The following is a 55,096-nucleotide window of genomic DNA, read 5'->3' on the forward strand; positions in this document are numbered from 1 at the left end:
GTGATCCGACAGCAGCAGAAGGAGAGCCCAGGTGGCGGGCGCCTATTTGCCGGTGGCCTCGCGGTGCTTGCAGCCCGGCCAACAGCACGGTCGCCGCTTGCCTTCCTCCAGCTCTTCCTGGGTTCGACGAATCCGGCGCTTGCGCGTCACCTCTTGCTTGGCGTCCTCGACCCAGCAGATGAACTCGTTGCGCGCCAAGGGCGTGATGTCCTGCCAGGTGGCGAGCGCGGTGCCGTTGGCGGTCAGCGCCTGGCGTAGGTCTGCCGGCAGCGTGTGCACCACCCCGCCGGGCACCCGCGGACCACTCATACGGCCAGGGTAGCCACTGCCGCACTGTCCAGTGATGGGCAGACGACGTCGATATGTGCGACGATGCCGTTTACGCTCGGCGCATTCGCGGTTGAACTGAGAACCGGAGACGATGGTCCGCCTCTCAGTATCTCCAGCGGTGTAACAGGGAGGAATGCCGGATTCATGACCGAACAGCACGGCGTGACGCTGTCCGTCAGCACAGCGAAGTTCGCGCTCGCAGGCCTGGCCATTGCCGGTACGGTGCTGGCCGCGGCTGTCCCCGCTGCCGCGGATCCGGCGGTACCCGGCCCCGCTCCGGCAGTGCCGGATCCGGTGGCAGCGGCTCCGGGCCAACCCGTCCTGCCGCCCGACGCCGCGGGTCCGCCGCCACCGCCACCGCCGGGCGCTCCGCCCTCAGTGCCCGAGATTGCGAATCCCGTTTATGGATCCGGCCAATTCGGGTCGGGCCCGCTCGGGAGTCTCAGGGATATCTGGCACCAGGCCCAGAACCCTTACGACCTTCAAGGGCCCACCGGGCAACCCACGGCGCCTCCGCCCGGAGCCGGGGTGTCGCCGCCCCTGCCACCGGGATACGTGTCGATGAATGCACCGGGCTCCGAGACTCCTTCGAAGATCACGGACCCCGGCGGTGCGCCCGCGGCGGGCGCACCCGCTCTGCCGCCCGGTTACTACCCGTTGCAAGGACCGCCGCCGCCCGGGTACGAGTTCAACTCGCCCAATGGCGCGCCGGCCCCGCCGGCCCCGCCGGCACCGCCGGCGGGTCCGACGCCCTAGCGACCTACGCCCCACCCGGCCGACGAGGCGCGGCCGGCGTGCCGCCAATGTTGTGTGCGACTGTCCAACATCGGTAAGACTGTCTCTGTGACCCAATTCCAGAAGCATGAGTTGGCGACGCGGATGGCCGAGTTGGCGCGCAGCGTTGCGGCACCGCGCAGCCTCGATGAGGTGTTCGCCGGTGTCACCGCGGCCGCCGAGGAACTCATTGGCGGGGTGGACGCCGCTGGAGTGCTGTTGATCGGCACCGGCGGTGCCTTCGAGACGTTACCGACAGACCGCGGGTTCACCCATCGACTCCATGCGCTGCAGATGGAGTTCGATGAGGGGCCGTGCGTTGAAGCCGCACTTGATGAGATCGTCGTCCGCACCGACGATTTCCGCGAGGAGAAACGCTGGCCGCAGTACGCGCCGGCCTGCGTCGAGATGGGGGTGCTGAGCGGCTTGTCGTTCAAGCTGTACACCGCGGACCGGACGGCGGGCGCGCTCAACCTCTTCGGCTATCAGCCCCATGTCTGGAATTCCGAGGCAGAGACAATCGGCTCCGTGCTGGCCGCGCACGCCGCAGCGGCAGTCCTGGCCAGCCGGCATGGCGAGCAACTGCAAGCGGCGCTGGCTAGTAGAGACCGCATCGGCCAAGCCAAGGGCATCATCATGGAGCGCTTCAAAGTCGATGATGTCCAGGCCTTTGAGATGCTGCGAAGGCTCTCCCAGGACAGCAACACGAAGCTGGTCGACCTGGCCAAGCAGATCATCGATACTCGCGATTGAACGCGCGCTGGGCAGACGAATGTTGATGCGAAAAAGCCTCCAGCCCATCCGTATTGGGTGAAACCGCCCAAGGTGGGGATGAGCTGGAGGCAATTCAGGCGCATTCAGCGCAGCGTGCTACCGCGAAACTGGGTCGAGTCGACCATCAGGCGCTAGAACCAGGCTTTTCGACCGCCCACAGGACGGCCGACTGCGCCGAGGATCCACAGCACGATTCCGACGACGACCAGGATGCCGCCGATCGTGTAGAGGATCGACAGGCTGGTGAAGTAGCCGATCAGGAGAAGGATGACGCCGAGCACAATCATTGCTGAATCCCATCAGGTTGTGGTTACGACTTGACCCCTTGGGAATTGCCACATCCGTCAACTTTTAAACTTTTCGGCCACCGATCGGGCGGTGACCTCTTGGTCAGGGTTGCTGCCACACGCGATGGTGGCTACGTGTCGGCCCACGAAGCAGTCACGGTCGCCCCGGAGCGTCGAGCGCCCGAAGGCGGCGTCCGGGCCGGGTCGAGGCGGGGGCGCCTGCTTCTCATGACGCGCAGTACAAACGCCGGCTCCAGCAGACTGACAGGGGAGTCGATCATCCCGATGACACGCAGGAACCGTAGCGTCACGGCCGTATCGCTCTCAGCTGCCGACAGCACTCGATCCAGGTAGGCATTGCTCAGTCGGATCGCTACCGGCACGGGCCCCTTCACCTCGGGCAGGGCCAGATCCGAACCTGCCGCGCTCTGCCACGCGATCCGGATCTTCTTGGCGCTCGAGCGGAAGAATCGGCGCGATAGTTCCCTGTCCCCGCGATTGAGACACTCGCGCAGGACGAGTGCTTCGACCGCAGCGACCGTCATCCCCTGACCGTAGATCGGATTGAAACTACAGATCGCATCGCCGAACACGAGTAACCCGTTCGGCAGCCGGCGCATCTTGTCGTAGCGTCGCCAGCGGTTCGACGGAACCCGGTAGTGGACCACCTCTCCGAGCGGCTCGGCCTGAGCGAATGCGGCGAGTGCCCGGGCGGGTGCGAAATCGGCGGCAAAGCGCAGCATTTCGCTGCGTGTCCCGGGTGGTCTCTGGCCGGCCATGGCCCCGACCGTGAACATGGCCGTGTCGTTCTCATAACCCATCGCGGCGAACATTCTGGGGCGGCCGGGTTCGGGGAAGATTGCTGTGAAATCTTCGGTGAGAGCGCCGGGTGCAATACGCACCGGCTGGCAGGCGTACGCCAGATTGACCGTCACCTCATCCTCCGTGGGGCGGCCATAGCCGAACTGCTCGAGGAAAACTGGAGTGCGAGAACCGCGTCCGGTCGCGTCGACAACGAGGTCGGCGGCCAGTGTTGTCGCACTGCTGTTCTCGCGGTCCACCACCTCGACGCCCACTATGCGGCTGCGGTCCGGGGTGGCTGAAAGGGCCAGTACGTCATGGTGTTCGAGCATGACGACATTGGAAATCTGCCGCAGGTGTCGAAGCACGTGCCATTCCAGAAACGGCCGACTCTGGAAATAGAACGGCATGCATTCGGGAGCTGGCGTCCGGCCGCACCTCACCAGCTGATGCCCACCCACCGACAGGCAGAGTTTGGCATAGTCGCCGTCCCATCTGCCGGCCCCACCGGCCACGAGCTCGTCGAGAATCCCTGGAAACAGCTCGTCCAGAATCTGTGCCCCGCGCGCAAGTAGCGCATGGATGAGCCTTCCCTGTGGTACTCCACGGCGCGGGACCGGTCCGGTGGGCAGCACATCGCGCTCCACCACGGTGACGGTGCGGTAGCTTTCGGCCAGCACCCTGGCGGCCAACAGTCCGCCCATGCTCGCGCCAAGAACTATTGCTCGCTCGCCTATGACCGGCATTTCTCCACCTCGCCTCGAACCCGACCGGGTGCCTGGTCAAACCAGTGTTGGGTCGGCGGCGGTGGCGCACTAGCGTAGCCGGGTACTCCTTTTCCGGTTCGCATGGTGCTCCGGTTCGGCAGTGCCGCTACCGGCCGTCGCGTCGTGAGATTCGTCGTCCGTCATAGATACTGGCCGGATGATGACATTCGCCTCCGCGGCGCACGACCGTTGAACCACGACCGTTGAACCCAGCCATCCTCTGGGCCGCTGCCGGCGTCGAGTTCGCCGGACTTGTCACGCTCACGGTGCTGCTGATCGTCGCGCGCCGGAAGCTGAAGGGAACGCGACGTGAGCTTGAGCGCGTTCGGAATGACAAGCCGCGGCGTCGTCGACCGCGCGGACTGGCGCCTGTCGCGATCAAGACGGTATGGCAGACCGCCGACTCGCTGATCAACAAGGGCGTCCGCGCCACCGTGCGCAACTCGATCGAGGATCTGGCCGGATGGGCGCGGGTGGAACGGCCCGACCTCGCGAGACTGACCGCAGGCGGCCAGGTTGTGCTTGTTTTCTCCGACATCGAAGGCTCGACCGAACTCAACGATGCGCTTGGGGACCGCGAGTGGGTGAAACTTCTTGAGCGCCATAACAAACTTTTCCACAAGCACGTTGACCAGCACGGTGGGCACGTGGTGAAGACTCAGGGCGACGGGTTCATGATCGCCTTTGCAGATTCCCGGCAGGCGGTGCTGTGCAGCATCGGGGTGCAGCGGGCGCTGCGTGCCGACCCTGGGCGCTGGGATGAGATCCGGGTACGAATGGGCGTACACATGGGGACGTCGGTCCGACGCGGCGACGATCTGTTCGGACGTAATGTCGCCATGGCCGCGAGAGTGGCCGGCCTTGCCCAGGGCGGCGAGATCCTGATCAGCGAGCCGGTCCATGAAGCCGTCGCGGGGCTGGCCGGTGTCCGATTCGGGCCGCCCCGTGACGTCGAACTCAAAGGATTACAGGGGACCCACATGCTGTATGAGGTGGACGGCAGTGAGTCACCTCAGGACTGAAATCGCGCCTGAGAGTGCGATGCTCAACTGGCCTCGAGAATCTTGATTGCGAAGATCAGTGAGTCGCCCGGCTGGATGCCGGCGGCCGGCTGACCGTCGGGGTAGCCGTCGGCAGAAGTCATTGCGACAGCGACCGTGGATCCGACATTCTGTCCCGCGATAGCTTTCTGGAATCCCGCCACGACGCCGTTGAGCGGGAAGTCAACTGGGGTACCCCGCTCATAGCTGTTGTCGAACACCGAGCCGTCACGCCCATTGACGCCCATGTAGCACACAGAAACCGTGGCCGTGTCCTCGACAACCGGGCCATCACCGGGCTGCAGGGTGTGCACCTGGGTTTCCGTCACGCTGAACGGCGCCTCCACCTTGATGTTCGGGGCATTCGTATCGGTGGACCCGGTCACCCCGACACTGCCGGTGTCGCCGGGCAACGTCCATTCGGGTGTGCCATTGCTGTCGGGAGCAGCAGTCGGGCACGTGCTGGCTTCGGTTGCGGTTTCGGTGATCGACGGTGTGAGTGCATCGGCCACCGACGGCGTGCTTGTCGCCGTAGCTGCCGACGTATCCGTATCGGAGCCGCATGCGGCGAGCGTCATGGCAATCGACGTGGCACAGGCGGCGAGCACGACGGCAGAAGGCACACGAGAGAAGTTCACGGTCGCCACGCTACAGCCGCGTCAGGCGGTCATTGCCGGTAGCCCCGCGATGGCTGCACCGCCGGCCAGGCCCACTCGGCAGATCGCAGGAGCGGAGTTCTCGCCGTAGCGAAGCGGCGAGAACGCGGTCGAGTGCCCGGTCGGGGAGGACGCGCACCAGGCGGGTGATCAGGGCCGCATCCCGGCCCACGGTGTAGCGGGTGCGCGGGTTGCGCGCAGTGGTCGCCCGTGCGATCACCTTGGCTGCGGCGTCAGCGGGCAAGCCCGACAGGGCTGATGACGCCGCTTGCGCCGTGATGGCGTGCACCAGTCCGCCGTAGCGTTGCCTGTGCTCGGGCGTCATGGCAGACACCCGCTCGTGCGCGGTGGTACCCGCTTTGCCGAGCATGTTGGTACACACGGCGCCCGGTTCGACCACGACCACTTGTACGCCGAGCGGTGCGAGCTCGCGCCGCAATGAGTCGCTGACCGCTTCGAGGGCGAACTTCGTTCCGGCGTAAGGCCCGTAGGCGGCCATGGCGACCTTGCCGCCCACGGAGCTGATGTTGACCACGCGGCCCCTGCTGGCGATCAGGGCCGGCAGGAGAGCCTGGGTGACGGCCACGTGGCCGAAGAGGTTGACTTCGAACAGGCGTCGCCAGTCGTCGATCGCGAAAGCCTCGACCGGGGCGTTGGCCTGGACGCCGGCGTTGTTCACCAACGCCCGCAGTGGGCGGCCGTCCGGGTCCTCACGCACCCGGGTAGCCAGCGCCTCGATGTGGTCCGGATCGGTGATGTCGATGATCAGCGGCTCAATCCCGGGCCCCCGGATCGCGTCGGCGTCCCGGTTGCGCCGGACACCCGCGAGGACGTGGAATCCCCGTCGGGCCAGTTCCCGCGCCGTCGCCGCGCCGATGCCGGTGGACGCACCGGTGACTACGGCTAACGCCCCGACTTCAGATGACAGTGTCATCTCAACAAAGTTACCAGTTCAGATGACAGTGTCAACATAAGATGGGTGGTGTGAATCGCACGGAATCAGCCGCCGCCACGCGCCGTGCTCTGCTCGACGAGGCCACCGAGCTGCTCGACAGCGGCGGTCCTGACGCCGTGACGCTGCGCGAGGTGGGCGCACGGGCCGGGGTGAGCCGTGGTGCGCCTTACCGTCACTTCGCCAACAAGGAGAGCCTGCTGACCGCGGTCGCTGCCGAGGGTTGGCGGCGCGTCGGTGATCACATGCATGGGTTGCAGACCGACTCGCGGCTTGCGTCCATGGCCAAGCTCCGCGCGGCGCTCCTCGGGCTCGTCACCGTCAGCAGGCGTCAGCCGTACCTGTACCAGTTGATGTTCAGCGCGCCGGCGGGGGATCCGACTGCAGTGGTGCGGGCCGCCCAACGCGGCTGCGACGAGTTCGTCGCCATCGTCGGCGACGTCGTCGGCGAGCAGAACGCCCAGCGTTGCGCGGCCATCCTCCTGACCGGTGCGCATGGTGCCGCCGGCCTGGAAGTCAGTGGCCTGCTGCATACCGACAAATGGCATACGAACGCCGAGGAACTGATCGACGGCCTGCTCGCTACCGTCACGCAGGCAGGCTGAAGCGCATCACAAGTGGCCTCGGGGAGGTGGCCACCAGCCGGTGGCGGCAGCGATCTGGCGTCCGAGTTCGTCGGCGAGGGTGCGGACGTAGGTGGCGGAGAGATGGTGAGAGTCCCGGTAGATCAGCACATTTCCCTCAACCGCTGGACAGAATTCGTTCTCACACAGGGCATCGGTCATATCGAGTGTCCGCAGCAGTGGAAATCGTCCCGCCACGTCCAGTGTCGGATCGCGCTCCGCGAGCGCATCCGAGCGTTTCACGCCGCAGCTGACGGCGTCGCCGTCACCGGCCAGGCAGTCGGCAGGGTCGAACAGCTGGCCGTCGCGCACCAGCCAGGGGGTGTCTCGCACCCCGAGAATGCCGATACCGCTGTCGGACAGCATGTTCCAGATGGGAAGGTAGCCGTCGGGTGTGTAGTCGCCTGGCTCGGATTCGCGCGGCCGGGTCGTGGTGGTGAACACGTAGTCCGGGCGGTCGGTGAGCAACTTGGGCACGACGTGTTGGACCCACTCATGGCACCGCGAGTACGACTCTGGCGGGGAATCCATCGTCGGCAACTCCTCGGTGGTCAGGAGGCAGCCCATTTTCAAGTACGTGACGACCTTGAAGTGGTGTTGTCGACCCAGCTGATCCAGTGCTGGTATCCAATGCTCGGCATGGGACGCCCCGACCACCGCGACAACACGTTCGGCGTTGGGATCTCCGTACGTGCAGTTGGTCAGCGCCGGGTAATCCGAGTCGTTACTGCAGCCCGCCGCCGCGGGCGGCGGCAGGTCACGACGAGCCTCGAACACGGTGGGACGTATCGGCAACTCGGGCGCCTTGGCGTTATCGGTCAGCGCCCGCGCGCCCGGGTAGTCGTGTGCAGGCAGGGCAGCGAGCTGCGCGTCAACGGACCGGTGCACGATCACGTGCTGGCGCCAGCCGAACGCAGAGGCTGTCAGCGCGACACCGAGCAGCGCCACCGTCGAACCCAATGCGATCGTCGGCCGCCGGATCCGCAGCCACAACGGTTTCGGGTCGATCTCGCGCGCCGGTGCGGACGTCTGTTGAGCGCGCAGCGGGTTCTCGACGAACCGGGTGGTCAGGTACGCCAACACGCCGGAAGCCAGTAGGACGCACGCACCTTCGACGAAGCTGACCCGGGATCGACCGGCGTGTGCGAGCCAGAAGATCAGCAACGGCCAATGCCACAGATACAGCGAGTACGACATCGCGCCGAGCGCGATCAGCGGCCTCGTTGCCAGCAGCCGGTTCGCGAACGGGAGGCGATCACGCGGACCGGCCGGCTGATTGGCAGCGCCCAGAATGATCAGCACCGTGGCTCCGACCGGGACCAACGTCCACGGCCCGGGGTACTCCGCGGCGCCATCGATCAGCACGCCGCAGGACAAGACGGCCGCGAGCGCGACAGCTGTTACCGCGGTGCGTAACCACATCGGCCACCGGATGTGGGGCACCAGCAGCGTGACCAGCACGCCGAGCAACAACTCCCACGCGCGAGCGAAACTGTTGTAGTAGGCGCTCTCCTGGTCGGCGGTGTGAGCGGAGACCGCATAGACAAACGAGGCGACACACAGTGTGCTCAATGCCACGACGATCGCAAGCCGAGTGTGCCTGACGAGAGAGCGGCGCAGCAGGTATGCGATCACGAAAACGAGCATCAGTAAGGCGGCGTAGAACTGGCCCTGCACCGACATCGACCAGATGTGCTGAAGCGGGCTGACCGCCTGCCCGGCTTGCACATAGTTGGATGCGGTACCCGCGAGATGCCAGTTCTGGTAGTAGCCCAGACTCGCCAGACTCTGGTCGGCGAACGCCTCCCAGCGCGTCTGGGGCTGAATCAGCACGGTGAGAACGGCTGAGGCGGCCAGGACGACGACGAGCGCGGGCACCAGCCTGCGCACCAGTCGGCGCAGGTTGTGCAGTGGTACCAGTGTCTCCCCGGGGGTCAGCGCGGTGCGTAGTACCGAGCCGCCGAAGAAGAAGCCCGACAGCAGCAGGAAGACATCGACGCCGCCGGATACCCTGCCCATCCAGACGTGAAACACCGCCACCAGTGCAATGGCAATGCCGCGAAGGCCGTCGAGGTCGTGCCGATACCAGTCTGTGTGCGGGAGGATGGCGGTACGTCCGAACGGCACATCGGCCAAAACCCATCACCTCACCGGATCGACGTTCAAATCACTCTGACCATCGCCGCGCGGGATTCCGTGGGTACCTGCACACGGCGTCAAACTCCATTACCTTGAGTTGCTAGCTTAGTTCACGGCTGTGCACGGCGGGCAGTGGGCGCAGCGTCCGTCGAACATGAGCGACCAGCGCGTAGCTGGTTGACGGCAGCGGATCCCTGGTGGCGCAGCCCCGGGTTCGAGGTCGGCACTGGTGCCGCTTGAGCGCGTTGGAAGATGAATTCAGCTGATAGCACGCATGTTACAAGGTCACGGTGCTGCGACTGCCGTTCACCGCCGCTCTCAGAAGCTGCAGATGGTTTGCTGACTCGACCCACGCGGGCAGCGCCGAAATCCGAGGCCAGGATGCTGCGGGGCCCTTACGGGGGACCGTCGTCTCGTTTGCTGGCGCTTCGGGTGACCGCCGCTGCCCCGGTGAAGCGTCTTCCGCACCAACGCCTCAATCACGCCGTGGTGCACATCACCGCAAATGGTGAAGGCGAGTCGTTGTGGGCGGGCGCATCATTGAGTCGGTACGCGAATCCGGAAGTGTGCAATGCCGGCGGAGAACGGTCGTGTCGGTGTGAATGCGGCGTCGGATACATTGAGAGCGAAAAATACGGATAGGGTTAAATGCACTGGACAGCCCCATGATACGAATTCATGCGGGTGACTCGTGATATTCGGTTGGCGGTAATCCATCGACGAAGCCCCAGTCGTGAACTCGGTTGGCCCGGATCGAAAGCCGGATAGGTGGCCAAAAACTCTTGGCCAGAACCGAACCCCTTCTCAGCAAAGCCTCAGTCGGTCAAGGCACCCTTTGCGTAGGCGCCGGTGCGGCGCATGCATGTCTGTGTCTCAAGGAAGAAGAAGTCAACGCAAATGAGCTACTGGGCAAGGAATTCGTCGTCACAAGGTGGCGACCACGAGTGGTCACCGAAACAAGCTACGGACCAACAGGATCCGAGCCCGTGGAGCCACGGTGGGTATCAACAGCCTGCCAGCACCACGATGTACCACGCTGCCTACCCCACACATCCCGAACTGAATCAGCAGCTCAGAGACCCGCTGCCCCAGCGGGACCCGCAACGGCCAAAGCGCACGCGCGTCGGTGTACTGGTCTGCGGTACAGCGGCGGTGGCCATGGTGGCCGGTGCTGCGTCAGCGGTCGCGGTGATCGATCATTCCGAGCGCCCGGCGCTCAACGCTCAGGCGTCGGCCCCGGGACCCGTCGGCAAACCCTCGCCGGCAGCAGGCTCTGCTCCCATCCGGCCGAACGGTCCGGCGCCGACCGGATCTGTCGAAGAGGTGTCGGCAAAGGTGTTGCCCAGCGTGGTGAAACTGCAGATCGACACCGGGCAGGGGACCGAAGAGGGATCTGGGATCGTGCTCAGCGCCGACGGCCTGATCCTCACCAACAATCATGTCGTGGCCGCGGCTGCCCAAGGTGGCGGCGAACGGGGGCCGATGGCTGCTGATACCGCCCCCGATGGGCCTCTGCCTGGCCTGCCGCGCGGGTTGTTCCCCGGCGGATCGTTCCCGGGCAGTGCGGACGGTCCTTATGCCCAGGATCCCGGTGAGGGACGCAGCGCCTGGCCTTCGGGCCGGACGAGTGCCGCAGTACAGGCGACCGCGACGTTCTCCGACGGGCAGACGGTCCCATTCTCCGTCGTCGGCACGGACCCGGACGACGATATCGCGGTGGTCCGGGCCCAGGGCGTCTCCGGACTCACGCCGATCACCATCGGTTCTTCGAAGGATTTGAAAGTCGGGCAGAACGTCGTGGCGGTCGGTTCACCGTTGGGTCTGCAGGGCACGGTGACAACCGGCATCATCAGCGCACTGGACCGCCCGGTATCGACCGGCGACGAACAGGCCGGCCAGCATTCGGTGATGAGCGCCATCCAGACCGACGCGGCGATCAATCCGGGCAACTCCGGCGGCGCCCTGGTGGACATGAACGGCGACCTCATCGGGGTGAACTCGGCGATAGCGTCGCTGGGCGGTGGCCAGGGCGCGCAGAGTGCTCAGAGCGGTTCGATCGGTCTGGGATTCGCCATCCCGGTGGATCAAGCCAAACGCATTGCCGATGAGCTTGTCTCTACCGGGACCGTCCAACACGCCTCGCTGGGCGTCCAGCTCGGCGCGGACAATGACGGCCACGGCGCGGCGGTCGCGGGAGTGGTCGACGGTGGCCCTGCGGCGGCTGCGGGTCTGCCCACGGGTGCGGTGATCACCAAACTCGATGACCAGGTGATCGACGGACCCGAGTCACTGGTGGCCGCGGTTCGTTCCAAAGCGCCGGGCGACGATGTCACGTTGACTTACGGTGATTCGTCGGGTGCGTCGCGGACCGTTCAGGTGACCCTGGGGCAGCTGCAGTCCTAAGGGGCTGGTGTCGTTCTATCGCGCCGCTGCTTCTGCCGGGATGTCATAACGCTCGACGTACTCGGCGAAGCGCTCCCGCAGTTCGGCGGCGTGCAGTCCGAAGTCCGCAAGCTGGTACCCGTGGGTGCCGAATCGCCCCTGGGATTGGCATCGATGCATCCTGAGATCGCCGTGCGTGCCTTGTCCGTGAACTCTCGACCGCTTGCGGCGTAGATGTCTCCGACTGTGCCCATCGGATCGCTGACGAGGTCGGCGTACTGCACGTCGATGACCTTCGACTCAGGATGATGCTGGCGGAAGGTCTCTATCCGCTCAACGGATTTCACGAGCATCTGTGTCCAGTGTTCGGCGATGTAGCTGGTGTGGTCGGCATCGCTGAAGGTGCTCGTGAGGGTGGAGATGAGGCTGCACGCCGAAGCGCACAGCACCGTCGGATCACGGTGCAGAAGGACCAGCTGTGCGTCCGGATACACCTCGATCAACTCATGCAGTGCGATCGCGTGGTTCGGGCTCTTCAACGTCCATGCGCCGCGTCTGCCTCCGCTCTGCAGAACCTGCAGCACCAGGCGGTGATACCGGTAGGCGGATCGATAATCGGATTGCATGAGCCAGGCGCTGTAGGACGGCACATTGGCCATCGCTTCCCACGTGAGGCTTTTGAAGTCCTGACCCAGCAGGGTGATGCACTCCGTGGGGCTGTCGGCGTCCTCGTGGTGGACGACCCTCATCTGCGGATTGAGTGACTCGAGCATCTCGATCGCAGCGTTGGCCGCATCGACCCGGGGACCCGATCGGTACATATCCGGCGATGGGGGAGGGACGCTGTCGGCGGCCTCCCACCGCAGCAGCGCCCGGTTGGCGGGGTCCTGGTCCAGCAGCTGGCTCAGAAACGTCGTGCCCGCCCGGAACATGCCCACCACCACCAGAGGCGCATCGATGCGCTCATCGAGGATGGCCGGGTGCCGACGAACCCAGTCGTTGATCCGCAGGCGATTCACCAAGCCGCCGATCATGTTCTGCTCCACCGCGAACCGGCCCAGCTCGCTCAGCTGTGCCTCGTCGTTTGCCGACGCGCACAGAACGGTGAGACCTTCGGCGAAGTCATCGGGTCCGAAGTCGTCAGAGCCGGCCTGTTCGACTGCGGCTGCCATCACATCGTCGGCGTTCATCATGGGCATGGCCATCTATCCGCGCCCGACCGTGACGACCGTGCGTCCCATGGTCCGTCGCTGTTCGTGATCGTCCAGGGCGCCTGCCACCTCGTCCATCGCGATCCGCCTGCCGATCACCGGGTGCACTCTGCCCGTGGCCAACAGGTCGAGGAGCGCACCGTGGACCTCTCTGCCCACCTCTGCGGGGAAGATGTTGAGGCCGAATCGGCGGAATTCGACCGGCAACTCGCCGTAACCGAGGATCACGCCGAGCACCGTGATGTTGCCCATCGAGACCTTGCGCAGGGGACGCCCGGTGAGACCCGACTGGGGGTCGTCGTTGAAACCGACCGGCAGATATCGGCCTTCCCGGGCCAGGCAGGTCCAGATGACCTCGGTCTGGTCACCGCCAACGAGGTCGACGGCCACGTCGGCGCCGTGCCCGTCGGTGCGGGCATTCACCTCATCGAAGAGATCGCCCGCGGTGTGGTCGATGGCCGATGCGCCGAGATCCTCACAGAGCCGCACCTTTTCGGGGCCGCCGGCGATCGCGATGACGTTGGCGCCCGCCGCGACACCGAGCTGGATCATCGCGGTCCCGACCGCGCTGGCACCGCCCACCACCAACAGGTTTTCACCGGAGGTCAGTTTCGCGCGTCGGTGCAGCGCAAGGTATCCCACGTGGAACGGCAGCGTGAAGGCCGCCGCCGTGACGTCATCCAGGCCGTCCGGCGCATCGAAGGTGGTGGTCGACGGGGCGATGGCGAACTCTGCCAGGCCACCCAGGGATTGTTTGGTCATTGCGACAACACGACGCCCCACCCACTCAGTGGCGCCGTCGCCTGCCTTGTCGACCACACCGCAGGCGTCCATGCCGAGCGTGAAGGGCAGCTGGCCCATGACGCTGGCCACGGTGCCACGGCACCGGGCGATGTCGCCGAAGTTCAGTGAGGCGGCGGATACGGCTATCCGCACTTCTCCGGGCCCGGGTGTAGGTTCCGGAACCTCTTGAACCTCAATGGCTTTCGCAGGATCATCATGACGAACGACACGGACAGCCTGCACTCGTCGACCTCCAGCCTTGCGTGCAGCGGTACACGCTCCGGCCACAGTAATAAGCAGGGGTGCTTATGTCAATGGAGGTACGGGCGCAGCCATGGCGGCAGCGGCCATGGCGACGAGATTCCGCACGAACGGCTCGCGGTCCAGCTGTGGGCGTCCATGCCGCGTGTGCCGTTCCAAAAGACGCGCGCGGTCGGCAATGGCGCGCAGAATGAACATCACCATCAGCGAAAAACGTTCGGTGCGTAGGGAATTAGTGAGATTCTCGGTTCGCGCGGTGAGTAGTTCGAAGACCTCGTTTCCACCGGTCCGTGCGAGTACGTCCTGCAGTTCCGCGCTGTACTCGGACATGTCCTCACCGGTCAGTTCGGCAATGATCAGCAGGCAGCAGCGGCCCTGCCAGCCGCTGTCGGCAAGCTCCGCGGCGGGGCGTACCAGGGCCTCGATGACGGACTCGAGGCCGGTCGCCTGCTTGGCGACTTCCAGCAGCTCGCCCTCCCGGTGCGCGAGGAAAGCTGTGTGGCGGTCGATGACGGCGCACAATATGCCGTCGCGCGAACCGAAGTGATAGCTGAGTGCGGCCCGGTTGCGCTGGCCTGCCTGGCGGGTGATGTCGATCAGCGACGCGTTGAACACACCGTCGCGGGCAAACGCCCGGGCCGCACTGTCGAGCAGCTTGGTCCTGGTCTTCGATGCGTCCGGCGGCACCCGTCCGATCCTAGAAGGTCGGTGCGGGTTGCCGCCGGATTCACGATGCGCTCGTGGTCAGTAATCCCAGACGGCCGGGACCATCCGGAAGCCGTTGCCTGCGACCGCCACGTGGCAGACCGACGGGAACGGCAGGTGCGTGGCCACCAGAGCCTCGCCACTGGCCGCGAGCTCCTTCAACAGACGTAGCCGCACCCGGGTTGATTCCTCGGGATCGTGTTCGAAGCCGTTCTGCCACTCCGGGTTGTCGAACCCGGGCTGGAACACGGCGTCACCGGCAAACGTCAATGCCTGCCCGCCGGACTCGATGCGCACGATGCTGTGGCCCGGAGTGTGACCGCCGGTGCGGCGCAGCAGCACGCCGGGGGCCACCTCATACTCGGTCTCGAACGGCTGCAGGTGGCCGCGGTAGAGATCCAGGAACTGCGTGGCGGTCCGCCGGAGTACGTCCGGAATCGGTGTCGGCATGACGGTGTGGGAGAAGTCGGGCGCCTCCCAGAACTCTGCCTCGGCCGCCGCCAGGTGGACCCGCAGATCCGGCCGCAGCTGGTTCCTCAGCCCGTCGACCAGGAGTCCGCCGATGTGGTCCATGTGTAGGTGGGTCAGCACCACGTCGGTCACGGACGACGGATCGATCCCGGCGGCGACGAGTCTCATCGCCAACTGCCCGGCCCGCGGGAAATCCGGAAACTCCGTTCCCAGGCCGGAATCGATGAGGATGGTCCTGCCACCGCTGCGCACCACGGCCACATTCAGCGGCCAGTCGATGACCTCCGGCGGCAGGAACATGTCATCCAGCCAGGCCGACAGGTCGGCGGGAGCGGCGTTGGTGGCCATCGTGACGGCGGTGATCGGCAACACCCCGTCGCTGATCACCAGGACGTCGATCTCGCCGACCCGCAGCGCGTAACGCGAGGGAACCAACTCGTCATAACCCGGCTTGCCGGGATGTGTGATGTCGACCAAGCTCATGTTCTTCTCCTCTTGAGGGCTGATCCGAAGACATTGTGGAAATGACCTGTCGTCTCGTAGAACGCCCTCCGGCCGAAAGACTCATCCAGCCGATTCGAAGCGGCTCCTGAGCCACGCATCGATGTCGAGTACGGCGCGTCGGGCGATCGGAGTGGGATGGTTCGAGAATCCATGTGGAACATGGGGGTACAGACGTAGGTCGACGCAATTACCCGCTGCGGACAGCCTGGCCGCCATGGCCAGGTTCTCGGCCAGCACCACGTCGTCGGATCCGATGACCACGAGGGTCGGCGGCAGACCGCGCAGGTCACCGAAAGTGGGAGAGATGTCGGGGACCGTGCGGTCGCGTACGTGGCCGACGTATGCCTCGATGAAGTATTCGTCAGCGATGGTGCGGCCGGCGGGGGTCTGGCCACTCAGGTCGTATGTGCCTGCTTCGAGTACGGCGCCAACAAGGGATTTCGCAAGGCCTCGGTCGCGAAGGCGCAGCAACGTCGCCATGACCAAGGTCGACCCCGCCGACATGCCGCCCAGCGCGATCTTCGTTGTGCCGAACCGTTCGGCCGCAACATCAAGTAGCCAGAGAGCGGCCGTTTCGCAATCGTCCGGGGCCGCAGGCCAAGGGGACTCCGGCGCAAGCCGGTAGTCGACGGTCACCACGGCCATCCCGAGTGCCTCCGCGATTCTCGTGTTTCGGGCATCACTGTGCGCCGCTGAACTCAGGTAAAAGCCACCCGCCGGGAAGAAGAGATACAGCCCGTTCACGTCGCTGTTGCTCGGAGTGACGATGCGCACCGTCACACGCGTGCCGTCGCGCTCGACCGTGTGCTCGGCAGCAGGGCCCGGTGCGGTGGCTTCGGCCAACCTGGCGGATCGCGCCACCTGCAGTTCTGACAGCGAACTCGGGCCGACACCGGCGGGTCGCGACTCATAAAACGATCGCGTGATCGCCAACTCGTCATCGTTCGCGGGTTCGAACAGATCGGTAAGGGCGAGTTTCATGCCAGGCTCCGTCCTCTGATGTGGGGCATCATTGTCGTCGGGTCCGGGGCCGTATGGCGTCTTCGGCACGCCGCAGCGCATACTGGCCCTAAGTGACGGCGGTGAATCCGCTCCTTTCCCGGTCTTTTCCTGACACCGGACGTTTCGTCTCTCCCCTCTGAATTCGATCGGCACCGGATGCCGGTTGCCGTTTGTCCCACCCACACAACTGAACGGAGTGAAAGTCCATGAGCCCCATCGGAATTACCACCGGTGCCGAGCGATCGGTCATCGAGAGCATGCTCGACCGTAACCGTGAAGCGCTCATCGCGACCGTGCGCGGCCTGTCTGACGAAGACGCCCGCCGACGACTCGTTACGTCGCTGACCACACCCATCTCCCTGATCAAACACGCGGCTGCCGCGGAACGGATCTGGTTTCAACGGTTCTGGGCGGGACTCGACGAATCGGAATGCGATGGATACTCGCGCCGCGACGAAGGCACCTTCGCCGTTGCCGAGGACGAATCTTTGACCGCCGTCATCGCCGAGTTTCAGCGCGCAAGCCGGCGTTCACGAGTGATTGCGTCCCGCTTCGGACTTGACGACACCAAGGAACATCCCCATGAGGGCACGGTCAGCATGCGGTGGACCCTGCTCGCGATGATCGAGGAGTTCGCCAGGCACGCCGGGCACGGCGACATCCTCCGCGAACAGATTGATACCCGCACACTCTGACCGCTGGCCGCGCGCAACCGGTGTTACCGTCACGTCGTGGGTGGGAAGCAGCGCCAACGCTGGAATCACAACATTCACTACCACCGGCTGGTGCTCGATGCGGTACCGCTCAATTCGCGGTCCGCTCTCGACGTAGGGACGGGGAACGGGTTATTGGCCGCTGATCTCCGTCGAAAAGTTCCGGAGGTTGTCGCGATCGACATGGACGACGAGGTGCCGGAAGCCGCGCACGAGGAAGTCGACGGTGTCGAGTGGATCCGCGGCGATGTGATGGCCTACCCGTTCGACCGGACGTTCGACGTCGTGGCGTCGGTCACAACGTTGCACCACCTGCCCGATCTCACGTCAACTCTTCGACGTCTCGCGGAGCTGACATCCCCCGGCGGTGTTCTGGTCGTGGTCGGTCTGGCACGGTCCTCGCACCCCTGGGACTTCGCCGTCGGCGTGCTGGGAGTGGTCCAGCACCGGTGGCTGTCATGGCGGCGAGGCTACTGGGAGCACACAGCGCCGACCGTTTGGCCGCCGCCACACTCGTATTCGGACGTGCGCGAGTGCGCGATCAGGGAGCTTCCCGGCGTGCGATGGAGAAGGCTGCCGATGTTCCGCTATGCGTTGATCTGGACAAGGCCTGGTTCCTGATCGACGTGGCCAGCGGGCACTGGCAGTAATGGATTGTAAAGCGGTTGACAGACATCACAATTCTCGCCGGTAATGATCCACATCACATATCCGCGGTTCCCGTGGCAGCCCTAACGTGATGGAGAGCAAGTGCAACTGATCAGTGCGCCTATGGTCGTCATTGCCGACGCCGGCGACGACGCGGGAGATGTCCTGGCATGACCTCAACCCCTGCTGCTACTGACAGCGCTTACCGGATCATCAGCCGAAGACTGCTTCCCATGTTCCTCATCGGGCAGCTGCTGATGAATGTCGACAGGTCGACCATCTCTTACGCCGCGTTGCAGCTCAATGACACCTTGGGTGTCTCCGCCGAGATGTTCGGGCTTGCGGCCGGGATCTTCTTTGTTGGCTATGCGTTGTTCGAGGTTCCGAGCAATCTCATGCTGCAGCGCGTCGGTGCGACCAGGTGGATCGGCGCCATCGTCTTCGCTTGGGGCACGGTGACGGCGCTGCAGGCCTTCGTGCCGAACGGCGAGACACTGGTCGTGTTGCGCTTCTTGATGGGCGTTTTCGAGGGTGGTTTCACACCGGGGGTCATCTTCACCATCACGTTGTGGTTGCCATCGGCTCAACGGGGCAGGGCGTTGGCGTTGACGTTGCTCGCCGTGCCCATCGCAGGCATGATCGGCGGTCCGTTGGCGGGCTTTGTGCTCGGCATGCAATGGCTTGATCTTCACGGGTGGCAGTGGCTGTTCATCGCCGCTGGCGTGGCGACGATGGTGTTCGCCCTACTCTGGATCAGGCTCGTCCCCGCGGGCCCTCAGCAGGCGTCGTGGCTGCCGGATGCTGAACGCGCCGCGTTGATCGAGAGCCTGGAACTCGAGCGCAAAGCTCAGAAGCTGGATCCGCATAGCAGCGCCAGCTTCGTAGCGGCCCTCAGGACATGGCCAGTGTGGATCTACAGCCTCGCTTACTTCGCCATCTGCGCCGGATACTTCGGAATCTTCTTCTGGCTGCCGCAGATCATTCAGAAAGGATTCGTGGGAATCTCGAGCATGGAGAACGGCATGCTGGCCGCCGTGCCCTTCGTGATTGCAATGGTCACCATGACGGTGCTTGGTCGCAGTCAGGATCGCACGGGCGACCGCCGCTGGCACCTGGCGGCTCTCGGCGTCATCTCGGGTGTTGCACTTGCCCTCAGCTTGCTGGCCTCTTCACACCTGATCGCATTCGGGGCGTTGTGCGTGGCGGTGGCCTGTGCGCTGACCTATATCGTGTTGTTCTGGGCATCGCCCATGAGCGTTCTCGCCGCGACAGCGGCAGCGGGCGGCATTGCCCTGATCAACAGCGTCGGCAACCTCGGTGGCTTCGTCGGGCCGTACATCGCCGGCATTCTGGCTGGAGACTCACACGAATTCGCCAGGGCCACTGCATTCTTCGCTGGAATGCTGTTGGTCGCGGGCGCGGTGCCGATTGTCTTCAAGTCCTTGTTCCCGAGCCTCGCTCAGATCGCGGCGCGAACCGAACTCGCACGAGAGGTCAGCGCTGAGGATGTTGTCTACCCCTTGTCGGAGGAGGCGCGCTGACGTCGAGCGCAGACGGATCAATGGCGGCGCGGCAGAACGACCGCAATAAGCTTGCTGGACGGTGCGGACCTTGTTGGGACCGCCCACCGGAGGAGACTTTCGAGCATGAAGCCATTCTTGAGCAGCGACGACCTTGATATCTCGCGGTTGTTCGACAACGGCAGGCCGGTTGGTTTTTCTGCTGGGGCGTGGATCGCCGGTATTGATCAGCTGATGACCCATGCCCTGCTGATCACCTCGGGCGTCATCCGCATCTCAATTCTGACGGCTGGTGGCCGCGAGAGACTGCTGTTCTACGGCTCCGCAGGATCGGTGGTGGGTGACTTCATCACCTTCGGCAACCACTCGGAGGTGCCACAAGGCACTCAAGTGCACGCCATTTCGGACATCGAAGCGCTGAAGCTGTCCCATGCCGAACTGCGGACTGTGTGTGCTGCACAGCCGGAAGTGCTGATGCGGTTGCTCAGTTGGGCGTACGGCAAGATCGGCACGTTGATCGACCAGCTGGAGGTTGCGACGTTCCGTGACACCACTGCGCAGGTCGCCGCCCTGTTGGAGGCTTTCCATGCGGAGAGCAAGCGAGGTCCGGCAGGCCAAGCGGACATACTGCTGGACTTGACACATCAAACGATCGCTTCCGCCACTGGTCGTACCCGTGTGTCGGTGACTCAGGCGTTGAACCGCATGCAGCAGGCGGGCGTCATCGCACTGGGACGTGGCCATATTGATGTGCTCGACGAGAAAAGTTTGGCACTTATCGCCACCGAAGGCATTGGCGTCGAGAGGCATGCTCGACACGTCTACTGTGATTCTGCTCGGCCGCCTGGCTGATCCGATGACCTGCCACACGAGTCCGTGACAAGTGCGATTGACGGCATGGCTCGCGAGGCTTTTGCCGTCGATGCAGTGCGACGAGCACGCTCTACGGCAATGGCCGTGGATGGTCATGCTGTGCCACCGACGGTCACACTGATGGCAGGTGTCGCGTTCGATTCACGCAGCGCCCGGCCGAGTCGCCACGTCGCGCCGCCGAGCATCCCCGCGAGCAGCCCCCCGGCGACACACGTCAGCAGGATGCTGCCCGTGTGCCCGCCGCCGTCCTCACCACCCAGGTCGACGCCCCCGGATCCCATTGAGCTGAGCAGCCAGGTAATTGCGATCAGCCCTGCCGCGCCGGAACCGCCCAGCAGCCAGGCGCTCGCGCCTCTCCACTGCAGCAGGAGCTCGACGAAGACGCCGAACACGAAAACGATGGCGGGGATCAGCACCATGTCGATGGGGAAGCCCAACTCGACGAAGTCGCGAAGCGCCAGGTGCTGCAGGTCGGCATACCAGCCGACCGCCCAGCTGGCGAACGACCAGGTCGCCAGGTTCAGCACCAGTGTGAGAAGGCCGGTGCCGATGGCTCCACCGCGCGGCACGACTTGAGATCCGAGCAGCACGCAGACCAGCGGAATGGCCAGCCAGGTCAGGGTAGACCAGTCGATGGTCGCGCTGAGGTTGAGGTCTGCCAGCGCGCCGCTCTGGATCGAGGCGTACTGCCCGAACGCCGCAATCGCGATCATGAAACCCCAACGGCCCCAGCGGTGTTCGCGAGCCGCGGCGAACACGATTGCGGTGCCGATCATGGTGACACAGATCGACGTCAGCCAACCTTGATGTGGCGGCGACGCAACGGTCACGTCGAATCCGTACAGGCCGTGCCACCACTCGTCGTACAGCCCGTACAGCAGGAATGAGGCCGCGGCGATGCCGGCGACCAGATAGCCGATGGGCGCGGCGAATACGCCGAGTACCTTGAACGCGCGACCGCCGACGGTCGGATCGGGCTCCTGGCCATTGCGCTGTGCGGCGGTGGCCCGCAACACCATCACCAAGCTGGTCAACCCGGCGATCGCGCCGCCGGAGTAGATGAACAGATGTGGCAGCGTGAAAAAGCTATCCGGCCCGACGTCAAGGTGCCAGTCGATGTCCCAGGTCAACCCCGACAGCGAGATCAGGGTGCCAGCGAGCATGACAAACGCCGGTAACTTGCCGCGCGAATCCGCACTCGTCATGGCGGTGTTCCTTTCTAGCCGTTGGTTGGCCCCCGCCGCCGTGCCCGGCGATTTCGATCATGCCGGTCGTCGGGAGGAGCGCCGCCCGCGGCGAAAAAGCCGTAGTCACTGGCTTTCGTCCACGGCGGCATAACCTGCGCGGCAACCAGAAACGGGATCTGTGCCGCGGTGTGGCCGTCGACGCGCTGTACCGTGACCGTCAATTCGCGACCGCCGAGCGGCTGGGTGTCGTGCATGACTGCGTCCGATCCGATGCCGTCGGCCCGCGCCGCAGGCACGCCAACCAAGGTCATGAGCACCAGCATGCCGCTCAAAACTGCCAGTGTCACTGGGGATAACCCCCCACTGCGTCCGCAGCCGTTCGATCTGCCGTGATCGATGCCGCGTGCCGAAAGGCTAATAACTTTGCGACGAGTGGGTCATCTGTCAAGCGCTTGACAGACATCGCACGACTCGCCGGGAATGATTCCAAGTCACACATCCGCGGCTCCCGTGGGTGGCCGGAACGTGATGGAGAATCAAGTGAAGCCGAAAAGTACGCCCATCGTGGGTGGTGCCGTCACCGCCCTGCAAATCCCGGTCGCGCTCGATGGCAGGGTCGCGGCTTACCCGTCCAGTCTCCGCGGCCAGACAACTGTCAACTTGTACCTGCTGCGCGACGGCGATGCTGCGCTCCTCATCGACACCGGGTTCAGTGCGCACCAGGACCTCATCATGCAATGGCTCGAGGACGAGCTGCCCCGGGGCCATCGGCTCGGAGTTGTGACGCTGCGTCAGAGCGAGTTCGATTCCGTCTGCAACGTAGTACCGACCGTGAATCGGTTCAACGTCACTATGGTGTTCGGCGCACAATCCCAGGGCATGACCTGGTTCGGCTTCCGACCGGACCAGCGGCTGGATGAATCTGCCGCCGGTACCGGCTACTCCGTTCTGAAGAAAGATCCGATCACGTTCCTGGACAATCCATCCCGCGCCATCTCCGCAATCGTTCCCGCCTTGCGATTGCTCAACACCCACTGGCTGTTCGATCCACTGTCGCGCACCCTTTTCACGTCCGATGCTTTCTGCCATCTCGACGGTGAGAGCGTGCACGAGGTGACGGTCGACGAACTGATCGAGTACCTGATTGCCACCAGGTATTGGTGGTTGGCTGGAGCGCGGACCAGTGAGATCGTCGACTGGCTCGATCAGGTGTTCACCTGTTTCCCTGTCGAACGCATCGCACCCGCATACGGTCCTGTCCTCGAAGGCGTGGAGACGGTGGCGCGCACCGTCGACATCTACAAGAGTGCGCTGCGGCAACTCGCTGATGCTCCCTCTGCTGCGGCCCGCATGGGAAGGATCCCCGCATGACACTGTCGCCACACGCCGCTGAGACGACGTCCGTCATCGGTCCGCTGCCACTGCCGCGCAATCTCGCACCTGGAGTTCACTGGCTGGGCGGATGCTTACAACAGCCCTACCAGGGGAAGATGTTCCACTCCTACAACTCGGTGTACGTCGTTTCTGGCACGAAAAAGTCGGTGGTCGTCGAGACTGGCTTCCCTGGCGACATCGACTTGATCGAAAGTCAACTCGACCAACTCATCTCGTCGGTGGCACCGATCGAGTACGTCTTCTCTACCCATCCGGAAACGCCGCACGCGGGCGGGGTGGGGAGGTTGCTCGACAAGTATCCGTCGGCCGTTGCGATAGGTGGTGTGCAGGACTTACATCTTGCCTTTCCGCAGTTCGCCGACCGCATCGAAGTGCCGACCGGGGAAACATTGCATTACGACCTTGGTGGCCGGACCTTCCGCATTGTCGGGGGAGTCATCAGGGACCTCATGCCCACCTACTGGGGATTCGACGACAAATCCCGCGCCCTGTTCCCCGGTGACGGGTTCGCCTACAGCCACTACCACACAGACGGACACTGCGGCCTGGTTGCGGAGGAGGCGACATCACTCGATCTCCCCGACATGACGGCGTTGTTCGCGGAGCTGGCCTTGTATTGGACACGTCTCACTGACGTCGAACCGTATCTACAAGAACTGGATCTGCTGCTCGAAGGTCTTGACGTTCAGTTGATCTGCCCTACGCACGGACTGCCGATCGTCGATCTGCCGCACACCGTACCCGCAGTGCGCGAAGGCTTCCGTCTTGGCGCCCGAAGCTGACGTGCCATACACCCGCCAACCCAACCAAGTTACAGCCCCCGATAGAAAGGTCACCCAACATGCGTGATGGACTGTTCATCTTCGACAACGTCGTGCACATGTACGACAACAAGCCCGACAACCTCAACCCGTCGGGAGTGCTCACCGCTAAAAGTCTGATCGGCATGGGCGAGCTGTTCTCCAACGCGAAATATCCTGCCAACGACCACTTCATGGATCAGGAGATGAGCGTTGAGGAGGCTGGTCGGATTCTGTTCGAGGAGTCCGACACCGACATCGCCATGGCGCAGACTGTGCCGCTGTTCGGGTGGTGGAAGGACGGCTTCTCACCGGCGCGGCGCCAGTACGCACTCAAGGAGGCCTACCCGGACCGGGTGTTGTTCTGTGGCGGGGTAGACCCGCTGTACCAGGGCGTCGAGGGCGCGATCAACGAGATGACCCGCCAGGTTGAGGAGATGCAAGCGGTAAGCTTCAAATTCTATCAAGCGCACGACAATTCGCTCAGTTGGCGGATCGATGATCGCAAGATGGCCTACCCCATGTGGGAGAAGGCGCTCGAACTCGGAGTCAACAACGTGCAGTTTCACAAGGGTGTCCCGTTCGGTACCGAACGTATGGAGCACATGCACCCGACCGATATCCAGCAGGCGGCGATCGACTTCCCGGATCTCAATTTCATCATCCACCACCTCGGCGACCCCTACATCGACGAGTCCATCAGCATCGCATCGCGCAACAGCAATGTCTGGCTTGCGCTTTCGGCGTGGATCAATGTCTACCCGATCATGCCGAGGGAGGCGCTCAAACGGCTGGGAAAGGCCATGATGTATGTCGGGCCGGACCGGCTGCTGTACGGGTCGGAGGCATTTGTCTGGCCCAACGTCCAGGGCTACATCGAATTGTTCCTGGACCTGGAGATGCCGGAGAACCTGCAGGAGGATTACGGATTCCCGCCGATCACCCGGGAGGACAAGCGAAAGATCCTGGGAGAGAACTACGCTGGATTGCTGGGTATCGATGTCGGGCAGACACTCAAGGCCATTCACGGCTCCGACGATCGGACCCGCTGACATGTCGATCACCGAGACGTCGCGCGATGTCCAGTCGGCGGTCGACCAAGCAATTCATCAGCACCTCGGTCGTTTCCTCGACTCGCACGGCGGCGCGGTGTCAGCGGCTGCGGTTTCGCCGGCCGGCGACGTCGAGCTGGAGTTTCGCGGCGCCTGCCGCGCCTGCCCCGCCGTCGCGGCGACGTTCTACAGCAAGGTGGCACCGCTGATTCGACAAGTCGACGGCGTTCGCAGCGTGAGCGCACCGAACGTCAATGTGTCCGAGGCCGCTGTTCACCGCATCCAGGCGTTGGGCATGCCATCAGACCGGCCGGGCAAGAGAGCGATTCCAGGGGCAGGTGTCACACCAGGCATTGTCCGAAAGCCGATCCAGGTTCACGCCACCAGCACAAACGAGAACACCGGAAAGGGCCGCACCACATGACGTCAGATCGCACATACGAGCAAGCCACGATTACGGATGCATTCGCTCAGCAATTGCTCGATGCCGCAGTCGGGCATGCCGGCTCGGCGGGCCAGCGCTCCGTGGTCGCGGTCGTTGATGCCGCAGGCGAACTCAAAGGATTCCGAAGGATGGACGGCGCACCGCAGCTTTCCGTGCAACTCGCCCAAGACAAGGCCTACACCGCAGTCGCGTTCGGCATGCCCACCCACGCCTGGCACGACTTCATCAAAGGGGACCCACCGCTGCTGGACGGAATCGTGCACACGCCGCGTCTGATCGTTTTCGGCGGAGGTTATCCGATCACGGTTGCCGGCCAGGTCGTGGGCGGCATAGGGGTTTCAGGCGGTCACTACAGCGACGACATGAAGATCGCGGAGGCGGCGCTCGAGTTGACTGCCGTTCGCGGTGACGTCTGAGCACATGATGTGACGTGCGGTGCGCGGTCGAACTCGGGTCAAAAGCAAGACAGCATCCGATGAAGAAAGAGGAGTATCTGGTGGACAGCCAGGACAAGGACGCCGGCGACGCGGGGACGGGTCCGTTGGCCGGTATCCGGGTCGTGGAGATGGGGCAGCTGATCGCGGGGCCCTTTTGCGGCCAGCTTCTCGGCGACCTGGGTGCCGACGTGATCAAGCTCGAAGATCCACGACGTGGGGATCCCATGCGAGAGTGGGGACATCAGCGTCCCTTGGGGGAGTCGCTCTGGTGGTCTGTCGTTGCGCGAAACAAGCGGTCGGTCACGTGCAACCTCCGTACGCCGGAAGGTCAGGAGCTTGCCCGGCGACTGATCGTTCACGCCGATCTCGTGGTCGAAAACTTCCGGCCCGGCACCCTCGAGAGGTGGGGTCTGGGCTATGACGACCTGGCGACGGAGAACCCCGGCCTCATCATGGTTCGGGTCTCGGGATTCGGCCAGACGGGGCCGTATGCCAAGCGAGCGGGGTTCGGGGCCATTGGAGAGGCAATGGGCGGACTGCGCTACGTCGTCGGCGATCCGACCAGTCCACCGAGTCGCGTCGGCATCTCCATCGGCGATTCACTGGCCGCCACGTACGGCACCCTGGGCGCATTGGCTGCGTTGCACGACCGGAGCCGAACCGGCCTTGGCCAGGTGGTCGATTCGGCCATTTACGAAGCTGTGCTGGCGATGATGGAGTCGTTGGTGCCTGAGTACCAGCAGACTGGCTACATCCGTGAGCGCACGGGAGCGGTGCTTCCGAATGTCTCTCCCAGCAACGTGTACCCGACAAGCGACGACTCGTGGGTCCTGATCGCGGCGAACCAGGACACCGTGTTCCGTCGGTTGGCCCAGGCCATGGGCTGTCCCGAGTTGGGCGATGACCGGCGCTTCTCCACTCACGGTGCGCGGGGCGAACGTCAGGCCGAACTCGACGAGCTGATCGCGGAATGGACCCGTGGGCTGCCGGTCGGCGATATCGAGAAGATCCTGGAAACACACGGGGTGCCCTGCGGTCAGATCTACCGTGGCCCCGAGATGCTGGCTGACGAGCACTACCGGGCTCGCCAGTCGATCATCGAGGTCGCCCACGACCGCCTCGGGCCGCTGGCGATGCAGAACGTCGTCCCACGGCTCACCCGGTCACCAGGGAGCATTCGGTGGGCCGGTCCCAGCCTCGGCGCCCACACCGATGAGGTCTTGATAGGCGAACTCGGATTGACCACAGACGAATTGGCGCACCTGCGGGCGACCGGCGTGGCATGAACCCGTTACCAACGTTGCCGCCACTGATCCGTGTCGTCGAGGTCGGACTGCGGGACGGGCTGCAGGCCGTCTTCGAACCGATTCTGACAGCCCAGGCCAAGATTGAGGTGGTGGAGCGGCTGATCGACGCCGGCGTTCGTGAAATCGAAGCGGTGTCGTTCGCGCACCCGTCTGTGCTACCGCAGCTCGCCGATGCAGCGGAGGTGATGGCGGGGGTGCCGCGCCCCGTGGGCGTACGGTATCGCGGTCTGGTGCCCAACCTGCGGGGTGCTCAGCGCGCAGTGCAAACCGGACTGGACGAGATCGTCGTCGTTGTCTCGGCAGAAGAAGAAGTCAGCCTGCGCAACCAGAACCGCACCACTGCACAGGTCCTGGCGGAGCTCGCCGAGATCGGTCCACTCGTCCGGGACTCCGGCGCCGACCTGGTGGTGGGAATCGCGTGCGCGTTCTTCGCTCCTGCCTACGGCCCGGTGGCGTGGGAACGCACCGTCGCAGTCGTCGATGCGGCAGTGGACGCCGGTGCGACCGGCGTGTACCTAGCGGCGACATCCGGCATGGATCATCCTTACGAAGTAGTCCCTGGCATTGGTCGTGTGCGCGAACGTCATCCGCACCTGGCGGTTGGGGTTCACCTGCACAATCGGAACGGACTCGCGATGGCGAATGCGATCGCCGCGATGGCCGCCGGGGTCGACTGGTTGGAGACGTCGTTCGGAGGTCTCGGGGGCGATATGTGGTTTCCGGGTGATCCGGAGGTTTTGGGCAACGCACCGACCGAGGATCTGGTTCACACCTGCCACATGCTGGGCGTGGATACCGGCATCGACCTGGCTCGGTACCTGGACGTTGTGAAACTCGTGGCCGAGGAAACCCGTCGGTCGTCGGTGTCCTTCGTCTCGCGCGGCGGAAGCCGCGACGAACTCGCCAACGCCTCCTGGCCGGAGTGACCGGAAAATCCGCTCGAGCTTCAGATAGCCCTGAACAGCAGATGGCCAGGGAAAGTTGGGGTTCTCACTTTCATGTGCTTGCGGCGGAGTCGATCCCTACGGTCGGGAGAATGACTGAGAAGACGATTCCCGGGCTGATGGCTCGCTCGATCGAGCCGGTGGCCGACTTCTACAGCGCGTTGGGTTTTGAGATCACGTTCCGGCAAACGGCGCCGTATCAGTTTCTGACCGTCAAGCTCGGCGGCATCGAGCTGAACTTCTACGGGGACAAGCAGTTCGATCCGGCGTCGTCCGCGCATGGCTGTCTGGTCCTCACCGACGACGTCGATTACCTGTACGCGGTTTTCACCGAAGGGCTGGAGACGGCCTTCGGGTCAGTGCCCACCCAGGGGGTGCCGCGGGTAGGTGCGTTGAAGGACATGAGCTACGGCATGCGTCAGTTCCTGATGACCGATCCCGGTGGCAACACCCTCCAGATCGCCGAGCCGATCAGCGAGGACCAGCGGCACCGACCATTGCCGCGGGGGACGTTCGACCGCGCGATCCATATGGGTTCGCTGTTCGCGGACGCCAAGCAGGATCTGGGGCTGGCGGTGAAGGTCTTGGACCGGGCTCTGCAGCGGACCGACGAGGAGCCGACCGCCGTCCAGCTCGTGAAGCTGCTGGTGCTGCGGGCCGACGTGGCCGTCCGCCAAGGTGACCCGGCCCTGGCACGGGAGCTGCTGGCCCGCGCCAGAGCGGTCGATGTCAGTGGACCGGAGCTGGCCGACGACCTCCGGCGCGCCACCGAGCTCGAAGCATGCCTGTGAGCGCAACCCGCACATCCCACCTCGGGCGTTGGCCCGCGGTCATCGGCACGAGTAGCCGCCGTCGATCGGTAACGTGACCCCGGTGATCATCGAAGCGTCGTCGCTGAGCAGAAAGCTGATGGGCCCGGCGATCTCGTCCTCGGTGGCCCACCGTCCCAATGGCATCTGCTCCAGGAACGGCGGGCCGACATCGGAGCGCCCCCAGTAGTAGCCGGACATCTCCGTCATCACCACGGTGGGGTTGACACTGTTGACACGAATGTTGTGTTTGCCCAGCTCCAGCGCAGCCACCCGGGTGATGTTGTCCAGCGCGGCTTTGGACGACCCGTAGGAGATGTGGCCCGCCAGCGCCACCAGGCTGGCCTGGCTGGACACGTTCACGATCGATCCGCCGCGACCGCCGGCAATCATGCGCGGTGTCACATGTTTGATGACCAGCAGGCTTCCCCGTGCATTGATGCTGATCACCTTGTCGAATACCGCGATATCGGTGTCCTGGGGCGTAGCGATCTCCCCGCCGAAACCGCCGCAATTCACCACACCCCAGAGGTTCAGATCCGATACCGCGTCACGGATTTCGTCTTCGGAGGTGAGGTCGAACGGGACCGGATGGGCACCGGTCTCGTCGGCGAGTTGCCTCAGCTTCGCGGCGTCTCGACCGCCCGCGTGGACCGTCGCGCCCTGACTGGCGAGTCGGCGGACGGTAGCCGCCCCGATGCCGCCGCTCGCACCCGTGACCAACACGCCGCGTCCGGCGAAGTCGCCCATGTGCTGCTCGCTCTCGATCCGTTGGGTTGAGCTGGGGGAGATGCCGATCAGCAGTTGGACTTGTACGCCGCCGCGCCGCCATCGCCGTCCAGGTTCTCCCGCGTGATGATCGTGAACCCGGTTTGCACCTTTTTGGTGTTCTCGCCGCCTTCCAGCGCCGTCACCGCCTCATCGACACCGAACTTACCGATGAGCCCAGGGTCCTGGGCGACGAGGGCCTGCACGGTGCCCTCACGCAGTGCCTTGATCTGGTTGGGGCCCGCGTCGAACCCGACCACCTGTACCTGACCATCCTTGCCGGCCTGTCGGACACCGGTTGCCGACCCCTCGGCCGAGAACAGGTTGGTGGCGAACACGCCGACCAGATCGGGGTCCTTCTGTAGTTGGGCACCGATGAGCTGCGCAGCGGTTGCCGGGTCGTTATGGCTGTACTGGACGCCGACATACTCAAACTTGCTGTCGCCCTTGACCGCGTCCTCGAAGCCCTTCGCACGCGCGTCGGTCGTCGATACGCCCGGGTCGATGTTCATCACCATCACCTTGCCGCCCTCGGGGCGCAGCGCCTTGATCGCGTCGAACGCCGCTCGGCCCCCGCCCTCGTTGTCACTGGCGATCTCCGATACCGCATATGACGGGTCGTTGGTGGTGGTGTCGACCAGCACCACTTTGATCCCCGCGGCGGCGGCCTGCTGAAGCGGCTGCTGCATGGCCTGGACATCGGTGGGTGCCACCAGTAGCGCATCCGGCTTGCCCGCGACAATCGAGTCGACGATCGGCTTTTGCAGTGTCGGGTCGAACTTCTGCGGGCCCTGGGTGGTCACGTTGACGCCCAGCTTGGCCGCTTCCTCCTGCGCGCCGCACTGCATCGTGATGTAAAACTGGTCGCCGGTGACACCCTGCAGGAACTGGATGTTGTAGTCCTTGCCGGGTTTTTCCGGTGCAGTGACGGTGGTGGCGGCAGCGGCCGGAGTCGCCCCGCTCGTTGCCTCGTCCGATCCGGTCGACTCGGGTTTCGACGACGTGCACGCGGGCAGGGTGAGCACCAACGCCCCCACTCCCGCCGCGACCAGCTTTACGCGCTTACGGTTCACTGCCCTTCCCTTCGTTTGGAGTTCGTTGAGACCTTCTGCGTTTGAAGAAGGTTCGAGAGCGAGCGCCGCGCATGGCGGCTGCGCGCCGTGACTGATCGACGTACACGGCGGCGATGAGGACCGAACCCACGGCGACGCCCTGCCAGAACGGCTGCACGCCGATGATGACGAACCCGGACTGCAGGACAGCCGGAATGAACAGGCCGACGACGGTGCCGAAGATGGTGCCCTCACCACCGAAGATCGATGTGCCGCCGATGACGACGGCGGCGATGACGTTGAGGTTGGTGAGGGACTGTCCGGCGATCGTCGTGGTGCCGAACTGCGCCAGCGAGAGTATGGCGCCGATACCGGCCAGGGTGCCCGCGAGCGCGTATACGAGCACGAGGTGCCGCGTCACCTTGACACCGGTGCGCCGTGCGGCCTCCGCATTGGAGCCGATCGCATACGTGTATCGGCCGAATCTCGTTTTGTGGAGCACGATTCCGCCGACCACGATGACAAGCAGTGCAATGAAGGGGAGACCGGGGATACCCAAAACCTTGGTGTACACGCTGAAATCGGTCAGCTCACTGGGCACCGAGCGGATGTCGATGCCACCGGTGAGCACCTGCGCAAGACCAAGGGCGATCGACAAGGTGCCGAGGGTGACGATGAGCGCGGGCACTTTGGCGACGGCGACAAGCACCCCGTTGAAGACGCCCCAGACCAAGCCGCCCACGACAGCAGCGATCAACCCCGCGGCAGCTGCCCCCGCACCGGCGCCGCCCATCGCCTCCATCACCTTCGCAGACACCACGGACGAGAACACCAACACCGATCCGACCGACAGGTCGATGCCCGAGGTGATGATGACGAATGTCATCCCGACGCCGAGCACCGCCCACACCGCGACGTTCTGCGAGATCAACGAGAAGTTTCCGGTCGACAGGAAGCGGTCGCCTGCAAGCACGGTGAAGCACACGCAGATCACGATCAGGACCCCGAGGATCCAGAACGCCTGCATGCCGACGATCCGCTTGAGCACCGATTCCGGCGGGTCCAAGTCGTTGCCCGACCCGTTCACCACGGAGGACTGGTTCGCCAGTGTGCTCACGCGGCACCCTCGTTCACGTCGAGAGCGCCGGTCATTGCGCCGACCAGTGTCTCGACAGTGGTGCCGTGTCCGGGATAGGCCGCGACCCGCCTACCCAGCCGCAGCACCTGGATCCGGTCGCACACCTCGAGCACGTGCGGCATGGAATGGCTGATGAGAACCACCGCAATACCCTTGTCGCGCACCCGTTTGATCGATTCGAGGACGTTCTTGGTCTGCACAACGCCAAGGGCCGCGGTCGGCTCGTCGAGGATGAGGACCTTCCGAGCCCACGCGATCGCCCTGGCGATGGCGATCCCTTGCCGCTGCCCGCCGGACATCGCGCCGACAGGCGCATTCAGTGACCGCACGGTGGCTCCGATTTCGGCGAATGACGCGGACGCCCGGCGGCGCATCTCCTTCTCGTCCATGAAGCCGAGGTGGCCGATGATGCCGTTGCGCGGAATCTCGCGACCCAGGAACACGTTTTGGACGGGATTGAGGTGCGGGGCGAGTGCGAGGTCCTGGTAGACCACCTCGATGCCGAGTTCCTCGGCTTGACGAGGCGTCGAAAGGTGTACCCGCGTGCCCTCGAAGTAGACGTCACCGTCGTCGAGGTCGAGATTGCCCGACAGGGCCTTGATGAGCGTGGATTTGCCTGCACCGTTGTCGCCGATCAGCCCGACGACCTCACCGGCGTCGACCTCGAAGTCGGCGCCGTCCAACGCGCGGACGTGGCCGAAGCTGCGCGAGAGGCCCCGCGCCTCCAGAAGTGCGGTCATGCTGCGCCTTCCGTGATCAGCGGCCAGGTGGTGCCCGGCCGGCAGACGAGTAACCTGACGTCGCCCTCGATGTGCCAGTCACCGGACGCGGCGGGAACCACCAGGGTCTGACCGGCTGCCACGTCGAGAGTGCCGGCAGCCGACATGAGCGTTCCGGTTCCTGCCACCACCACGGCGACGGCGAAGCCGGCCGCCACGGGAGAGCCCGGTGACAGTAGTTCCATTCGGAAAAACGGCGCGGCCACCCCGGGCAGGACGGCCACCAAACCGCTGCCGGCGTCCGCGTGCCGCGTCAGCTGTGCGACGTCGGTGATGGCCGCGGTGTCGACGGCCGACAGCGCTACGTCCTGATCCAGGCCGAGGAATGCCTCGCCGTCAGAGGCGGTGGTGTTGGTGCGCTCCAGCAGGATCGACTGATCGGTGGGCTCCTGCGCCTCGACGAGAAGTATTCCTGCCCCGATCGCGTGCGGGGTGCCGCCCGGCACGAAGATTCCGTCGCCGGGGCGAACCGGGATCCGGTGCATCAGGTCCAGCATTGCCGTGGCGTCTTGTGTGTCGACGAGGACCGACAGTCGGTCGGGCTCGATCGGCTCGCGCCAGCCGACCCATACCGCTGCGTCGGGGTCGGCTTGCAGGACGTACCACGCTTCGCTCTTGCCGTACGCGCATCCCAAATGCCGTGACGCGTAAGCCCGGGTCGGATGCACATGTACCGGGAGTCGCTGGCCGGCGTCGAGCAGCTTGACCAGTACACCGGTGTCACCCGGCGCTCCGTCGTCACGGCCCAACCAGTCCAGTGGATCGGCGAGTACCGCGTCGCGGAGCAACACGCCGTCGGCTAACCGGGCAGGCCCGAGGTCCGGCTCACCGAAGCGCGCGACTGTGGCACCCACCCACTCCTCGGGTGAGCGGTCACCGACTGCCGTGATGCCACGCCAGGCGCTCAACGCCGGTCCGCCCGCATACCAGTGCGGCACCACGTTGGGAGGTAGGAGTTGCGGCTGCACGGCCGTCCGGTTCCTCCTCTGTTACCTGGCTCACGTTCTGCGCCGACAGTACGCCACACTCGCGGTTTCTGTCACCGGTGTCAGAGAACTCGCCCCATCGAATCTGACATCGGTGACATACTGGCCGCTGAATCGACCGAGAAGGGGACGTCGATGGCGACCATGCGCGACGTTGCTCAGCGAGCCGGGGTGAGCGCCAAGACGGTCTCGCGGGTGATCAACAACGATCGGTATGTGTCCGCCGACGTCCGCGAGCGGGTCGGGCGCGCGATCGACGAACTGCAGTACGTGCCGAATTTGCTTGCCGTGACTTTCCGCGCCGGGCGGGACGCGGCAATCGGTGTCGCGGTGCCGGGTGTGGCAGACCCGTTCTTCGCCAGCATCATTGGGGCGGTCGAGCGCGAGGCCAGCCGACGGGGTGTGGCGGTCATCGTGACCGCCGTCGGCTGGGAGCCATCACATGAGCAGCGGTCCGTCGAAGCGGTACTGAAGCGTCAAGTCGCCGGCATGATCATCTGCCCGGTCGGCCACGACATGTCGTACTTGCGGCCGTGGCAGGCGCGCACGCCGCTGGTTTTCGCCGACCGGGAGCCGGGTCGGTTAACCGCCGATTCCGTCGTGCAGGACGACGTCGGTGGTGGGCAGGAGGCGACCAGGCATCTGATAAGCCACGGCCACCGCAGCATTGCGTTCATGGGTGACGACAGTTGGACCGGTGTGCGCCGACACAAGGGTTGGCAACAGGCGCTGGACGAAGCGGCACTGCCGCGACGCAGGGACCTGGCGCACCTCGGCGAGGTCGACATCGCCACCCTGACCCCCACTCTGCAGCAGATGCTCCAGACGCCCGACCCGCCGACCGCTGTGTTCTCCTCGAACGCGCGCTGCACCATAGCGCTGTTGACGGTGCTACAGGCCTTGGGGCGCACCGATATCGGGCTCGTGGGATTCGGCGACTTCCCGACGGCGGCGGCGCTCACACCCGCCGTCACCGTGATCCACCAGGACGGTGACGCGATGGGACGATTCGCGGTGGACCGGCTTTTCACCCGTCTGGATCAGCCCGTTCGCCGGCTGCGTCGGCGAACGGTCCTGCCCGTCTCTTTGGTTCCTCGCTCCTCGTGCGCGCTGCCAGGAGAGCGCGTGTACGCCCCACATCGCGACGTTGCGGGGGAATCCTGTTCTGCGGTCAGCTGATTGCGCACAGTAGCTCCGAGACGGCATCGGAGATCGCTGTGCGCGCGGGGGAGAGGTACTTCCGCGGATCGGTAACTACAGGATCGGTGGTCAGGTGGGCACGAACCTGCTCGGTGAATCGGACGTTGAGAAGCGTGCCGACGTTGATCTTGGTCAATCCGGCGCTGACGGCTTTGCGCAGATCGTCGTCGGAGACTCCGGACGAGCCGTGCAGGACCAATGGCACGGGCACTGCCGAGCGCAACCGTGCGATCAACTCGAAGTCGAGGCTTGCTGTGCGCACCGACATCGCATGCGAACTGCCGACAGCGACGGCCAGCGCGTCGACGCCCGTCGCGTGGACGAAGGCCGCCGCCTGGTCCGGGTCGGTGCGAACTCCCGGCGCGTGGGCACCGTCTTTACCGCCGACCTCACCGAGTTCGGCTTCGAGGAACATGCTGCGCTGATGGGCCCACTCTGCCGCCGTCTTGGTCGCCGCGATGTTGGCGTCGTAATCCAGTCTGGCAGCGTCGAACATCGCCGAGCTCACTGCGGTGTCCGCACTGGCCTGCAGCAGGGCCAGATCCTCGATGTGGTCCAGATGCACTGACGCGGGAATTGAGGCCTCGGCGGCCACCGCAGCGGCGGCAGCGACGATCGGGCGCAGCTGGCCTCGATGAAATTTCACCGCGTTCTCGCTGATCTGCAGGATCACGGGCCGGTCGGCCTGTTGGGCGCCGTCCACGATGGCCTCGGCGTGTTCGAGAGTGATGACGTTGAATGCGGCCAGCCCGGTGCCTGCCCGGTATGCGGCCGCGACGAGGTCGGCAGTGCGGACGAGTGGCATTGACACGTCCTTTCCGCGACCGGTCCCTTGACAAGCCCACAACGAAACACAACCATATCCATCAATATCCAAGCGGGCAAGGTCGCGCAGCCGAAGGATTCAGATGAGCACCACCCTCTATGTCGGTCTCGACGTCGGAACGAACACCAGCAAGGCCGTTGTGTTCACCGCAGCAGGTGAACCGGTCGCCACGGGCGCGGCCGACACCCCGTGGTCGTTCGTTCCCACCGGTGCCGAACTCGACGCCACGGCGCTACTCGACGCCACCAAATCCGCAGTGGCGCAAGCCTTGGCGAACTGCCCAGAGGGCGTTATCGCCGGAGTGGGCGTGACAAGCCTGGCTGAAGCGGGGATTCTCCTCGACAGCACCGGAGAACCCGTGGCTCCGGTGATCGCGTGGCACGACACCCGTGACCATCGGGAGCTGGAGGACCTTAGACAGGTCGTCACCCCGCAGGACTTCGCCGCGACCACTGGCCTTCCCTTCCGGCAGCAGTGGTCACTGACCAAACATCGCTGGCTTCTGGACAACATCCCGTCGTCCCGTCAGGCGGTACGCCGGCTCAACGTCGCCGAATGGATCGTGCGTGGGTTGGGCGGTGATGAAGCCACCGAGCAGTCGCTCGCTTCACGAACCGGATGGCTCCGATTGGCCGAGCGCTCCTGGTGGGCGGACACCCTGCACTGGTCGGGCGCAACCGAATCCCTGATGCCCCAATTGGTCACGGCGGGTACACCGTTGGGCCGGGTGAGTGCCGAGGCTGGGTTGCCTCGGTTGACCGGCGCGGTGCTGACCCTGGCGGGCCACGACCACCAGGCCGCCGTGGTGGGCGCGGGCGCGGACGGGCCAGGGGACGAACTGGATTCGTGTGGTACGGCTGAAGCATTGGTGCGCACCATCGCCCCCGGGCTGTCCCCGGTGGTCGTGGCCGAGCTTGCCGAAGCCGGCATCACCACCGGCTGGCACTCGGTGGCCGATCACTGGTGCCTGCTGGGCGCCACCCAGGGAGGGTTGGCATTGCAACGCATCCTTGCGCTGCTGGGCAAGGAGACGGCTGACCTGCCCGCGCTCGACGCCGAGTCAATCGCCCTCACCCAGCCCGGGATTGAGGTATCTGCACCGCCGTTCGGCAGACTGGACATCCTCGGCGTCGCGGACGGGAGCGGTCCCGCGCACCTGTGGCGGGCGGCGTTGGAAGCGGTCACCGAACAAGCCGGCGAGATCCATGACGCGATGAGTGCGGTCAGCGGACCGCACCGGACGCTGGTGGTCACCGGTGGCTGGTCACGCAGCGAAGGGCTGCTCGCCGTCAAGCGTCGCCGCTTCGGTGAACTCATACGTGCCGAGATCGACGAGGCCGGCGCGCGGGGGGCTGCCCTGTTGGCCGCCAAAGCGGCTGCTGCAGCGGCACCAGTCGGCGGTGTGATGACGTGACCGACCTGACGACAGAGGCTGACCAGGGGACCGCCAAACCCTACGCCGATCAACGCAAGAGCCGCATCGTCGAGCGGATCACGAGCAGCGGTCGTATCGACGCCGTACAGATCGCCGACGAGCTGGGGGTCACAGGTGAGACGATCCGCAAGGACCTCATCGCTCTGGAACGCCAAGGACTGCTGCGACGGGTGCACGGTGGTGCGGTGCCGGTGCAGTCGCTGTCCTTCGAACCGGCTGTGGAAACTCGCCTGCAACTTGCCGCGGAGAAGATCCGCATCGCCCGGGCAGCCCTGCAACATCTGCCTGCCCAAGGTTCGGTTCTGATCGACGCGGGGTCGACCACCGCCAAACTGGTCGAGATGTTCCCGGGCGACCGCGACCTCACCGTGTACACCAACACGGTGCCACTGGCGATGTCGCTGTTGACCCGCCCACGCCTGACGGTGTTCACCCTCGGCGGCCGGTTGCGCAACAAGACCTTCGCCGAGGTCGGCGACTGGACTCTGCGCGTGCTGGCCGAAATCAACGTCGACGTCGCTTTCCTTGGCACCAACGGTATTTCGCTGTCGCGCGGGCTGACCACGCCGGATCCGGCGGAGGCGGCGGTGAAGAGGCTCATGCTCGGATGTGCGGCAAAGCGGGTGCTGTTGGCCGACCACAGCAAGTTCGGTGTCATCAAGGGAACCAAACATGCCGACCTCCAGGACATCGACGTCCTGATCGCCGACACCGGGTTGCCCGACGACCGGTACGCCCAATTACTCGCCGCAGGAATCGATGTGGAACGAGCATGATCGTTACCGTCACGCCCAATCCCAGCGTCGACCGCACCGTTGTCGTGGACCATCTGAATCTCGGGGAAGTCAACCGTGGTCGACGCAGTTGGAGTGAACCCAGCGGCAAGGGCGTCAACGTTGCCCTGGCCCTGCATGCTCATCGTGTGCCGGTGCGGGCCGTGGTCACGGCGGGAGGGCCCGTGGGCGCACAACTGCGACAGATGCTCGGCGACACCGGGTTGAGCACGGTGATCGTGTCCATCGCAGGCGATATTCGCAGTAACATCAGTCTGACTCAGCCGGACGGGACCGTCACCAAAATCAATGAGCCCGGCCCACATGTGGACACCGAGGAACGCGACAGGGTTCTCGCCGCCGTTGCCGGGGAGCTGGCGGACGCGAGCTGGCTGGTCTGCGCCGGAAGCCTGGCACGGGGAATGCCGGCCGATTGGTACGGCGAACTCGTCGCGCTGGGCGCAGCTCGGGGTGTGCGTGTCGCCATCGACTCCTCGGGAGCCCCGCTGGCCGGAAGTCTTGCTGCGAAACCAGCTTTGGTGAAGCCGAACCTCGATGAACTGGCCGATCTCACCGGTACGGTCCCGACGACGCTCGGCGGGGTCATTGCCGCAGCGCACGAGATTCGGCGCCGCGGCGCCCGGACGGTTCTGGCCAGCCTCGGCGCTGACGGCGCAATCCTCGTCGATGGCGCCGGTGTGTTGTGGGGACAGGCACCCGTGGTCACCGTGGTGAGCACGGTCGGTGCCGGCGACGCCATGCTGGCCGGCTATCTCAGCTGCCCCGGTGACCGGTCCGAGGCGCTCGCGACCGCCCTACAGTGGGGTGCCGCCGCCGTGCAGCACGAAGGCACCCTCCTGCCGATGACTACGGGCCGCGCTGCGGTGACGATCACCGATGCTGTCGACCCGACCCGGCCGCTGGGCGGCGCTGCCGCCGCACGATCGTCTGGAAGCTGCCTTTGACGGGCAGCCATTCGTTCAGGGGGCGATCGAGTATCGCGGTTTCGTTCCCGGTGCTTCGATCAGCAGGCTCCTGATTCGATCGAGCGGGACAGGGTCGGCGACAAGATCTGTCCACGGGAAACGCGCTTTGGTTCGCTGGAGAAAATCCAGGGCCTGGATCAGGTGTCGCGGCTCGTAATTGTGAACACCGAAGAACGACAAGTGACGGCGTACCACGGATTCTGGGTCCACTGCGATGTCTCCTTCGGGCGCGACCGAGCCGGCGAATACGGCGACCCCCTGGACATCAAGCTTGCGCAGGCCATCCTGCAATGCGGCTGCGTTCCCCGACAACTCGATCAGCACATCGCACTGCTCGACGTCGGCGATCGATGGAAGTACCGCCGTCGCGCCGAACTGCGCTGCGAGGGCACGACGTTCGTCCGACGGATCGACCGCGGTGACCGATGAGGCATCCGCGGTAGCTGCCGCCGCCAGTGCGGTGAGACCGAGCATGCCTGCCCCGATGACGACCACTCGCCTGCCCGCGACGGGAGTGGCACGCTCGATCACTGCCATGACGGTCGCTGTGGCACAGGCTGCGGGTGCGGCGAGAGAATCGGGTATGACGTCATCGACCACGGCAACTGGCATGCCGCGGGGGAGAAGCACATGCTCGGCATACCCACCGGACAGCGCCCATCCGGAGTCGAAGGCTTCGTGACCGGCTTTGCGTACGGTGCGGCATTTCGCCGACACCCCGGCCCGGCAACGGTCGCATGTGCCACAGGGCAGCGTTTCCGACCATACGACGCGCTGGCCGAGGTGGAGTGGCCGACCGTCCACCGAGCGCAGCTCTCCGTCGCTACCGAACGCCACGATCCGCCCGACTGTCTCGTGCCCGAGGATCGATGGACAGGGCTGAGCGCGTCGCCCGGTCACCGTGTGTCGATCGCTACCGCACACGGTGGCCAAGGTAACCCGCACCAGCACTTCTCCCGACCGCAGTGGCGGTACCGGGACCGACTCGAGCGCGATGTCGTCGTCGCCACGCCATATCGCGGCGCGGGTGTGGACGATTCGGTCGGCAGCAGTGATCGGCTGTGACAACGAACCACTCATGGGAAGACCTCGGCTCTACTTCGTCACGCCCAGAAATGAGGGAAGGTCGGCCACCGATGGCAGCAGGTGGGTGTGCGGGTGCGCACTGAGCTCCTCTTTGTCACTTGCTCCGGAGAGAACACCGACGACGAATCCCGCGCCGGCGTTGGTGCCGGCCTCGAGATCGCGGGGCGTGTCGCCCGCGACAAGCACCCGGGAGATGTTGTGAACGTCCAGTTGCTCCATGGCCCGGAAGATCATGAAGGGCGCGGGGCGACCGGTTGGCACATCGCTGCCGCAGACAACGGTGTCGATCACGGAATCGCCTTCCCAACCGAGTGCGGACAGCAGCGAATTCACCACGTCACGATCGAAACCGGTGTTCAGCGCGACACGGATGCCCGCCGCCCGCAGTTCGGCGAGAGCCTCAGGTACGCCGGGCAGTGCTACCGGTGGACGATCAGCGTAGGCAGCCGTGAGTCGGGAGCGGAAGTCCTCGACGATCGGCTTCAGGGCCTCGTCGGTCAGCGGCGCGCCACCGGCCGGAGTGAGCAGGGCACGCAGCGCCTCGTGCTTGGCAGAGCCGTGCCATTTGGCAATATCGGCATCCGAGGGGGTGCCGCCGTGGGCGACGACCGTCTCTTCCAGCACGCGGTAGACCGCCAGACCTTCGTCGACGGTCGTGCCTGCCATATCGAGTACAACAAGCTCAGGTCGGGTTGTGGTGCTAGTCATGCACTTGTCTCCTTTAGGGTTTCGCGTTGCGCACCAGGCCGCTGCGCACGTCGAGAGTGTTCTCCAAGGTGAAGCTGACCATTCCGGGTAGATACCGGTCGTCGTGGAATTCGACGATCTCGCCGCCGGCCGCACGCGTAGAGCGCCGTTGCCGAAGCAACGGAGACCCTTCAGCGACTTCGAGATGCGTCGCATCGACCGGGTCGGCTCCGACTGCGTCGATGTTGTGCGAGGCAGTCGCCAGCCGCACGCCTCGCGAAAACAGGTACGCCCAGATCGATCCCGAGTCGCAATCGAAGTCGAACAAGAGGCGTCCGACATGTTCGACGAACGTGGCGCGCTCAAGCATCGCGCGTTCACCGTCCAGGTAGCGAAGCCGCAGGACCTGCACCACCGGTGTTCCTTCGTCGATGTTCAAACTCGACGAGGCTTGTTCGTCGGCTGGGCGCAGGGTCAGCTCGAGAGTCCGCTGCCCCGGCGTGCGCCCAATCGACTGGGCCCAGGCTGAATAAGACAGCAGGGTGTCGAAAGGCTGACCGATCGCGGTCGAACACACCACAGGCGGCTTTCCGGCACCGCCGGTGATGACGCCCTCGGCACGCAACGTGGCCAGGGCCTGACGCACCGGCCCGCGCGACGACTTCCACTGACTGCAGAGTTGCGATTCCGACGGTAGCGCGGACCCCACAGCAAGTTCGCCGAGGCGCACCTGCTCTCGAATGTTGTCTGCGATCTTCACATGCAACGCCCCGGTCACAAACCTGACTATACAGGTCGGGTCGGCGGGTGGCAACGATGTGCGGCTTCAGAACTGCTGTTAACCAACTGTTTTCCGAAGCGTCGGCATGCTGAGCGCTGCCAGTAGCGCATTCAGGATGAAATGGCAGCGCTACCTGTATTGATAGGTGATGTACGAGCGGTTAGGCGTAGACGTCAGCGCACATCACGAAATATGTTGGGATTACCGGTACGAGAGGTTCGGGGGAGATTTGAGATGAGCGTTCCTGTGGAGATGGTGCGGGCAGGCGTACTTGACGTCGCCTATGAGCGCCACGGCGACAGACAGGGTTGGCCGGTGGTGCTTCTGCACGGATTTCCATACTCTCCGCGGTGCTATGACGAGGTGGTGGGACCGCTCGTCGAGGCCGGCGCGGACATCGTAGTGCCCTATCTGCGAGGTTACGGTCCGACGCGTTTTGTCGACGCCGCCACGATGCGCTCTGGTCAACAGGCGGCGCTTGCGCATGACTTGCGGGACCTCATCGACGCGCTACACCTGCACCGCCCGCTCGTCGCCGGGTTCGATTGGGGCGGCCGGGCGGCCTGCCTCGTCGCGGCATTGTGGCCGGACCTGGTGTCCGGGCTGGTGAGTGTCGACGGCTACAACGTCCAGGACATCTCCCGCGCGTCCATCCCGGCGATGCCGGAGTGGGAATGCCTCTACTGGTACCAGTACTACTTGCATGGCGAGCGCGGCCGCCGCGGCCTCGAGCAGTACCGCAACGAGTACGCCCGATTGCTGTGGCAACAGTGGTCTCCGCGCTGGTCGTTCGACGAAGAACTGTTTTCGGCCACCGTCCAGTCGTTCGGCAACCCAGACTTCGTCGATGTGGTGGTGCACAGCTACCGCCATCGGTATGCATTGGTAGACGGCGATCCCGACTATGAAGCAACCGAGAAAGACATCGCCGCTCAACCGGCCATCCCGGTGCCCAGTGTGGTCCTCGACCCGGCACACGACGGGCTCGGGCCGCGACAGATTTCCGGCGAGCACAAAGATCACTTCACACAACTCGTCGCCTCTCGCCGCGTGGACGGCGGTCACGGTCTACCACAGGAAAACCCACGCGCATTCGTCGAGGCGGTACTGCTGCTGTCCGGCGGGAGAAGCCAGTCGCCGACTTCGACATGAGGGTCGGTACGACGCCGATTCCACAGCCCTGATGTCGAAACCGGTGACGACCGGCGACGATCAGAAGAGCGCCAGCGCGTCGGCGATCATGCGGTGCCCCTGTTTCTCAAACCGCTCGTCGCCGACTTGGTAGGACCAGACGGCGGTACCGATCGCCTCGTGAAGCGCGAACATGCGCCACTGATCCGGGCTTCTCGGATCGCCGCCGTATCCGGCGAAATACGCCTCTTCGAGACCGGGATCATGTCGCCACTGTTGCGCTGCGAGTCGGCAGAAGTCACTGACTGCGGGCCGCCATGCGAAGCGTCCGAAGTCGATGACTTTGAGCTCGCCCTCATCGACAATCCAGTTCCTGGGCTGCCAATCGCCATGCGTGGGAACAACAACCAGCGGCAGTGGTTCGTACCCCGTGAGAATCGTTCGCAGCCTGGCGGCACACTGCGGGTCGATACGATGTGCCTTGTCGAGCCAGCCCAGCGATTTCGCCACCGCTGCCGCGTCGAAATCGGGGTCGACACGTTCGGCCTGATCATGAAACCGCCGGGCGAGTCTTCCTGCCTGCCGGTAGGTGTCCGGAGCGAACTCGGCGTCGGACCCCTCCACCAACGAACCCTCGAGGTATCGAAGGACGAGCACATTCGCGTCCCGGTCCTGGTAGAGCAGTTCGGGGGCGTGTCCGGTCCGCGCCAGGCACGTGGTGAACCCCTGGTAGGCAGTGATCTCGCGGCCGATGTGGTGATTATCCGGGCCGGCAGCCTTGATCACGACCCGTCCGCGTTCCGAGTCGACGTCGAGAACCGTTGTGTCGACGAGATTCCAGCTCATGTCCCTGCGAAGGCGAGCATGCGGAAGCCAGCGGTTGACATGTGCGGCTTGTGGATCGCTCAGCCGCCCCCTATGCCATGACTGCATGAGCGCAACGTTATCTCGACCAGACACTGGTAATGCCTGCGGGTCTTTGCGCTCACCGGCGGTTTAGTGTTCGTTGCGTGGGCGCGCGGTCAACCTGTCGTTTTCTGGTACGTCCCATAACAGTTGACGACGCTTCGTGTGTAGCAGCGGTCTTTGTGTGGCATTCTGAGCGCGTGATGGCGGTGTCGGTCGTCGAGCCCCGCGACCTGGGCCGAGACGAGTGGACGGCTGCCGAGAGGTTGGTCCGGTCCGCCTTCGGTGCCGACTTCCGCTCTCATGATTGGCTGCACGCCGTCGGCGGTGTGCACGTGCTCATCACCGATGGCGACGCGTTATTGGCTCACGCGGCGGTCGTGGCCCGAACGCTGCGCCACGACGGTGCGTTGTTCGATACGGGTTATGTCGAAGGTGTCGCGGTTCGCGCTGACACTCAGGGACGCGGCCTGGGTCGTGTCGTCATGGATCATGCGGAATCCATTATCCGCGAGCGTCATCAGATCGGCGCTCTGAACGCTGTGGAAAGTGCTGCCACGTTCTATGCCGGTCGCGGCTGGCAACTCTGGAGCGGCCCGACCCACGGTGACACTCCGCAGGGAATGATCGATACCTACGATGACGCCGATCGAATCTTTCTTCTACCGTCTCCTGGTCTGGCGCATGGTTTCAGTGCAACCCAACCGCTCATATGTGATTGGCGCGTCGGAGATCTGTGGTAACTGCCGGCCGAGATTGAAATGTGGTCCCCAGATCTAACGATGCTCAAATAGCTGAATTGATCCCGGCTGTGATGAGGTCCGCAAGTCGTTGCGCGGTGTTGAAGTGGGGAGTCAGACGGGTTTTGGTCAAGGCGAACGAGGTGCCGGTCGCGACGTCGGCATAGACGTAACTGCCGCCGCCACCCACCCAGCCGAACGTGGTCGGTGTTTCCTCCGGCCGGGTACCGATGCGGCCCAACGGATAGCCCAGAGCCAACCGCGCCGGGGTGCCAAAGACCGCGTCGGTACCCTCAAAGGCCACCGCGGTCAACTCCTGAAGTTGCCGCATATCGATGAGCCGACCGTCGAGGACCGCCGAGTTCATGGCAGCGACGCCCCGCGCGGTGAAGGTGCCGACCGACGGAATGTCGGCCTGCAGGATCTCACGGCTGTTGCCCATGGCGGCGGTCGGTTGCATTTCCCAGGGCGCAAGAATGGCTTTGTCGGGAGCTGGGCTCGCGGGGTGCGGTGCCGCGTCTTCGACGCGTGCCAGCCGAGCCAGATCCGGCTGGGGCACACCGAAATACAGGCTATCGGTGATGCCCAGGGGTTCGGCGACCCACTCATGCAGGAGTTGCCGCATCGGTTTGCCTGTGGCTCGGCGTGCGATCTCGCCGACAAGGAAGCCGAAGGTGAACGAGTGGTACCCCGTCTTTGTCCCGGGTTGCCACCACGGTTCGGCGTTGGCGATCGCGGTGCAAACTCGAGACCAGTCAGTCAAGTCGGCAGGGCCGATGTCCCGAGGCATCGTCGGCACGCCGACTGAGTGTGTGAGTACGTGTCGGAGCGTCGCGGTCGCCTTGCCGTGGGTACCGAATTCCGGCCACAGGTCGACAATTGGAGTGTCGTATCCGAGGGCACCGGTCCCGACGAGCAGGTGAGCGATCAGCGACGTCATGACCTTGCCGGCAGAGAAGCTGAAGAACGGGATCTGTGGGGCCACCATGCGCCCGGTCTGGCTGTCGGCGACGCCGGCGACGGCGTCGACAATGAGAACGCCCCGGTGGTAGACGGCTACCTGCAGACCGACTTCGGCTCCGGCATCAACGAGTTCGTCGAGGACGCTCTGGGCCTGGTGCTGCACCGAGTGCATGTTCATCACAGGCTCGGCCGTCCGTAGGGAGCCGCCAGGCTGTGACCCGGTGCAATGGCGGCTCCGCTGACGGCGAGGTCGATGGCTACCTGCGCATCGATGACGAATATTGTCATGCCCATACCTCCCTACCCGCGCGACGCGGCTGATCGGGAGTTCCTGCGCTGGTTGGCATTGAAGCGTGCCTTCTTCTGACGATTCCCGCACGTGTTCATGTCACACCATTTTCGGGTGCGACTTTGGCTGGTGTCGAAGAAGGCGGCTTGGCAAGTTGGCGACGCGCACAGGGCCAATTTTCCGTCGCGTTCACCTGCGATGATGCTGATTGCGTCGGCGGCGATCACCCCCAGGGCATCTTCTACCCGGGAGGCTGAGCTGAGTCGCCATTGCTGAGTGCCTTCGGGTGTGAGGATGGCCGCGGCCCGACCCTGAATGCTGCAGTCGTTGATGACTTGGACAGCAGACACGGGCAGGGCGTCCCGGATCGCGGCCGCTGTCGCGGCGGCGTGAATTGATTCCCTCAATTCCCGAGCGCGTTTGAGCTGGGCGCTGCTACAGGACTCCACGGCAAGGCCGCTCACGGCCAGCCAGTCGACGAGCCGCTGCGGCGTGGGAATGCGCTCCACAGGCTCGCCGTGACGCTCCGACAGCGTCCCCGTGAAGCTCGTCGCGAGCACGCTACCGAGGCGGAAGTCCGGAAACCCAGCACGCATGGAACCACCTTAGCCGGTTGCGCGCCGACAGGACGACGTGTTAGAACCGTCTTAGCCGGTTCCGCGAAGATCAGGAGGTCTCATGTCCCGCCCAATCAGCGACGTGCAAGCATTTGAAGCCCACGCCACCGACGATGACCTCGATGATCTGCGCGCACGTCTGTCTGCGGCGCGGCTACCGGAGGCCGAGACGGTCTATCGCGCCGCGCCCGACCCTCGCCGATGGGAGCAGGGCGTTCCTCTCGCCGACCTCGTCGATGTCGTCAACTATTGGCGCACGGGGTACGACTGGCGGTCGTTCGAAGATCGCCTCAACCGGATCAACCAGTACCGCACCATCATTAAGGACCTGGGGATCCACTTTCTGCATCGTCGATCCGCTCGCGCAGATGCCACTCCTCTGATCTTGACGCACGGCTGGCCGGACAGCATTGTCCGGTTCATCGATGTGGTCGACGAGCTGGCAGATCCGAAGGATCCAGGCGCGCCGGCGTTTCACGTCGTGGTCCCGTCGTTACCGGGCTTCGGTTACAGCGACAAGCCGGCCACCACCGGCTGGGGAACCGAAAGGATCGCGGACGCATGGATGGAACTGATGGGAAAGCTCGGCTACAGCAAGTTCGTAGCCCACGGCGGCGATTGGGGAGGAAATATCACCACCGTTCTCGGTGGCCGGTTCCCGGAGCACGTTCTCGGCATCCACACAACGTTCGCGGAGGCACCGCCCGGTTTGACGATGGACGGGCTGACAGAGGTCGAGCGCAAGTGGACCGAGGAAACCCGCGATTTCTGGCGTCACCACGCGGCATACGCGAAGCAGCAGGCAACACGGCCGCAGACCATCGGCTACTCGCTCGTCGACTCACCCGTCGGGCTTCTCGCCTGGATTCTTGACAAGTTCGCCGAGTGGTCAGACACCAAAGACAGTCCGTTCGAGACGATTTCGAGAGACCGCGTTCTTGACGACGTAACCTTGTATTGGCTGACACGGACCGGCGCATCGGCGGCCCGCATTTACTACGAGAGCCACAACTCGCTCGATCCCGAGCTTCGGGTCGACGTCCCGTCAGCACTCACCATGTATCCGCGCGACGTCGAGAAGTGTCCGCGCCCATGGGCGCAGGAGCGGTACCGACAGATCGTTCGATGGAGGGAGCCCGAAACCGGGGGACACTTTCCATCGCTGGAGGTGCCCGAGTTCTTCGTCAAAGACCTACAAGAAGGCCTCGCGGCAGTGCTGGCCGCCAATCGGTGAACGTGGCCGGGTGTCGGGACTCGGCGCAGTCATCCGTCTCGCCCAATCTGGAGGCGCGCGGTCAGCAGTTGCTCGATTTCATGTTGTGCAGCAGCGAGATCGACCTGGCCGTCCAGCAGGCATTGGAGTGCAACCCCGCGCAGCATCGCGATGATAACGGTCGCCAGACCGTGGGGGAGTACCGCCGCCGTCACCTCGCCCGCCGTGACGGCCAACTCGATTCGCTTTTCGATCTCCTCCCGGAACTCACGGTCGGCGGAGAGCATTTGCGGTTTGATGTCCTCCGATGGCGAGGCCACCGCATCGGCCCACAGCGCCAGCCGTGCCCGGTTCACCGGGTGCAGGTCGGAGACCACCGCGAAGTAGAAGTCGATGAGTTGCCATAACTGATCGATCGGCGAATCCGGTTGACTCTGTTCGGCCATCGCATCGCGGAACTGGCTGGTGACCGCTTCGACGAGTCGCTGCATCAGCGCCGCTTTGGATCCGAAGTGATGGGTAGCCAACCCGCGGCTGTAACCCGCACGCTGCCCGACGCCGGCCAGGGTGACGTTGTCGGGGCCGATCTCGCCGACAAGCTCAGCGGCCGCCAGAACCAGGCGGCGCTCGGCTTCGATGCGGCGCTGGTCCTGCGTACGCGGCGAGTTCGACTCAGGCATCGGTGTTTCCGGCCATGGCAAGCAGTTCGCGCCGGCCGATCTGGCTGACCAGGCTGGCTGAATCGAAGTAGACCCGCTCATTGACGATCCGGTCGTCGTCGAAAAAGAACACGGCGATGATGGGGACTCGAAACGCCTTGCCTGTCGGCGGTAGGCCGTAGAACTCGCCGAGATTGGTTCCAAGCAAGTCGAATTCGACGATGATCGCGTCGTCGGCGACGTGGAACCTGGCGTTGTCGTGCCGCTGGTCCGGGAACGCTGTTCGTGTCGTCAGGTAGTAGCCCATGACCTCGTCATCGCCCTCGAAGACCTGGCCCGTGGCCATGATCTCGTAACGCGGATGACCGTTAAAGGTCGCCAACGTGGCGTTGAACTCCTTGGTCACCTCGGTGTCCATGTGTTCCTTGACGATTTCGAGGCGGCGGCGTCGCAGTTCGTCACTGATCATCGGTGATTCCTTCGCGGGTAATGGACCCTCACAATAACTTGCTTGTTGGCTAACAAGTTAATACCCGCGGCGGTGCCCGTCAAGGGCCCGACGTTCGCGCTGACTTTGTGGCACCAGTTGCAGGCGGCCAGCGCCGGCTCGCACCGCCGACGATTGCGGCGGCGAGTCCCTGCCGTACGGAGCCCACGATATGGTGGCCGGATTGTGCGTCGCGGGCGAAATCCTCCGGGGTGTAGGAGATCCAAGGGTATCGGCAGCCATGGTCGGGCCTTTTAACGGTGACTTCATGTGGTGCGACGGCCGGCCCAGCGCCACCGGTCACCTCTCAGCGAAAGGAGTCGAGGTGTTCTGTGGCCCACTGTCGGTACGTGCGTGCCGGCCGGCCGGTGATGCGCTCGGCGGATCGCGTCGCCTTCTTGCCGTCAAACGGTAAGTGCGCCCAATAGTCGAGTATGGCGTCGATAAGCGGCGCGGGAGCGTGATCCGCCAGTTGCGCGGCGGCCTGCTCCCGGCTCGGCTCACGATATTCGAGCTCACGCCCGAGGAGGTGCCCCAGCACGCTGAGTTGCTCGCGGAAGGTCAGCAGTTCGGGCCCACCAAGGGGGATGATCGAGCCGTCGAGCTCGTTCGTCACGAGCGCGCGCTCCGCAACATCGGCGATGTCCTCGGGGTGGATGATGTCGGGCCTCGCGTCCCAGAATGCCTGCTGGACGGGAGTTCCGGAGCGGATGAACCGGGACCAGCCGAGCGTCATCGACGCGAACGTACCCGGCCGGAGCACCGTGGTGCCAAATCCGGTGCCCACCAAGGACTTTTCGACGAGGGCGTGGTGCTGCGCCAGTGCGTTGGACGCGGCGTCCGTCAGCTCGACGGAGTCCGACGACAGCAACACGATATGCCGGACACCTGCCCGCTCCGCGCTTTCGGTGAACTGCCCGATCGCGGCCGGTTCGGCGTAGAGGAAGATCCGCTCGACGTCTTTGAGTGCGTCATAGAAGGTGTCAGGTGCGGTGAGGTCCAGTTTGACGACCTCGACATCGCGCAGCCCGGCCTGCTCCGGGTTGCGGCTCCCCGCCCGCACAGCATGGCCCGCTGTGGACAGCCTGCGCACCAGGCTCGCTCCGATAGCGCCCGTCGCTCCGGTGATCAATATGGTCATGTGTTCCGTTCCGCTGTCAGTGGGTTCTCGGGGTCGGCTCGTGGACGGCCGACCCAACGATGACAAGGCTAGGACGACTCGTGCAACGAAGCAAGACTTGAGTCCGACTTCGTTGCATAACGGGAGGTAAAAGGGTGCTTAGTTCATGGTTTCGGGTGTGTCATCGTCCGCAGACTGCCTCGTGGCGTCAGGCAGGGCTCCCAGAAGTACGAGGTCGAGAAGGCCGGCCAGGTTGTCGCCGAGGTCGATGGCAGGAGGATCGGCCTCCACCCATCGGGCCATCGCCGACACGTAACCGAGGGCGAGGAGCCGGCCGACCTGATCGGGGTGGATGGATGGGCGAAGGACGGCTTCTGACTCGATGGTGAGAGCGGTGAGATCCAGTGCGACAGGATGATTGACGAGTCCGGTGGTGTGTTGGAGTGTGGGGGGTACGAGGGCGCACATTTCAGCTCGCGCGGCGGAGTTCAGCTGGGCCAACGTGGCGAAGTAGGAGCCGAGAACGTCGCGGAGGGCCCGTCCGGCCGGCCCGTCGATCCGCGCGGCGCGCGCAGCCTCTTCTCGCCTTCGTCGCATCCATTCTTCGAGGAAGAGCGTCTTACGCGGGAAATGTTTGAACACGGTGCTGCGTGAGTGTCCGGACCGTTGGGCGATTTCGTCCATCGAGACCGAATCGAAGCCACGCTCAACGAAAAGTTCGATGGCGGCCTCGTAGACGCGGTCGCGCCGCTCGACTCTCTTCACGGTTCGTCTTGTAGGGGTCGGACGCGGCGCTCGTCGTCGCGGTGCTCCGGTCGTACCGGCGGGCTCAGGGCTGCCGAGATCCATAACTACTCAGTCAAGCATGAGGAGCAAATGTGGGGGTGGCGCCGCACGGAGGCCAATCCATCCGGGACAGCAGGCGCCCAGCGCCGCTCAGGTCATCGGACCTGTGCGGTAGGGCGGATCAATATCTCGTTCACTGCGGCATGCGACGGCCGGGTGACCATGTAGACGACAGCGTCCGCGATGTCCTTCGGAGACAGGGGATCACCGGTCGTTGCGTCGGGTGCACCCTTGCTTCCGCCCGTCGTCATCTCCGTACGGACAACTCCGGGCTCGATCAGCCCCACCCGGACACGCTTGCTCGTCAGTTCCTGGCGGAGTGCCTCCGCGAATGCGCCGACGGCATGCTTGCTTGCCGCATACACGTTGCTCGAAGGTGATGGCACACGGCGCCCGGCAATGGAGCTGACCGTGACGATGTCGGCCACACCGCGTGGCCCGCTCGCAGCGTCCACCACATACGGGAGTGCCGCATGGGTCGCGTTCAGGACTCCGTCGACGTTCACGGCGATCGTGCGGTGCCAGTCGGCAAGTTCGGCCTCCAGGGCGGGGCCATTGGCGAGGAAACCGGCGTTGTTGACCAACACGTCGATTCGGCCGTATTGCGTTCCGACAGCACGGACAGTCGCGGCCACGGCTTGGGCATCGGTGATGTCCACCTGGTGGGCCTGCGCCTGGCCGCCATCGGCTTGAACGGCGCTCACCAGACTTTCCAGTCGGTCGAGACGTCGTGCCAGCGCCGCCACTGTCGCCCCCTCTGCGGCGAGCGCAAGTGCGGTCGCCCAGCCGATACCACTGGAGGCGCCGGTCACCAGCGCGATCGTTCCGTTCAGTCTTCCCGCAGTCATTGACGCCCCATTCCTCGCTCGACGGCTCTACCAACGGTCGGCGCCGCGAAGGCATTCCCTCCTTGGCAGGCAGGTTGTCGTGTGTGGCAGGTCAATTGAGTCCATGGATCGAGTTACGAAGGGTCGTCTTCGGCGGGGGAGTGGTCGTCCTTGGCCAGGTGGTGCAGGACTCGTTCGTGGAGGGTGGCGAGCATGTCGAGCTCATCCGGGGTGAACAGGTCGATGAAGTTTCGTCGGACGTCCTCCACGTGCCTCGGTGCCGCCTTCTCGATCGCGGCGCGGCCGGTCGGCAGCAGGCGCACCATGGTGCTGCGGGCGTCGTCGGGGTTGGGCTCGCGGCTGATCAGTCCATCCTTCTGCATGCGCCGCACCTGGTGGGAGAGACGGCTCTTCTCCCAGTTCAGTGCGTTGCACAGGGCGTGGGCAGGCATGCGGTCTCCGTCGAGGGCGGAGAGCGCCGCCAGCACCTCGTAATCGGCCCCGGACAGGCCAGATTCCTGCAGGCGTCGGCTCAGGTGGGCTTCGATCTGTTGATGCGCATGGATGAAGGCCCCCCAGGCGCGGTCTTCACGAGCGTTCAGCCAGTTCGGTTCCATCGGCCTCCAACCTCCTCAATTGGTTGACGCATCTACCAAAGTCTCTTATTGTTGAGTCGTCAACCTTTTTATCGTATGTCAAGACGGGACACCTCATGAGCAGCATCAGCATCATCGGTCTGGGGAACATGGCGAGCGCCCTGGCCCAGCGAGCGGTCGCAGGCGGCAATGCAGTCGAGATCATCGGCCGCGACCCGGCCAAAGCCAAGGAACTGGCCACGGCGGTCGGCGGCGCCACGGTCGGGACGGCCGGCACCACCCCGGCGGGGCACATCGTTATCCTCGCCGTGCCGTACGCCGGAGCGGCGGCAGTGGTGCGCGAGTACGGGGACGCCCTGCAGGGCAAGGTCATCATCGACATCACCAATCCCGTCACGCCCGATTTCACGGGTTTTGTCACTCCCGAGGGCAGTTCCGGCGCGCAGGAGATCGCCAAGGCCGTCCCCGCCGGCGCGCATGTCGTCAAGGCGTTCAACACCCTGTTCTCCCATGTTCTGGCGGCTGGCTCAGTCGACGGCCGCCCTTTGGACGTGTTCGTCGCCGGTGATGATGAGCGGGCAAAGGCGCGTGTGTCGGAGTTCATCGAGAGCTTGGGACTGCGCCCGATGGATGCCGGCCAGCTGCCAATGGCGCGTGTCCTGGAGAACGCGGGCCTGCTGCAGCTTGGCCTGATGACCCACTCGGTCAAACACACCAACTTCGCCCTCAGCATCAGCATTCTCAGCTGAGCTCCCGCACCACCTACCTTCAGAAGGACAGTCACATGCGAGTTTTCGTCACTGGCGGGACCGGCCATTCCGGTTCGTACATCATCCCCGAACTCCTCGCCGCCGGGCATGAGGTCACCGGCCTGGTCCGGTCGGACGCGGCCGCGGCGGCGGTGTCCGCGCTCGGCGCGAACGTGCGTCGCGGGAGTCTTGAGGATCTCGACGGGCTCAAGGAGGCGGCCGCGGACTCCGACGGTGTCATCCACGTCGCGCACAGGCAGGACCTTCTTCCGTCCGGCGGAATCGACGCGGTGACCGCCGCGGAGCTCCCAGTCATGCTCGCCTACGGTGAGGCACTCGCGGGAACCGGGAAGCCCTTGGTCGCGGCGGGCAGTATGGGCTCGCCCGGACACCTGGGCCGGCCGGCCACCGAGGAAGACCCGGCCCTTCCCAGCGGCGATGATTACAGGGGCACCCTGCGGTTCCGTAATGCCGTGGAGAACGCCGTGATCGGCCTGGCCGAGCGGGGAGTGCGGTCTTCGATCGTGCGCCTTCCCACCATCGCACACAGCGCGACCGATCGTGCCGGATTCCTTCCGGGGCTGATCGCGCTCGCGAAGGAGAAAGGCTTTGCCGGCTACCCCGGATACGGCGAGAATCTGTGGGGCGCCGTGCACATCCGCGACGTCGCCTCCTTGTTCCGTTTGGCCCTGGAGAAGGGTCCGGCCGGAAAGTACTGGCACGCAACCGAGGACGAGGGCATCCCGTTCCGCGACATCGCTGAGGCCATCGGCAGCCGCGCTGGTCTGCCGACTGTGAGTATTCCCGAGGACGTCCTGATGCTGCCGGGATACTTCGGCATGTTTACGAATCTGGTCACGATGGACCTCCCGGCCTCCAACCTCATCACGCGCCAGACCCTGGGCTGGGAACCCGTTCAGCCCGGCCTGCTCGCCGATCTGGACAACGGCCATTACTTTTCCGGCGGGCGGGCGGCATGACCACATTCGCCCCGCACCGCGCCACCTTGGAGTCTTTCGTCGACTGCATCAACGGCGGCGCAGACAAAGACACTCTCACCCGATTGCTCGCCAAAGATGTGGTGCTGTACGGCCCGTTCGGCGATGAGCCGATCACCGGCCGCGAGGTCGCCGTGGAGACCATCAAGACTGTCAACGGACTATCGTCCGACGACACCTATTTCGAGGTCCTCAGCGGCGACACCCACCACGCCGCGCACTTCCGGCTGCAAGTCGGAGACGCCGCGGTCAACGGCATCTTCTTTGTCCTGCTCGACGCGGACGGCAAGATCGCCGAGGTGAGCATCTTCTACCGCACGCTGCCGTCCGGCGTTGCGCTGCAACGCAACTTGGCGGAGGTAATCGGCATGCAACCCTGGGAACTGCAGACGAACGTACAGTGACACAACGGACGATCTGGTCGTCGAATGCCGAGGAAGGGAGCCCCACTGTGGCCGCCGAGCCGTTTGAGGTCAGCGTCACCGAAGCCGAGATCGCCGATCTGCGGGACCGGTTGCAGCGGACGCGGTGGCCCGACCCCGAGCCGGTCGACGACTGGTCACAGGGGATGCCGCTGGCCTATGCGCAGGAGCTCTGCCGCAGCTGGGCCGAGGACTACGACTTCGGCTTTGCCAAGCGGCTGAACGTGTTTCCGCAGTACCGCGACACCGTCGACGGTCTGGGCATCCACTTCCTGCACGTCCGCTCGCCGGAGCCCGACGCGTTCCCGTTGGTGCTCACGCACGGGTGGCCGGGTTCGGTACTCGAGTTCCTGGAAGTTCTCGCCCCGCTGACCGACCCGGGCGCGCACGGCGGGGACCCGGCGGACGCGTTCCACGTGGTCGCGCCGTCGTTACCCGGCTACGGCTGGAGTGACAAGCCGTCGAGGACCGGGTGGGGCATCAATCGCATCGCGCGCGCCTGGGACACGTTGATGGTTTCGCTGGGTTACGAGCGGTACGGCGCCCAAGGCGGTGACTGGGGTTCTGCGGTGTCCGGAGCGCTTGGCGAGGTGGCGCCCGAGCGGGTCGCCGGCGTCCACCTGAATATGGGGTCCGTGGCGCTGGGCACGTTCGACGACCCGACGCCCGCGGAGCGGGCGAACCTGGAGGCCGCGAAGGAGTTCCAGCGCACCGGCCGGGGGTACTCGGGCCAGCAGGCGACGCGGCCACAGACGCTCGGCTACGGCCTCACCGACTCTCCGGCGGGCCAGGCCGCGTGGATCGCCGAGAAGTTCTGGGCCTGGACAGACAACAACGGCCACCCCGAGGACGCGTTGTCGCGGCAGAAGATCCTCGATGCGATCTCGGTCTACTGGTTCACCGCGTCGGCCACGTCGTCGGCGCGCCTGTACTGGGAGAGCTTCGGCAGCTTCCGGGACAAGGTCACCGCGCCATCGGGGCTGTCGATCTACCCGCGTGAGATCACCCGGCCGTCGCGTCGGGAAGCCGAGTTGCGGTTCACCGACCTGCGCTGGTTCGAGGAGATGCCGCGCGGCGGCCACTTCGCTGCGCTGGAGCAACCGGAGTCGCTGGTCGAGCAGGTGCGCGGGTTCTTCCGCCTCTTCCGCTGACCGCTCTGCTCAGCAGACTGCATGTCGAACCCCGGTCGCGGCACATTCGTCGACCAACGAAGGTCACGGCAGGGTCGGTGCAGGTTGTGGCAGCGGATGCGCCCCATCCGGGCGCAGCCCGTCGAAGATGATCGCGAGGTACCGCTGCCACAGCAATGGCGCTGGCGCCGAAAGGTTTTCGACGACGTGGATCGGCGCACACATCATCAGGAAGATGTCGGCTTCAGTAACGTCGGCCCGGATGGCGCCCGCGTCACGGGCCCTGTCAACCAGAGTGCCGAGTCGGCGATGGA

The 55,096-nt window shown here is 64.8% G+C and carries 61 protein-coding genes (2 of these 61 cut by a window edge); 29 read left to right on the forward strand and 32 right to left on the reverse strand.

The genetic code is table 11. The annotated features are described in order from the left end of the window. Positions 1–4, forward strand: the final stretch of a protein-coding gene (locus M1247_RS16120; protein ID WP_317157346.1) for an O-methyltransferase. 683 nt of this gene lie to the left of the window's left edge; 4 of the gene's 687 nt are visible here — the last part of the coding sequence; its start codon lies off the left edge, out of view; it ends in the stop codon at positions 2–4. A 38-nt stretch (positions 5–42) separates the two neighbouring features. Here the strand turns inward: M1247_RS16120 and M1247_RS16125 are convergent, their stop codons facing one another. Then, positions 43–309, reverse strand: coding sequence for a YdeI/OmpD-associated family protein (locus tag M1247_RS16125; protein ID WP_317157347.1), 267 nt, complete (start codon positions 307–309; stop codon positions 43–45). Between the two features lie 165 nt (positions 310–474). Between M1247_RS16125 and M1247_RS16130 the strand changes: the two genes are divergently transcribed. Both M1247_RS16130 and M1247_RS16135 read left to right on the forward strand, forming a co-directional pair. Further along, positions 475–1,086: a hypothetical protein gene (locus M1247_RS16130; RefSeq protein ID WP_317157348.1), complete on the forward strand. Its 612-nt coding sequence runs from the start codon at positions 475–477 to the stop codon at positions 1,084–1,086. 123 nt (positions 1,087–1,209) lie between these two features. After that, entirely contained in the window at positions 1,210–1,857 is a 648-nt protein-coding gene (locus tag M1247_RS16135; protein WP_317157349.1) for a GAF and ANTAR domain-containing protein, read from the forward strand. A 152-nt stretch (positions 1,858–2,009) separates the two neighbouring features. Here the strand turns inward: M1247_RS16135 and M1247_RS16140 are convergent, their stop codons facing one another. Beyond that, positions 2,010–2,165, reverse strand: a complete 156-nt coding sequence (locus M1247_RS16140; RefSeq protein ID WP_317157350.1) for a hypothetical protein — start codon at positions 2,163–2,165, stop codon at positions 2,010–2,012. Positions 2,166–2,296: 131 nt separating this feature from the next. Next, positions 2,297–3,712, reverse strand: coding sequence for an FAD-dependent oxidoreductase (locus M1247_RS16145; RefSeq protein WP_410506880.1), 1,416 nt, complete (start codon positions 3,710–3,712; stop codon positions 2,297–2,299). A 224-nt stretch (positions 3,713–3,936) separates the two neighbouring features. Between M1247_RS16145 and M1247_RS16150 the strand changes: the two genes are divergently transcribed. Beyond that, entirely contained in the window at positions 3,937–4,755 is an 819-nt protein-coding gene (locus tag M1247_RS16150; protein WP_317157352.1) for an adenylate/guanylate cyclase domain-containing protein, read from the forward strand. A 23-nt stretch (positions 4,756–4,778) separates the two neighbouring features. Here the strand turns inward: M1247_RS16150 and M1247_RS16155 are convergent, their stop codons facing one another. Both M1247_RS16155 and M1247_RS16160 read right to left on the reverse strand, forming a co-directional pair. Next, positions 4,779–5,396, reverse strand: coding sequence for an FKBP-type peptidyl-prolyl cis-trans isomerase (locus M1247_RS16155; protein ID WP_317157473.1), 618 nt, complete (start codon positions 5,394–5,396; stop codon positions 4,779–4,781). 25 nt (positions 5,397–5,421) lie between these two features. Then, on the reverse strand, positions 5,422–6,363 hold the full coding sequence (locus M1247_RS16160) for an SDR family oxidoreductase (protein WP_317157353.1): 942 nt from the start codon (positions 6,361–6,363) through the stop codon (positions 5,422–5,424). Between the two features lie 50 nt (positions 6,364–6,413). Between M1247_RS16160 and M1247_RS16165 the strand changes: the two genes are divergently transcribed. Continuing rightward, entirely contained in the window at positions 6,414–6,986 is a 573-nt protein-coding gene (locus tag M1247_RS16165; RefSeq protein WP_317157354.1) for a TetR/AcrR family transcriptional regulator, read from the forward strand. A 6-nt stretch (positions 6,987–6,992) separates the two neighbouring features. On the opposite strand, the gene M1247_RS16170 is transcribed toward M1247_RS16165, so the two are convergent. Beyond that, the gene (locus M1247_RS16170) at positions 6,993–9,140 is read right to left on the reverse strand and encodes an acyltransferase family protein (RefSeq protein ID WP_317157355.1); all 2,148 of its coding nucleotides are present in this window, start codon (positions 9,138–9,140) and stop codon (positions 6,993–6,995) included. A gap of 1,134 nt (positions 9,141–10,274) precedes the next feature. Between M1247_RS16170 and M1247_RS16175 the strand changes: the two genes are divergently transcribed. Further along, complete coding sequence (locus M1247_RS16175; RefSeq protein WP_410506887.1) at positions 10,275–11,546, forward strand: S1C family serine protease; 1,272 nt, start codon at positions 10,275–10,277, stop codon at positions 11,544–11,546. On the opposite strand, the gene M1247_RS16180 is transcribed toward M1247_RS16175, so the two are convergent. The 5 genes from M1247_RS16180 to M1247_RS16200 all read right to left on the reverse strand — a co-directional run bounded on the left by M1247_RS16180 (position 11,543) and on the right by M1247_RS16200 (position 16,441). After that, positions 11,543–12,730, reverse strand: a complete 1,188-nt coding sequence (locus tag M1247_RS16180; protein WP_317157356.1) for a sulfotransferase family protein — start codon at positions 12,728–12,730, stop codon at positions 11,543–11,545. The genes M1247_RS16175 and M1247_RS16180 overlap by 4 nt on opposite strands. Next, entirely contained in the window at positions 12,731–13,672 is a 942-nt protein-coding gene (locus tag M1247_RS16185) for a zinc-binding dehydrogenase (RefSeq protein WP_317157357.1), read from the reverse strand. 153 nt (positions 13,673–13,825) lie between these two features. Continuing rightward, complete coding sequence (locus tag M1247_RS16190) at positions 13,826–14,467, reverse strand: TetR/AcrR family transcriptional regulator (protein WP_317157358.1); 642 nt, start codon at positions 14,465–14,467, stop codon at positions 13,826–13,828. Between the two features lie 57 nt (positions 14,468–14,524). Then, positions 14,525–15,439, reverse strand: a complete 915-nt coding sequence (locus M1247_RS16195) for an MBL fold metallo-hydrolase (RefSeq protein ID WP_317157359.1) — start codon at positions 15,437–15,439, stop codon at positions 14,525–14,527. Positions 15,440–15,520: 81 nt separating this feature from the next. Continuing rightward, complete coding sequence (locus M1247_RS16200; protein ID WP_317157360.1) at positions 15,521–16,441, reverse strand: alpha/beta hydrolase; 921 nt, start codon at positions 16,439–16,441, stop codon at positions 15,521–15,523. Positions 16,442–16,668: 227 nt separating this feature from the next. Between M1247_RS16200 and M1247_RS16205 the strand changes: the two genes are divergently transcribed. The 4 genes from M1247_RS16205 to M1247_RS16220 all read left to right on the forward strand — a co-directional run bounded on the left by M1247_RS16205 (position 16,669) and on the right by M1247_RS16220 (position 20,195). Beyond that, on the forward strand, positions 16,669–17,157 hold the full coding sequence (locus M1247_RS16205) for a DinB family protein (protein ID WP_317157361.1): 489 nt from the start codon (positions 16,669–16,671) through the stop codon (positions 17,155–17,157). A 36-nt stretch (positions 17,158–17,193) separates the two neighbouring features. Continuing rightward, positions 17,194–17,796 (forward strand): class I SAM-dependent methyltransferase, encoded by a 603-nt coding sequence (locus tag M1247_RS16210; protein WP_317157362.1) that lies wholly within the window; start codon positions 17,194–17,196, stop codon positions 17,794–17,796. Between the two features lie 197 nt (positions 17,797–17,993). Then, entirely contained in the window at positions 17,994–19,364 is a 1,371-nt protein-coding gene (locus M1247_RS16215; RefSeq protein ID WP_317157363.1) for an MFS transporter, read from the forward strand. Positions 19,365–19,469: 105 nt separating this feature from the next. Beyond that, a complete protein-coding gene (locus tag M1247_RS16220) occupies positions 19,470–20,195 on the forward strand; it encodes a Crp/Fnr family transcriptional regulator (RefSeq protein ID WP_317157364.1) in 726 nt (241 codons plus the stop codon). A gap of 113 nt (positions 20,196–20,308) precedes the next feature. Here the strand turns inward: M1247_RS16220 and M1247_RS16225 are convergent, their stop codons facing one another. Both M1247_RS16225 and M1247_RS16230 read right to left on the reverse strand, forming a co-directional pair. Next, on the reverse strand, positions 20,309–21,421 hold the full coding sequence (locus M1247_RS16225) for a hypothetical protein (RefSeq protein WP_317157365.1): 1,113 nt from the start codon (positions 21,419–21,421) through the stop codon (positions 20,309–20,311). A gap of 14 nt (positions 21,422–21,435) precedes the next feature. Beyond that, complete coding sequence (locus tag M1247_RS16230; RefSeq protein WP_317157366.1) at positions 21,436–21,750, reverse strand: hypothetical protein; 315 nt, start codon at positions 21,748–21,750, stop codon at positions 21,436–21,438. A gap of 193 nt (positions 21,751–21,943) precedes the next feature. On the opposite strand from M1247_RS16230, the gene M1247_RS16235 reads away from it, so the two are divergent. The 8 genes from M1247_RS16235 (at position 21,944) to M1247_RS16270 (ending at position 28,574) form a co-directional block, all read left to right on the forward strand. Next, positions 21,944–22,774, forward strand: coding sequence for an MBL fold metallo-hydrolase (locus M1247_RS16235; RefSeq protein ID WP_317157367.1), 831 nt, complete (start codon positions 21,944–21,946; stop codon positions 22,772–22,774). After that, positions 22,771–23,580: an MBL fold metallo-hydrolase gene (locus M1247_RS16240; RefSeq protein WP_317157368.1), complete on the forward strand. Its 810-nt coding sequence runs from the start codon at positions 22,771–22,773 to the stop codon at positions 23,578–23,580. The genes M1247_RS16235 and M1247_RS16240 overlap by 4 nt, the downstream gene beginning before the upstream one ends. A 59-nt stretch (positions 23,581–23,639) precedes the next feature. After that, positions 23,640–24,650, forward strand: a complete 1,011-nt coding sequence (locus M1247_RS16245) for an amidohydrolase family protein (protein WP_317157369.1) — start codon at positions 23,640–23,642, stop codon at positions 24,648–24,650. Position 24,651: 1 nt separating this feature from the next. After that, positions 24,652–25,074, forward strand: a complete 423-nt coding sequence (locus M1247_RS16250; RefSeq protein ID WP_317157370.1) for a NifU family protein — start codon at positions 24,652–24,654, stop codon at positions 25,072–25,074. Further along, the gene (locus M1247_RS16255; RefSeq protein WP_317157371.1) at positions 25,071–25,511 is read left to right on the forward strand and encodes a GlcG/HbpS family heme-binding protein; all 441 of its coding nucleotides are present in this window, start codon (positions 25,071–25,073) and stop codon (positions 25,509–25,511) included. Before M1247_RS16250 ends, M1247_RS16255 begins: the two co-directional genes overlap by 4 nt. 59 nt (positions 25,512–25,570) lie before the next feature. Then, the gene (locus M1247_RS16260; protein ID WP_317157372.1) at positions 25,571–26,818 is read left to right on the forward strand and encodes a CaiB/BaiF CoA transferase family protein; all 1,248 of its coding nucleotides are present in this window, start codon (positions 25,571–25,573) and stop codon (positions 26,816–26,818) included. Further along, on the forward strand, positions 26,815–27,765 hold the full coding sequence (locus M1247_RS16265; protein ID WP_317157373.1) for a hydroxymethylglutaryl-CoA lyase-like TIM-barrel protein: 951 nt from the start codon (positions 26,815–26,817) through the stop codon (positions 27,763–27,765). The genes M1247_RS16260 and M1247_RS16265 overlap by 4 nt, the downstream gene beginning before the upstream one ends. Before the next feature lie 110 nt (positions 27,766–27,875). Continuing rightward, positions 27,876–28,574 (forward strand): DUF8817 family protein, encoded by a 699-nt coding sequence (locus M1247_RS16270; protein ID WP_317157374.1) that lies wholly within the window; start codon positions 27,876–27,878, stop codon positions 28,572–28,574. A 39-nt stretch (positions 28,575–28,613) separates the two neighbouring features. Here M1247_RS16270 and M1247_RS16275 read toward each other — a convergent pair whose 3' ends face one another. From M1247_RS16275 to M1247_RS16295, 5 genes are read right to left on the reverse strand one after another with little or no spacing between them, the layout of a single operon-like run. Continuing rightward, complete coding sequence (locus tag M1247_RS16275; protein WP_317157375.1) at positions 28,614–29,342, reverse strand: SDR family oxidoreductase; 729 nt, start codon at positions 29,340–29,342, stop codon at positions 28,614–28,616. A gap of 47 nt (positions 29,343–29,389) precedes the next feature. Further along, entirely contained in the window at positions 29,390–30,433 is a 1,044-nt protein-coding gene (locus tag M1247_RS16280) for an ABC transporter substrate-binding protein (RefSeq protein WP_317157376.1), read from the reverse strand. Then, positions 30,423–31,529: an ABC transporter permease gene (locus M1247_RS16285; RefSeq protein ID WP_317157377.1), complete on the reverse strand. Its 1,107-nt coding sequence runs from the start codon at positions 31,527–31,529 to the stop codon at positions 30,423–30,425. Before M1247_RS16285 ends, M1247_RS16280 begins: the two co-directional genes overlap by 11 nt. Then, positions 31,526–32,290, reverse strand: coding sequence for an ATP-binding cassette domain-containing protein (locus M1247_RS16290; RefSeq protein ID WP_317157378.1), 765 nt, complete (start codon positions 32,288–32,290; stop codon positions 31,526–31,528). The genes M1247_RS16285 and M1247_RS16290 overlap by 4 nt, the downstream gene beginning before the upstream one ends. After that, entirely contained in the window at positions 32,287–33,297 is a 1,011-nt protein-coding gene (locus M1247_RS16295; RefSeq protein ID WP_317157379.1) for a class I mannose-6-phosphate isomerase, read from the reverse strand. Before M1247_RS16295 ends, M1247_RS16290 begins: the two co-directional genes overlap by 4 nt. Positions 33,298–33,450: 153 nt before the next feature. Here M1247_RS16295 and M1247_RS16300 point away from each other — a divergent pair, with 153 nt between their 5' ends. Next, positions 33,451–34,494: a LacI family DNA-binding transcriptional regulator gene (locus M1247_RS16300; RefSeq protein ID WP_317157380.1), complete on the forward strand. Its 1,044-nt coding sequence runs from the start codon at positions 33,451–33,453 to the stop codon at positions 34,492–34,494. Here the strand turns inward: M1247_RS16300 and M1247_RS16305 are convergent. After that, positions 34,487–35,320, reverse strand: coding sequence for a class II fructose-bisphosphate aldolase (locus M1247_RS16305; RefSeq protein WP_317157381.1), 834 nt, complete (start codon positions 35,318–35,320; stop codon positions 34,487–34,489). The genes M1247_RS16300 and M1247_RS16305 overlap by 8 nt on opposite strands. Before the next feature lie 103 nt (positions 35,321–35,423). Between M1247_RS16305 and M1247_RS16310 the strand changes: the two genes are divergently transcribed. The 3 genes from M1247_RS16310 to pfkB are packed head-to-tail and all read left to right on the forward strand — an operon-like array spanning position 35,424 to position 38,514. After that, positions 35,424–36,755: an FGGY-family carbohydrate kinase gene (locus M1247_RS16310; RefSeq protein ID WP_317157382.1), complete on the forward strand. Its 1,332-nt coding sequence runs from the start codon at positions 35,424–35,426 to the stop codon at positions 36,753–36,755. After that, positions 36,752–37,552, forward strand: a complete 801-nt coding sequence (locus M1247_RS16315; RefSeq protein WP_317157383.1) for a DeoR/GlpR family DNA-binding transcription regulator — start codon at positions 36,752–36,754, stop codon at positions 37,550–37,552. The genes M1247_RS16310 and M1247_RS16315 overlap by 4 nt, the downstream gene beginning before the upstream one ends. Beyond that, a complete protein-coding gene (pfkB, locus tag M1247_RS16320) occupies positions 37,549–38,514 on the forward strand; it encodes a 1-phosphofructokinase (protein WP_317157384.1) in 966 nt (321 codons plus the stop codon). The genes M1247_RS16315 and pfkB overlap by 4 nt, the downstream gene beginning before the upstream one ends. Before the next feature lie 15 nt (positions 38,515–38,529). Here the strand turns inward: pfkB and M1247_RS16325 are convergent, their stop codons facing one another. The 3 genes from M1247_RS16325 to M1247_RS16335 are packed head-to-tail and all read right to left on the reverse strand — an operon-like array spanning position 38,530 to position 41,086. Beyond that, entirely contained in the window at positions 38,530–39,615 is a 1,086-nt protein-coding gene (locus tag M1247_RS16325) for a zinc-binding dehydrogenase (RefSeq protein WP_317157385.1), read from the reverse strand. Between the two features lie 15 nt (positions 39,616–39,630). Then, positions 39,631–40,329: a phosphonatase-like hydrolase gene (locus tag M1247_RS16330; RefSeq protein WP_317157386.1), complete on the reverse strand. Its 699-nt coding sequence runs from the start codon at positions 40,327–40,329 to the stop codon at positions 39,631–39,633. A gap of 13 nt (positions 40,330–40,342) precedes the next feature. Continuing rightward, positions 40,343–41,086 carry a GntR family transcriptional regulator gene (locus tag M1247_RS16335; protein ID WP_317157387.1) on the reverse strand — a complete coding sequence of 248 codons (744 nt, stop codon included), beginning with the start codon at positions 41,084–41,086 and terminating at the stop codon, positions 40,343–40,345. A 237-nt stretch (positions 41,087–41,323) separates the two neighbouring features. On the opposite strand from M1247_RS16335, the gene M1247_RS16340 reads away from it, so the two are divergent. Continuing rightward, the gene (locus M1247_RS16340) at positions 41,324–42,241 is read left to right on the forward strand and encodes an alpha/beta fold hydrolase (RefSeq protein ID WP_317157388.1); all 918 of its coding nucleotides are present in this window, start codon (positions 41,324–41,326) and stop codon (positions 42,239–42,241) included. A 60-nt stretch (positions 42,242–42,301) separates the two neighbouring features. Here the strand turns inward: M1247_RS16340 and M1247_RS16345 are convergent, their stop codons facing one another. Continuing rightward, positions 42,302–43,066, reverse strand: coding sequence for a phosphotransferase (locus M1247_RS16345; RefSeq protein ID WP_317157389.1), 765 nt, complete (start codon positions 43,064–43,066; stop codon positions 42,302–42,304). Positions 43,067–43,329: 263 nt separating this feature from the next. Here M1247_RS16345 and M1247_RS16350 point away from each other — a divergent pair, with 263 nt between their 5' ends. Next, positions 43,330–43,869, forward strand: coding sequence for a GNAT family N-acetyltransferase (locus M1247_RS16350; RefSeq protein ID WP_317157475.1), 540 nt, complete (start codon positions 43,330–43,332; stop codon positions 43,867–43,869). Between the two features lie 43 nt (positions 43,870–43,912). On the opposite strand, the gene M1247_RS16355 is transcribed toward M1247_RS16350, so the two are convergent. Beyond that, a complete protein-coding gene (locus M1247_RS16355) occupies positions 43,913–45,007 on the reverse strand; it encodes a serine hydrolase domain-containing protein (protein ID WP_317157390.1) in 1,095 nt (364 codons plus the stop codon). A gap of 122 nt (positions 45,008–45,129) precedes the next feature. Beyond that, positions 45,130–45,714, reverse strand: a complete 585-nt coding sequence (locus M1247_RS16360; protein WP_317157391.1) for a CGNR zinc finger domain-containing protein — start codon at positions 45,712–45,714, stop codon at positions 45,130–45,132. An 82-nt stretch (positions 45,715–45,796) separates the two neighbouring features. Here M1247_RS16360 and M1247_RS16365 point away from each other — a divergent pair, with 82 nt between their 5' ends. Beyond that, on the forward strand, positions 45,797–46,969 hold the full coding sequence (locus M1247_RS16365; RefSeq protein ID WP_317157392.1) for an epoxide hydrolase family protein: 1,173 nt from the start codon (positions 45,797–45,799) through the stop codon (positions 46,967–46,969). Between the two features lie 29 nt (positions 46,970–46,998). Here M1247_RS16365 and M1247_RS16370 read toward each other — a convergent pair whose 3' ends face one another. The 6 genes from M1247_RS16370 to M1247_RS16395 all read right to left on the reverse strand — a co-directional run bounded on the left by M1247_RS16370 (position 46,999) and on the right by M1247_RS16395 (position 51,504). Continuing rightward, on the reverse strand, positions 46,999–47,628 hold the full coding sequence (locus M1247_RS16370) for a TetR/AcrR family transcriptional regulator (RefSeq protein WP_317157393.1): 630 nt from the start codon (positions 47,626–47,628) through the stop codon (positions 46,999–47,001). After that, on the reverse strand, positions 47,621–48,076 hold the full coding sequence (locus tag M1247_RS16375; protein ID WP_317157394.1) for an ester cyclase: 456 nt from the start codon (positions 48,074–48,076) through the stop codon (positions 47,621–47,623). The genes M1247_RS16370 and M1247_RS16375 overlap by 8 nt, the downstream gene beginning before the upstream one ends. Positions 48,077–48,401: 325 nt before the next feature. Next, the gene (locus tag M1247_RS16380) at positions 48,402–49,235 is read right to left on the reverse strand and encodes an NAD(P)H-binding protein (RefSeq protein WP_317157395.1); all 834 of its coding nucleotides are present in this window, start codon (positions 49,233–49,235) and stop codon (positions 48,402–48,404) included. 138 nt (positions 49,236–49,373) lie between these two features. Continuing rightward, entirely contained in the window at positions 49,374–49,979 is a 606-nt protein-coding gene (locus M1247_RS16385; RefSeq protein WP_317157396.1) for a TetR/AcrR family transcriptional regulator, read from the reverse strand. Between the two features lie 176 nt (positions 49,980–50,155). Continuing rightward, positions 50,156–50,908, reverse strand: a complete 753-nt coding sequence (locus M1247_RS16390) for an SDR family oxidoreductase (RefSeq protein ID WP_317157397.1) — start codon at positions 50,906–50,908, stop codon at positions 50,156–50,158. Positions 50,909–51,021: 113 nt separating this feature from the next. Continuing rightward, the gene (locus tag M1247_RS16395) at positions 51,022–51,504 is read right to left on the reverse strand and encodes a MarR family winged helix-turn-helix transcriptional regulator (protein ID WP_317157398.1); all 483 of its coding nucleotides are present in this window, start codon (positions 51,502–51,504) and stop codon (positions 51,022–51,024) included. Between the two features lie 95 nt (positions 51,505–51,599). Between M1247_RS16395 and M1247_RS16400 the strand changes: the two genes are divergently transcribed. The 4 genes from M1247_RS16400 to M1247_RS16415 are packed head-to-tail and all read left to right on the forward strand — an operon-like array spanning position 51,600 to position 54,803. Continuing rightward, a complete protein-coding gene (locus tag M1247_RS16400) occupies positions 51,600–52,232 on the forward strand; it encodes an NADPH-dependent F420 reductase (RefSeq protein ID WP_317157399.1) in 633 nt (210 codons plus the stop codon). A gap of 35 nt (positions 52,233–52,267) precedes the next feature. Next, positions 52,268–53,212, forward strand: coding sequence for an SDR family oxidoreductase (locus tag M1247_RS16405; protein WP_317157400.1), 945 nt, complete (start codon positions 52,268–52,270; stop codon positions 53,210–53,212). Continuing rightward, a complete protein-coding gene (locus tag M1247_RS16410; protein WP_317157401.1) occupies positions 53,209–53,634 on the forward strand; it encodes a nuclear transport factor 2-like protein in 426 nt (141 codons plus the stop codon). The genes M1247_RS16405 and M1247_RS16410 overlap by 4 nt, the downstream gene beginning before the upstream one ends. Then, positions 53,631–54,803 (forward strand): epoxide hydrolase family protein, encoded by a 1,173-nt coding sequence (locus tag M1247_RS16415; RefSeq protein ID WP_458695225.1) that lies wholly within the window; start codon positions 53,631–53,633, stop codon positions 54,801–54,803. Before M1247_RS16410 ends, M1247_RS16415 begins: the two co-directional genes overlap by 4 nt. A 63-nt stretch (positions 54,804–54,866) precedes the next feature. Here the strand turns inward: M1247_RS16415 and M1247_RS16420 are convergent, their stop codons facing one another. Beyond that, on the reverse strand, positions 54,867–55,096 hold the final stretch of the coding sequence (locus M1247_RS16420; RefSeq protein ID WP_317157402.1) for a TetR/AcrR family transcriptional regulator. 376 nt of this gene lie beyond the right edge of the window; only the last 230 of its 606 coding nucleotides appear in the window; the start codon falls outside the window, past its right edge; its stop codon occupies positions 54,867–54,869.

Origin of the sequence: Mycobacterium appelbergii, from assembly GCF_032883035.1 — a bacterium.
Lineage (GTDB): Bacteria > Actinomycetota > Actinomycetes > Mycobacteriales > Mycobacteriaceae > Mycobacterium > Mycobacterium appelbergii.

What these genes read in the sequence shown, in the direction of transcription:
- M1247_RS16360 (WP_317157391.1), bottom strand. Translation starts at nt 45,714, where the DNA reads ATGCGTGCTGGGTTTCCGGACTTCCGCCTCGGTAGCGTGCTCGCGACG.
- M1247_RS16300 (WP_317157380.1), top strand. Translation starts at nt 33,451, where the DNA reads ATGGCGACCATGCGCGACGTTGCTCAGCGAGCCGGGGTGAGCGCCAAG.
- M1247_RS16290 (WP_317157378.1), bottom strand. Translation starts at nt 32,290, where the DNA reads ATGACCGCACTTCTGGAGGCGCGGGGCCTCTCGCGCAGCTTCGGCCAC.
- M1247_RS16255 (WP_317157371.1), top strand. Translation starts at nt 25,071, where the DNA reads ATGACGTCAGATCGCACATACGAGCAAGCCACGATTACGGATGCATTC.
- M1247_RS16250 (WP_317157370.1), top strand. Translation starts at nt 24,652, where the DNA reads ATGTCGATCACCGAGACGTCGCGCGATGTCCAGTCGGCGGTCGACCAA.
- M1247_RS16275 (WP_317157375.1), bottom strand. Translation starts at nt 29,342, where the DNA reads ATGGGCGACTTCGCCGGACGCGGCGTGTTGGTCACGGGTGCGAGCGGC.
- M1247_RS16195 (WP_317157359.1), bottom strand. Translation starts at nt 15,439, where the DNA reads ATGAGCTTGGTCGACATCACACATCCCGGCAAGCCGGGTTATGACGAG.
- M1247_RS16200 (WP_317157360.1), bottom strand. Translation starts at nt 16,441, where the DNA reads ATGAAACTCGCCCTTACCGATCTGTTCGAACCCGCGAACGATGACGAG.
- M1247_RS16125 (WP_317157347.1), bottom strand. Translation starts at nt 309, where the DNA reads ATGAGTGGTCCGCGGGTGCCCGGCGGGGTGGTGCACACGCTGCCGGCA.
- M1247_RS16365 (WP_317157392.1), top strand. Translation starts at nt 45,797, where the DNA reads ATGTCCCGCCCAATCAGCGACGTGCAAGCATTTGAAGCCCACGCCACC.
- M1247_RS16215 (WP_317157363.1), top strand. Translation starts at nt 17,994, where the DNA reads ATGACCTCAACCCCTGCTGCTACTGACAGCGCTTACCGGATCATCAGC.
- M1247_RS16340 (WP_317157388.1), top strand. Translation starts at nt 41,324, where the DNA reads ATGAGCGTTCCTGTGGAGATGGTGCGGGCAGGCGTACTTGACGTCGCC.
- M1247_RS16130 (WP_317157348.1), top strand. Translation starts at nt 475, where the DNA reads ATGACCGAACAGCACGGCGTGACGCTGTCCGTCAGCACAGCGAAGTTC.
- M1247_RS16220 (WP_317157364.1), top strand. Translation starts at nt 19,470, where the DNA reads ATGAAGCCATTCTTGAGCAGCGACGACCTTGATATCTCGCGGTTGTTC.
- M1247_RS16390 (WP_317157397.1), bottom strand. Translation starts at nt 50,908, where the DNA reads ATGACTGCGGGAAGACTGAACGGAACGATCGCGCTGGTGACCGGCGCC.
- M1247_RS16240 (WP_317157368.1), top strand. Translation starts at nt 22,771, where the DNA reads ATGACACTGTCGCCACACGCCGCTGAGACGACGTCCGTCATCGGTCCG.
- M1247_RS16370 (WP_317157393.1), bottom strand. Translation starts at nt 47,628, where the DNA reads ATGCCTGAGTCGAACTCGCCGCGTACGCAGGACCAGCGCCGCATCGAA.
- M1247_RS16205 (WP_317157361.1), top strand. Translation starts at nt 16,669, where the DNA reads ATGAGCCCCATCGGAATTACCACCGGTGCCGAGCGATCGGTCATCGAG.
- M1247_RS16355 (WP_317157390.1), bottom strand. Translation starts at nt 45,007, where the DNA reads ATGAACATGCACTCGGTGCAGCACCAGGCCCAGAGCGTCCTCGACGAA.
- M1247_RS16140 (WP_317157350.1), bottom strand. Translation starts at nt 2,165, where the DNA reads ATGATTGTGCTCGGCGTCATCCTTCTCCTGATCGGCTACTTCACCAGC.
- M1247_RS16405 (WP_317157400.1), top strand. Translation starts at nt 52,268, where the DNA reads ATGCGAGTTTTCGTCACTGGCGGGACCGGCCATTCCGGTTCGTACATC.
- M1247_RS16400 (WP_317157399.1), top strand. Translation starts at nt 51,600, where the DNA reads ATGAGCAGCATCAGCATCATCGGTCTGGGGAACATGGCGAGCGCCCTG.
- M1247_RS16310 (WP_317157382.1), top strand. Translation starts at nt 35,424, where the DNA reads ATGAGCACCACCCTCTATGTCGGTCTCGACGTCGGAACGAACACCAGC.
- M1247_RS16330 (WP_317157386.1), bottom strand. Translation starts at nt 40,329, where the DNA reads ATGACTAGCACCACAACCCGACCTGAGCTTGTTGTACTCGATATGGCA.
- M1247_RS16325 (WP_317157385.1), bottom strand. Translation starts at nt 39,615, where the DNA reads ATGAGTGGTTCGTTGTCACAGCCGATCACTGCTGCCGACCGAATCGTC.
- M1247_RS16395 (WP_317157398.1), bottom strand. Translation starts at nt 51,504, where the DNA reads ATGGAACCGAACTGGCTGAACGCTCGTGAAGACCGCGCCTGGGGGGCC.
- M1247_RS16225 (WP_317157365.1), bottom strand. Translation starts at nt 21,421, where the DNA reads ATGACGAGTGCGGATTCGCGCGGCAAGTTACCGGCGTTTGTCATGCTC.
- M1247_RS16135 (WP_317157349.1), top strand. Translation starts at nt 1,210, where the DNA reads ATGGCCGAGTTGGCGCGCAGCGTTGCGGCACCGCGCAGCCTCGATGAG.
- M1247_RS16245 (WP_317157369.1), top strand. Translation starts at nt 23,640, where the DNA reads ATGCGTGATGGACTGTTCATCTTCGACAACGTCGTGCACATGTACGAC.
- M1247_RS16350 (WP_317157475.1), top strand. Translation starts at nt 43,330, where the DNA reads ATGGCGGTGTCGGTCGTCGAGCCCCGCGACCTGGGCCGAGACGAGTGG.
- M1247_RS16260 (WP_317157372.1), top strand. Translation starts at nt 25,571, where the DNA reads ATGAAGAAAGAGGAGTATCTGGTGGACAGCCAGGACAAGGACGCCGGC.
- M1247_RS16160 (WP_317157353.1), bottom strand. Translation starts at nt 6,363, where the DNA reads ATGACACTGTCATCTGAAGTCGGGGCGTTAGCCGTAGTCACCGGTGCG.
- M1247_RS16375 (WP_317157394.1), bottom strand. Translation starts at nt 48,076, where the DNA reads ATGATCAGTGACGAACTGCGACGCCGCCGCCTCGAAATCGTCAAGGAA.
- M1247_RS16270 (WP_317157374.1), top strand. Translation starts at nt 27,876, where the DNA reads ATGACTGAGAAGACGATTCCCGGGCTGATGGCTCGCTCGATCGAGCCG.
- M1247_RS16380 (WP_317157395.1), bottom strand. Translation starts at nt 49,235, where the DNA reads ATGACCATATTGATCACCGGAGCGACGGGCGCTATCGGAGCGAGCCTG.
- M1247_RS16265 (WP_317157373.1), top strand. Translation starts at nt 26,815, where the DNA reads ATGAACCCGTTACCAACGTTGCCGCCACTGATCCGTGTCGTCGAGGTC.
- M1247_RS16145 (WP_410506880.1), bottom strand. Translation starts at nt 3,712, where the DNA reads ATGCCGGTCATAGGCGAGCGAGCAATAGTTCTTGGCGCGAGCATGGGC.
- M1247_RS16410 (WP_317157401.1), top strand. Translation starts at nt 53,209, where the DNA reads ATGACCACATTCGCCCCGCACCGCGCCACCTTGGAGTCTTTCGTCGAC.
- pfkB (WP_317157384.1), top strand. Translation starts at nt 37,549, where the DNA reads ATGATCGTTACCGTCACGCCCAATCCCAGCGTCGACCGCACCGTTGTC.
- M1247_RS16305 (WP_317157381.1), bottom strand. Translation starts at nt 35,320, where the DNA reads ATGCCACTCGTCCGCACTGCCGACCTCGTCGCGGCCGCATACCGGGCA.
- M1247_RS16180 (WP_317157356.1), bottom strand. Translation starts at nt 12,730, where the DNA reads ATGGCCATGCCCATGATGAACGCCGACGATGTGATGGCAGCCGCAGTC.
- M1247_RS16345 (WP_317157389.1), bottom strand. Translation starts at nt 43,066, where the DNA reads ATGAGCTGGAATCTCGTCGACACAACGGTTCTCGACGTCGACTCGGAA.